55 protein-coding genes (1 of these 55 cut by a window edge) are annotated in these 56,704 nt (G+C 69.5%); 28 read left to right on the forward strand and 27 right to left on the reverse strand.

Going from position 1 to position 56,704, the window contains the following annotated elements:
* On the forward strand, positions 1-1,082 hold a 1,082-nt coding region (locus QM638_RS12965), incomplete at its 5' end, for a hypothetical protein (protein WP_415142399.1).
* Between the two features lie 40 nt (positions 1,083-1,122).
* On the opposite strand, the gene QM638_RS12970 is transcribed toward QM638_RS12965, so the two are convergent.
* The 4 genes from QM638_RS12970 to QM638_RS12985 are packed head-to-tail and all read right to left on the reverse strand — an operon-like array spanning position 1,123 to position 4,380.
* Complete coding sequence (locus QM638_RS12970; protein ID WP_415142400.1) at positions 1,123-1,623, reverse strand: VOC family protein; 501 nt, start codon at positions 1,621-1,623, stop codon at positions 1,123-1,125.
* Entirely contained in the window at positions 1,620-3,119 is a 1,500-nt protein-coding gene (locus QM638_RS12975; RefSeq protein WP_415142401.1) for a carboxylesterase/lipase family protein, read from the reverse strand. The genes QM638_RS12970 and QM638_RS12975 overlap by 4 nt, the downstream gene beginning before the upstream one ends.
* An 8-nt stretch (positions 3,120-3,127) precedes the next feature.
* Complete coding sequence (locus QM638_RS12980; RefSeq protein ID WP_415142402.1) at positions 3,128-3,550, reverse strand: VOC family protein; 423 nt, start codon at positions 3,548-3,550, stop codon at positions 3,128-3,130.
* Entirely contained in the window at positions 3,547-4,380 is an 834-nt protein-coding gene (locus QM638_RS12985) for a fumarylacetoacetate hydrolase family protein (protein WP_415142403.1), read from the reverse strand. Before QM638_RS12985 ends, QM638_RS12980 begins: the two co-directional genes overlap by 4 nt.
* A 139-nt stretch (positions 4,381-4,519) precedes the next feature.
* Between QM638_RS12985 and QM638_RS12990 the strand changes: the two genes are divergently transcribed.
* From QM638_RS12990 to QM638_RS13005, 4 genes are all read left to right on the forward strand, one after another.
* Entirely contained in the window at positions 4,520-5,749 is a 1,230-nt protein-coding gene (locus QM638_RS12990) for an amidohydrolase family protein (RefSeq protein ID WP_415142404.1), read from the forward strand.
* Positions 5,746-5,967: a hypothetical protein gene (locus QM638_RS12995; protein WP_415142405.1), complete on the forward strand. Its 222-nt coding sequence runs from the start codon at positions 5,746-5,748 to the stop codon at positions 5,965-5,967. Before QM638_RS12990 ends, QM638_RS12995 begins: the two co-directional genes overlap by 4 nt.
* A 130-nt stretch (positions 5,968-6,097) precedes the next feature.
* Positions 6,098-6,817, forward strand: a complete 720-nt coding sequence (locus QM638_RS13000; RefSeq protein ID WP_415142406.1) for a GntR family transcriptional regulator — start codon at positions 6,098-6,100, stop codon at positions 6,815-6,817.
* A 182-nt stretch (positions 6,818-6,999) separates the two neighbouring features.
* The gene (locus tag QM638_RS13005) at positions 7,000-8,964 is read left to right on the forward strand and encodes a hypothetical protein (protein ID WP_415142407.1); all 1,965 of its coding nucleotides are present in this window, start codon (positions 7,000-7,002) and stop codon (positions 8,962-8,964) included.
* A gap of 10 nt (positions 8,965-8,974) precedes the next feature.
* On the opposite strand, the gene QM638_RS13010 is transcribed toward QM638_RS13005, so the two are convergent.
* From QM638_RS13010 to QM638_RS13035, 6 genes are all read right to left on the reverse strand, one after another.
* Positions 8,975-9,619, reverse strand: coding sequence for a hypothetical protein (locus QM638_RS13010; RefSeq protein WP_415142408.1), 645 nt, complete (start codon positions 9,617-9,619; stop codon positions 8,975-8,977).
* Positions 9,616-10,401: an alpha/beta fold hydrolase gene (locus QM638_RS13015; RefSeq protein WP_415142409.1), complete on the reverse strand. Its 786-nt coding sequence runs from the start codon at positions 10,399-10,401 to the stop codon at positions 9,616-9,618. The genes QM638_RS13010 and QM638_RS13015 overlap by 4 nt, the downstream gene beginning before the upstream one ends.
* Positions 10,401-11,768, reverse strand: a complete 1,368-nt coding sequence (locus tag QM638_RS13020) for an FAD-binding oxidoreductase (RefSeq protein WP_415142513.1) — start codon at positions 11,766-11,768, stop codon at positions 10,401-10,403. Before QM638_RS13020 ends, QM638_RS13015 begins: the two co-directional genes overlap by 1 nt.
* Before the next feature lie 96 nt (positions 11,769-11,864).
* Positions 11,865-12,716 (reverse strand): ABC transporter ATP-binding protein, encoded by an 852-nt coding sequence (locus QM638_RS13025; protein ID WP_415142410.1) that lies wholly within the window; start codon positions 12,714-12,716, stop codon positions 11,865-11,867.
* Positions 12,717-12,833: 117 nt separating this feature from the next.
* Positions 12,834-13,376: a nuclear transport factor 2 family protein gene (locus QM638_RS13030; protein WP_415142411.1), complete on the reverse strand. Its 543-nt coding sequence runs from the start codon at positions 13,374-13,376 to the stop codon at positions 12,834-12,836.
* 130 nt (positions 13,377-13,506) lie between these two features.
* A complete protein-coding gene (locus tag QM638_RS13035; RefSeq protein WP_415142412.1) occupies positions 13,507-13,953 on the reverse strand; it encodes a nuclear transport factor 2 family protein in 447 nt (148 codons plus the stop codon).
* Between the two features lie 268 nt (positions 13,954-14,221).
* On the opposite strand from QM638_RS13035, the gene QM638_RS13040 reads away from it, so the two are divergent.
* The 5 genes from QM638_RS13040 to QM638_RS13060 are packed head-to-tail and all read left to right on the forward strand — an operon-like array spanning position 14,222 to position 18,487.
* Positions 14,222-15,214, forward strand: coding sequence for an ABC transporter substrate-binding protein (locus QM638_RS13040; RefSeq protein ID WP_415142413.1), 993 nt, complete (start codon positions 14,222-14,224; stop codon positions 15,212-15,214).
* Between the two features lie 33 nt (positions 15,215-15,247).
* Positions 15,248-16,075 (forward strand): ABC transporter permease, encoded by an 828-nt coding sequence (locus QM638_RS13045; protein WP_415142414.1) that lies wholly within the window; start codon positions 15,248-15,250, stop codon positions 16,073-16,075.
* Between the two features lie 19 nt (positions 16,076-16,094).
* Positions 16,095-16,910, forward strand: a complete 816-nt coding sequence (locus QM638_RS13050) for an ABC transporter permease (protein ID WP_415142415.1) — start codon at positions 16,095-16,097, stop codon at positions 16,908-16,910.
* Positions 16,907-17,509, forward strand: coding sequence for a carboxymuconolactone decarboxylase family protein (locus QM638_RS13055; RefSeq protein WP_415142416.1), 603 nt, complete (start codon positions 16,907-16,909; stop codon positions 17,507-17,509). The genes QM638_RS13050 and QM638_RS13055 overlap by 4 nt, the downstream gene beginning before the upstream one ends.
* 48 nt (positions 17,510-17,557) lie before the next feature.
* Positions 17,558-18,487, forward strand: coding sequence for a LysR family transcriptional regulator (locus tag QM638_RS13060; RefSeq protein ID WP_415142417.1), 930 nt, complete (start codon positions 17,558-17,560; stop codon positions 18,485-18,487).
* A 4-nt stretch (positions 18,488-18,491) separates the two neighbouring features.
* Here the strand turns inward: QM638_RS13060 and QM638_RS13065 are convergent, their stop codons facing one another.
* Positions 18,492-19,418, reverse strand: a complete 927-nt coding sequence (locus tag QM638_RS13065) for a LysR family transcriptional regulator (RefSeq protein WP_415142418.1) — start codon at positions 19,416-19,418, stop codon at positions 18,492-18,494.
* Positions 19,419-19,609: 191 nt separating this feature from the next.
* Between QM638_RS13065 and QM638_RS13070 the strand changes: the two genes are divergently transcribed.
* Together QM638_RS13070 and QM638_RS13075 are read left to right on the forward strand one after the other, a co-directional pair.
* On the forward strand, positions 19,610-22,207 hold the full coding sequence (locus QM638_RS13070) for an Ig-like domain repeat protein (RefSeq protein ID WP_415142419.1): 2,598 nt from the start codon (positions 19,610-19,612) through the stop codon (positions 22,205-22,207).
* Between the two features lie 193 nt (positions 22,208-22,400).
* Positions 22,401-23,111: a GntR family transcriptional regulator gene (locus QM638_RS13075; protein WP_415142420.1), complete on the forward strand. Its 711-nt coding sequence runs from the start codon at positions 22,401-22,403 to the stop codon at positions 23,109-23,111.
* A 42-nt stretch (positions 23,112-23,153) separates the two neighbouring features.
* On the opposite strand, the gene QM638_RS13080 is transcribed toward QM638_RS13075, so the two are convergent.
* Positions 23,154-24,095, reverse strand: a complete 942-nt coding sequence (locus QM638_RS13080; RefSeq protein WP_415142421.1) for a DUF6282 family protein — start codon at positions 24,093-24,095, stop codon at positions 23,154-23,156.
* Between the two features lie 49 nt (positions 24,096-24,144).
* On the reverse strand, positions 24,145-25,335 hold the full coding sequence (locus QM638_RS13085) for a Bcr/CflA family efflux MFS transporter (RefSeq protein WP_415142422.1): 1,191 nt from the start codon (positions 25,333-25,335) through the stop codon (positions 24,145-24,147).
* Between the two features lie 294 nt (positions 25,336-25,629).
* Here QM638_RS13085 and QM638_RS13090 point away from each other — a divergent pair, with 294 nt between their 5' ends.
* The 5 genes from QM638_RS13090 to QM638_RS13110 all read left to right on the forward strand — a co-directional run bounded on the left by QM638_RS13090 (position 25,630) and on the right by QM638_RS13110 (position 30,565).
* Positions 25,630-26,460 (forward strand): GntR family transcriptional regulator, encoded by an 831-nt coding sequence (locus QM638_RS13090; RefSeq protein ID WP_415142423.1) that lies wholly within the window; start codon positions 25,630-25,632, stop codon positions 26,458-26,460.
* Between the two features lie 172 nt (positions 26,461-26,632).
* Positions 26,633-27,883 carry an amidohydrolase family protein gene (locus QM638_RS13095; protein ID WP_415142424.1) on the forward strand — a complete coding sequence of 417 codons (1,251 nt, stop codon included), beginning with the start codon at positions 26,633-26,635 and terminating at the stop codon, positions 27,881-27,883.
* Complete coding sequence (locus QM638_RS13100; protein ID WP_415142425.1) at positions 27,880-28,821, forward strand: DUF6282 family protein; 942 nt, start codon at positions 27,880-27,882, stop codon at positions 28,819-28,821. Before QM638_RS13095 ends, QM638_RS13100 begins: the two co-directional genes overlap by 4 nt.
* A gap of 4 nt (positions 28,822-28,825) precedes the next feature.
* On the forward strand, positions 28,826-29,707 hold the full coding sequence (locus QM638_RS13105; protein WP_415142426.1) for an amidohydrolase family protein: 882 nt from the start codon (positions 28,826-28,828) through the stop codon (positions 29,705-29,707).
* A 51-nt stretch (positions 29,708-29,758) separates the two neighbouring features.
* Entirely contained in the window at positions 29,759-30,565 is an 807-nt protein-coding gene (locus QM638_RS13110; RefSeq protein ID WP_415142427.1) for an IclR family transcriptional regulator, read from the forward strand.
* A 107-nt stretch (positions 30,566-30,672) separates the two neighbouring features.
* Here QM638_RS13110 and QM638_RS13115 read toward each other — a convergent pair whose 3' ends face one another.
* Genes QM638_RS13115 through QM638_RS13135 form a run of 5 tightly spaced genes read right to left on the reverse strand, consistent with a single transcriptional unit; the run spans position 30,673 to position 35,026 of the window.
* Positions 30,673-31,482: an amidohydrolase family protein gene (locus QM638_RS13115; protein ID WP_415142428.1), complete on the reverse strand. Its 810-nt coding sequence runs from the start codon at positions 31,480-31,482 to the stop codon at positions 30,673-30,675.
* A gap of 23 nt (positions 31,483-31,505) precedes the next feature.
* The gene (locus QM638_RS13120; protein ID WP_415142429.1) at positions 31,506-32,309 is read right to left on the reverse strand and encodes an ABC transporter ATP-binding protein; all 804 of its coding nucleotides are present in this window, start codon (positions 32,307-32,309) and stop codon (positions 31,506-31,508) included.
* Positions 32,306-33,133, reverse strand: coding sequence for an ABC transporter permease (locus QM638_RS13125; protein ID WP_415142430.1), 828 nt, complete (start codon positions 33,131-33,133; stop codon positions 32,306-32,308). The genes QM638_RS13120 and QM638_RS13125 overlap by 4 nt, the downstream gene beginning before the upstream one ends.
* 16 nt (positions 33,134-33,149) lie before the next feature.
* Positions 33,150-33,995: an ABC transporter permease gene (locus QM638_RS13130; RefSeq protein ID WP_415142431.1), complete on the reverse strand. Its 846-nt coding sequence runs from the start codon at positions 33,993-33,995 to the stop codon at positions 33,150-33,152.
* Positions 33,992-35,026: an ABC transporter substrate-binding protein gene (locus QM638_RS13135; protein WP_415142432.1), complete on the reverse strand. Its 1,035-nt coding sequence runs from the start codon at positions 35,024-35,026 to the stop codon at positions 33,992-33,994. The genes QM638_RS13130 and QM638_RS13135 overlap by 4 nt, the downstream gene beginning before the upstream one ends.
* Positions 35,027-35,294: 268 nt before the next feature.
* Between QM638_RS13135 and QM638_RS13140 the strand changes: the two genes are divergently transcribed.
* The 11 genes from QM638_RS13140 (at position 35,295) to QM638_RS13190 (ending at position 45,129) form a co-directional block, all read left to right on the forward strand.
* Positions 35,295-36,083 carry an SDR family NAD(P)-dependent oxidoreductase gene (locus QM638_RS13140; RefSeq protein ID WP_415142433.1) on the forward strand — a complete coding sequence of 263 codons (789 nt, stop codon included), beginning with the start codon at positions 35,295-35,297 and terminating at the stop codon, positions 36,081-36,083.
* Positions 36,084-36,096: 13 nt separating this feature from the next.
* Positions 36,097-36,879: an SDR family NAD(P)-dependent oxidoreductase gene (locus QM638_RS13145; RefSeq protein WP_415142435.1), complete on the forward strand. Its 783-nt coding sequence runs from the start codon at positions 36,097-36,099 to the stop codon at positions 36,877-36,879.
* 39 nt (positions 36,880-36,918) lie between these two features.
* On the forward strand, positions 36,919-37,788 hold the full coding sequence (locus QM638_RS13150) for a fumarylacetoacetate hydrolase family protein (RefSeq protein ID WP_415142436.1): 870 nt from the start codon (positions 36,919-36,921) through the stop codon (positions 37,786-37,788).
* A 4-nt stretch (positions 37,789-37,792) separates the two neighbouring features.
* Positions 37,793-38,905, forward strand: coding sequence for an alpha-hydroxy acid oxidase (locus QM638_RS13155; protein WP_415142437.1), 1,113 nt, complete (start codon positions 37,793-37,795; stop codon positions 38,903-38,905).
* Positions 38,906-38,933: 28 nt separating this feature from the next.
* A complete protein-coding gene (locus QM638_RS13160; RefSeq protein ID WP_415142438.1) occupies positions 38,934-39,716 on the forward strand; it encodes an SDR family NAD(P)-dependent oxidoreductase in 783 nt (260 codons plus the stop codon).
* 85 nt (positions 39,717-39,801) lie between these two features.
* Positions 39,802-40,569, forward strand: coding sequence for an enoyl-CoA hydratase-related protein (locus QM638_RS13165; protein WP_415142439.1), 768 nt, complete (start codon positions 39,802-39,804; stop codon positions 40,567-40,569).
* A gap of 31 nt (positions 40,570-40,600) precedes the next feature.
* Positions 40,601-41,500, forward strand: coding sequence for an alpha/beta fold hydrolase (locus tag QM638_RS13170; protein WP_415142441.1), 900 nt, complete (start codon positions 40,601-40,603; stop codon positions 41,498-41,500).
* Between the two features lie 149 nt (positions 41,501-41,649).
* Complete coding sequence (locus tag QM638_RS13175; RefSeq protein WP_415142442.1) at positions 41,650-42,648, forward strand: ABC transporter substrate-binding protein; 999 nt, start codon at positions 41,650-41,652, stop codon at positions 42,646-42,648.
* Entirely contained in the window at positions 42,645-43,451 is an 807-nt protein-coding gene (locus QM638_RS13180; protein WP_415142443.1) for an ABC transporter permease, read from the forward strand. Before QM638_RS13175 ends, QM638_RS13180 begins: the two co-directional genes overlap by 4 nt.
* Positions 43,451-44,281, forward strand: a complete 831-nt coding sequence (locus QM638_RS13185) for an ABC transporter permease (protein ID WP_415142444.1) — start codon at positions 43,451-43,453, stop codon at positions 44,279-44,281. Before QM638_RS13180 ends, QM638_RS13185 begins: the two co-directional genes overlap by 1 nt.
* Positions 44,278-45,129, forward strand: coding sequence for an ABC transporter ATP-binding protein (locus QM638_RS13190; RefSeq protein WP_415142445.1), 852 nt, complete (start codon positions 44,278-44,280; stop codon positions 45,127-45,129). The genes QM638_RS13185 and QM638_RS13190 overlap by 4 nt, the downstream gene beginning before the upstream one ends.
* Here the strand turns inward: QM638_RS13190 and QM638_RS13195 are convergent.
* The 9 genes from QM638_RS13195 to QM638_RS13235 all read right to left on the reverse strand — a co-directional run.
* Complete coding sequence (locus QM638_RS13195; protein WP_415142446.1) at positions 45,106-46,122, reverse strand: amidohydrolase family protein; 1,017 nt, start codon at positions 46,120-46,122, stop codon at positions 45,106-45,108. The two genes, QM638_RS13190 and QM638_RS13195, sit on opposite strands and share 24 nt — an antisense overlap.
* 213 nt (positions 46,123-46,335) lie before the next feature.
* Positions 46,336-47,106: a helical backbone metal receptor gene (locus QM638_RS13200; protein WP_415142447.1), complete on the reverse strand. Its 771-nt coding sequence runs from the start codon at positions 47,104-47,106 to the stop codon at positions 46,336-46,338.
* Positions 47,107-47,291: 185 nt separating this feature from the next.
* On the reverse strand, positions 47,292-50,504 hold the full coding sequence (gene icmF, locus QM638_RS13205) for a fused isobutyryl-CoA mutase/GTPase IcmF (protein WP_415142448.1): 3,213 nt from the start codon (positions 50,502-50,504) through the stop codon (positions 47,292-47,294).
* 135 nt (positions 50,505-50,639) lie between these two features.
* The gene (locus tag QM638_RS13210) at positions 50,640-51,131 is read right to left on the reverse strand and encodes a MarR family transcriptional regulator (RefSeq protein WP_415142449.1); all 492 of its coding nucleotides are present in this window, start codon (positions 51,129-51,131) and stop codon (positions 50,640-50,642) included.
* Between the two features lie 118 nt (positions 51,132-51,249).
* Entirely contained in the window at positions 51,250-52,269 is a 1,020-nt protein-coding gene (locus QM638_RS13215; protein WP_415142450.1) for a LacI family DNA-binding transcriptional regulator, read from the reverse strand.
* Positions 52,266-53,756 (reverse strand): GH1 family beta-glucosidase, encoded by a 1,491-nt coding sequence (locus tag QM638_RS13220; RefSeq protein ID WP_415142451.1) that lies wholly within the window; start codon positions 53,754-53,756, stop codon positions 52,266-52,268. Before QM638_RS13220 ends, QM638_RS13215 begins: the two co-directional genes overlap by 4 nt.
* Positions 53,753-54,595 (reverse strand): carbohydrate ABC transporter permease, encoded by an 843-nt coding sequence (locus tag QM638_RS13225; protein WP_415142452.1) that lies wholly within the window; start codon positions 54,593-54,595, stop codon positions 53,753-53,755. Before QM638_RS13225 ends, QM638_RS13220 begins: the two co-directional genes overlap by 4 nt.
* Positions 54,592-55,590, reverse strand: a complete 999-nt coding sequence (locus QM638_RS13230; protein WP_415142453.1) for a carbohydrate ABC transporter permease — start codon at positions 55,588-55,590, stop codon at positions 54,592-54,594. Before QM638_RS13230 ends, QM638_RS13225 begins: the two co-directional genes overlap by 4 nt.
* A gap of 28 nt (positions 55,591-55,618) precedes the next feature.
* Positions 55,619-56,704, reverse strand: partial view of an ABC transporter substrate-binding protein gene (locus QM638_RS13235; protein ID WP_415142454.1) — the 3' portion only. Its footprint extends 237 nt past the window's final position; the window shows 1,086 of its 1,323 coding nt (coding positions 238-1,323); the start codon falls outside the window, past its right edge; its stop codon occupies positions 55,619-55,621.

The following is a 56,704-nucleotide window of genomic DNA, read 5'->3' on the forward strand; positions in this document are numbered from 1 at the left end:
GCCGCCTGGTCGCGGCCGGCGTCGCCGAGGTGGTCGGCGCCGGCGCGGCCGGGCGCACCGACGCGGCGCTGCGCCGCGAGGTCGAGACGGTACGTGCCGAGAACGAGAAGTGTCGGATCTACTGCCCGCTGGTCTTCAGCGAGGCGGACCTGGACCGCGCGGTCGCGGCCGGATACGACGGCGTCCAGGTGTGGGTGCAGGGCTTCGGCGAGACCGGGCAGATCTACCAGCGCATCTACGACCTCGCCTGGGCCGGCCAGGACTGGCGGGCGACGATGCCGATCCGGACCCGGGCCGAGGTGCTCGACGGCGCGGCTCGGCTGGTCGGTGCCGCCCGCGAGCGAGGCCTGGCGGTGGCCACCCCGCTGCTGATGATCTCCTACCTGACCGAGGAGATGCTCGCCGAGACCGCCGCGGTGCTGGCCGGCGCCGGCGCGACCGAGCTGACCCTGTTCGACGGCCCCGGTGCGGTCGGGCCCGAGGCGTACGCCGCCCTGGTGACCCGCACCCGGGAGCTGGCCCCCGACTGTGAGGTGGGACTGCACGCGCACAACACCTTCGGTCTCGCGGTGGCGTGTGCCGTCGCTGCGGCCAAGGCGGGTGCGTCGGTGATCGAGCTGTCGGTCAACGGCTACTGCGGAGGACCCGGCAACGCCGACCTGGCCGCCACCGCCGCCGCGTTCGAGGTGCTGTACGGCGTGGACACCGGCATCGACACCACCCAGCTGGCACCGCTGGCCCGCGCCGGGGAGGAGCTCACCGGCTACCACGTCGCCTGGAACCATCCGGTGACCGGGAAGGAGGCGTTCAACTGGGGCGGCATGGACATCATCACCCAGGAGGTCGCCGTCGACCCGCTGCTGCACAACTGCCTCGAGCCCACCCTGGTCGGCAACGAGAGGCGGGTGCCGTTCACCCCGTTCAGCGGCCCCTACACCCTGGCCGACAAGCTCGCCGCGCTCGGTATCGACGCGGATCGGGACCGGATCGAGGCCACCCTGGCCGCGGCCCGTGCGGAGCTCGCCCGGACCGGCCGGCTGCTCACCGACGCCGACCTGGCCCGGCTCGCCGGAATCGGCTGACCCGACGCCCCGCCGAGCAGAAGCGAATAGAGGCCCGCCACTAGTGCCAGTCGTAGGAGGCGACCGGGTTCCCGAGCCTGCCGCCGAGCCTGACCGATTCCGCGGTGGCGGCCTCGAAGGAGTCGAAGTCGACGATGATCTCCCACCGGTAGCCGTCGGGGTCGTCGAAGTAGAGCGAGACGAACGGCAGCCCGCCGTGGCCGTAGGGGCCGAGGACTTCCACGCCGTGCTCACGCAGGTGCGTGATCCACTCGGCCAGCGTTCCGCCGACGGACCGCACCGCGACATGGACGAAGTGCTGATCGGCGCCGCGTTCGATCGGCCGGCCCTGGGCGAGGTTGACGACCAACTCCCCGACCCGCATCCACACCTGTCTGACCCGGCCGCTGGCGAGGTCCGCCTCGTCCACGTCGGTCCGTCGATCCACCTCGGCGCCGAGCACCGTCGAGTACCAACGCTCGGAGGTCTCGACGTCGGCGACCTCGAGGGCGACGTGGTGGATGGAACCGAGGGTGAGCATCTGGGCCTTCCGCGGGCTCACAGCGGCCGGGGGAGCCCGGCCAGGGTGCGGAGCACGTCGGCGCGGTGCACCGGTTCGGCCGCCGGCGAGGTGTTCAGCACCATCGCCTCGGCGGAATCGGTGCCGTCGAACCGCGGCCAGGCCGGTAGGCCCGGTCCGTTCGGGTCGAGATCCGCGACGAACCGCGCCCAGGCGTCCGCCGTACGACGGGCCAGCTCCCGGTCGGCCTCGGTCCACGGCCACTGCCGGACGTCGAGGTTGTCGCCGACGTAGGGGAGTTCGGCGGTGTGGAAGACGTCATAGCTCGCGCCACCGTCGGGCGGCGGGGCCAGGTCGAGGTCGGCGGGCAGGGGTGGCGCCTGGTCGAATCGGTAGACCCAGGTCGGCGCCACCTCGGCCTGCGCGCGGGCCCAGGTCCAGACCGGTCCGGCGAACTTGGTGTCACCGGTGAACGCCCGCGCCGAGCGTTGCAGGTCGGAGCCGGCGGGATAGTACGGCGCCAGCGCCGCCGCGTGCGGTGACTCGGTGAGCCTGCGGTCCATCGCGGCGACGGCAGCCGGCTGGGTGAAGTTGGCGCCCTCGTCGGTGTTCCAGCCGGCCAGCAGCGGGAGGCGGTGCTGGCGGCCCTCGGCGAAGACGGTGTCGGTGTCCTCGCTCAACGCCCGGCCATCCAGCACCACGCCCAGGTGGGCGGGCAGCAGCAGGTCGGTGGCACACAGCCGGCGCAGCCGCGCCAGCGGCGCCTGGGCGAGGGCCCCCAGCGCTTGCAGCCCCTCTTGCTGGGCCTCGGCCTGGGGCGGCAGCGGGCCTTCGGCGCGGCCGACCCCGGCGGCACTCTGGCCGATCGCCGCCCGGAACAGCCCCGCGGCCGAGGTCGAGGCCATCAGGTGGTTCACGATCGCGGCACCGGCGGAGTTCCCGGCGAAGGTGACCAGGTCCGGATCCCCGCCGAAGGCCGCGATGTGCTCGCGGATCCAGCCGAGCGCCGCCAGGACGTCGAGCACGCCGTAGTTCCCCGAGGCACCGAGGGCGTCCTCGGCGGCGAGCTCGGGGTGGGCCAGGAAGCCGAGCGCCCCCAGACGCATGGTGCAGGTGACGACCACGATGCCTCGGCGGGCGAGCGCGGCACCGTCGTGGATCTCCTGGCCTCCGTGGCCGAAACGATTGCCGCCGCCCTGGAGGAAGAAGAGCACCGGCAGTCCGCCGGCCGTCACGTCGGGGGTCCACACGTTCAGATAGAGACAGTCCTCGCTCATCACCAGCGCGTGGCTGTCATCGAAGTTGGCATGCCACATGATCGCGTTGCGGGGCGGCTGGGGCTGCACCGGCGCCGGGCCCGCGTCGTACGCCGGTCGATCTCCGTCCCACGGCGTGACCGGCGCCGGCGGGCGCCAGCGCAGCGCGCCGACCGGCGGGGCGGCGTACGGGATCCCCTTGAAGGCCACCACCCCGGGTCTCGCGCTCGGGCGGCCGAGCACGGCCCCAGTGGTGAGGCGGACGCGGACGTCGTCGGTCATCCGGGCTCCTAGTCGCGGTTGATGATCTCGATCAGGTTGCCCCATGGGTCGGCCACGAAGGCGACCACCGCGCCGGGCCGCGGCGAGGGCATCGGTTCCTTGCGCGTGCTCGCACCGGCCTCGAGCAGGCGCCGGTACTCCTGTGCCGGGTCGGCGACCCGCAGGCAGATGTGGCCGTAGCCCAGCGTCAGCGCGGCGTCCTCGGCGCTGGACGGCTGCATCCCGGTGACGGCGCCGGCCCGGTGCAACAGCTCGATCCGGAAGCCGGACTCCTCATGGAGCAGCATCACGCCGCGCAGGCCGGCGGAGGCGATGGTGAACGGGGTGGCCGCGGTCAGTCCGAAGACCTCGCAGTACCACGCCTGCGCCGCGTCGAGGTCGGGCACATTGAGGCCGACGTGATCCCAGGCCAGCGGCTGGCGGTCGGTCATGCCGAGGCCTCGCTCACCAGCGGGTTCTCGAGCACGCCGAGCCCGCTGACCTCGACCCGGATCTTCCGGCCGTCCTGCAGGAAGAGCGGCGGCTCCCGGCGCGCGCCGACGCCACCGGGGGTTCCGGTCAGGATCACGTCGCCGGGGAGCAGGGTGGTGAAGGTGGAGATGGTCGAGATCAGCTCGGCGACCCCGAAGATCATCAGGTCTGCGGTGGTGGACTGGACCACCAGATCGTCGTAGGTGACGGTCATCTGCATCTCGGCGAACGGTGGCACCTCATCCGGGGTGACCAGCTCCGGGCCGAGCGGGTTGGAGGAGTCCCAGGTCTTGCCCTGCAGCCACTGATGCGAGCGGTGTTGGAAGTCGCGCATGCTCACGTCGTTGGCGATCGTGTACCCGGCGACATGGTCGAGCGCCCGCTGCTCGGTGACCCGTCGCGCGGGAGTGCCGATCACCACCGCGATCTCGCCCTCCCAGTCGACCTGGTCCGACTCCGGGGGAAGGAGGATCGGGTCGCCGTCGGCGACCAGGCTGGTGGCGAACTTGGTGAACAGCACCGGGTAGGAGGAGTCGTCGCGACCGGTCTCCTCGAGGTGCGCCCGATAGTTGAGCCCGACGCAGATGATCTTCCCCGGGCTCGGGATCACCGGGCGCGGCTGCGCCTCGGCGCGCGGGAACGCGGCGCCGGCGTCCAGGTCCGGGTCGGCGAGTACGGCGCTCGGCGTGGCCGCGCCGAGCTCGGTGACGCCGCGCAGCGGGATGAGCGTGTCGCCGTCGGCGAGTGCGGCCACCGGCTGGCCTCGGTGGCGGCAGGATACGAAGCGCATGGGACTCCTCGGTGGCTGTCGGGTCCTGCCAGTCTGCCACAAAGTGCCGACACTTTTCTCGGATCGCCTCGGAAGGCTGGCCCTAGAATCGCGTCTGCGGCTGGGGTAGTGTCGACATATAGCGAGTGAGGAGCGAGAGATGAGTTCACACCTGATCGTCGGCGCCCGGATCTTCGACGGCAGCGGGTCTCCGACGGTGGCCGGGGAGGTCCTGGTCGACGGCAACCGCATCGTGGCGGTCGGCGATCGTCTTGCGGCGCCGGCGGAGGCGGAGGTGATCGACGGAGCGGGCGCGGTGCTCATGCCGGGACTGGTCGACGGCCACACCCATCTCGGGTTCGGTTCGTCGGTCGAGCACACCTCGACCAGGTTCGAGCCCGACGAGGAGAAGGTGCTGCTGGTCGCGCACTGTGCCCGGGTGATGCTCGACCACGGCTTCACCTCCTGCTACTCGGGCGGGAACCGGATGCCGGCCTCCGAGGTCGCCGCCCGGAAGGCGTTCGCCGAAGGCTGGCTGCCCGGACCGCGACTGCGGGCGGCCTCCTGGGAGGGCAGCGCCGGCATGGTCTCTCCGGGGCACTACGACTTCCCCGGGATCGAGGGCCGGGAGTCCGATCCGGGCTCGGTGCGCGACTTCGTGCACGCGATGGCGGACCTGGGTGTCGACATCGTCAAGGTGAGCCTGACCGGCGAGAGCGCGGTGGTGGGCGGCACCTCGCGGGTCATGCAGTTCACCGAGGAGGAGATCGAGGCGGCAGCGACGGCGGCCGCCGAGCGCGGCGTCTGGCTGACCGCGCATGCCCACTCGGCCGAGGCCGTCCGGCTCGCGGTGCAGTACGGCGTTCGGGCGATCTATCACGCGACGTTCAGCGACGACGAGGCGATCGAGGCGCTGGTCGAGGCGCGCGACCGGGTCTTCGTCGCACCCACCCCGGGGATCATCTGGGCACACCTGCACGACGAGGAGCACCCGCCGACCCCGGAGATGGAGACCTACGAGACCCAGGCCAGCATCGCCCGGGTGGCACCCGAGCTGCACAAGCGCGGCGTGCGGATGGTGATCGGCGGCGACTACGGGTTCCCGATCAACCCGATCGGGCGCAACGCGCGCGACCTCCGGCTGTTCGTGGAGTGGTTCGGTCTCACGCCGGCCGAGGCGCTGCGCTGCGCATGCGAGTACGGCGGTCAGCTGATGGAGCAGCAGGTCGGTCTGGTGCGCGAGGGCTACCTCGCCGACCTGCTGCTGGTCGAGGGCGACCCGACCGAGGATGTGACGCTGCTCGAGGACCCCGCGAACCTGGCGATGATCATGAGCGACGGTCGGCTGCACAAGATCGACCCCGCCCGGCGTACGGCGTCCGGGCGATGAGCGCCGACCCTCTCCGCGCCGCGCTGCAGCGCGCCGAGGCCGACGGCTACCGCTGGGAGCTGCGCCATCAGCCGGCCGCGGAGCACGAGTTCCCCGACTGGGTCGTACTGATCCACACGCCGGCCGGCGACACGCTGTTCCCGACCGCCATCGACGACACCGAGGCCGAGGCCCTGCGCCGGGCCGCCGCGCGCATCGAGGCGCATCGTCGCGGTTGAGCCGCGGTCGCGAGGTGTCGACACGTTCGGGCGGATCGGCGCGGATGGGCCTCGGGACGCCCGACGACGTGATGGAATGAGCCGGCGATCGACAGACCGACAGGTCGGCGTGGAGAACGGGGAGGCGACGATGGCATCGGCGACCGAGGTGCTGGCCGACCCGGAGGACCGCTCCGAGGAGATCGTCCGGCTGCTCCGGCTCGAGGAGCGCCGCGAGCCCGTGGTCGCCCTGGTGGCCACCTGGGTGGGTCTGGGGATCGTCGAGGGGCGGCTCAAGCCGGGCCAGGACCTCAACTCGGTCGAGCTCTCCCAGCGGCTGGGCTCCTCGCGCACGCCCGTTCGTGAGGCGCTGATGCTGCTCGAGTCCGAGGGGTTGGTGGAGATCCGGGCGCGCCGGCGGCCCCGGGTGGCGGCCTTCACCCCCGAGCGGGTCCGGGACATCTACTTCGTGCGCAAGCGCCTGCTGGTGTTGATCGGTCAGCTGGTCGCCGAGCATGTCACCGATGAGCAGGTCGCAGAGCTGCGCGAGATGCTGGCGCTGATGCAGGCCTCGGTCGACGGCGACGACGTCGACGGCTACTTCTGGGGGCACGTCAATCTGCAGCGTCACTACGTCGAGATCGCCGGCAACCAGATCCTCGGCGAGATGCTCGACACCCTCGCGCTGCGCACCCTGGTGCTGCGTCGGGCGGCGCTGGCCAGGGAAGGCCGGCTGTCGGCCAGCATCGCCGATCAGTACCGGATCCTGGAGGCCATCGAGCACCGCGACGGCGAGCTGGCGGCGTTGTTGTTCTCGCGTGCGACCGATGCGGCACTGGCCGCGATCGACCTCTCCGAGCTCTCGTCCTAGCGGCGACCACTCTCGCTAGGTGTCGACAGAACAAATCTTCTCGGCCTGTGATCTCGCGCTCATGGAACTGTTGACGCCGAAGTGTCGACGCTTTATGGTCGGTCGCAATCGGCGCCCACGGTGATCGCTCGGATCGGCCGACGCGACTCGACGCCGACTCGTCGCTGCCAGGAGTCCCTCGCATGCCCAGTCGTCTCGATGCCCTTCTCGCTGCTCCCGTCCACCCGCGCGCCCGGCTGAGGGGAGCGCTCCTCGCCACCGCCGCGCTCGCCGTACCACCGGTCCTCGCCGCGCCGGCACGGGCCGCCGGTACCGGTGACACCCTGACGGTGCGTGCCGGGGAGACGCTCACCCTCGAGGAGAGCCGCGACCTGGGCACGCTGATCCTCGAGGACGGTGCCAGCATCGTGGCGGCCGACGGCTACCGGGTCACCCTGACGGTCAACGGGATCGAGGTGGGTGCCACCCTGCTCGACCTCTACGACGAGGACGGCATTCCGACCTACATCGCGGCGGGCCGCTACCACGGCACGGTCCGGCTGGCCGTGGCGACGGCGAACGACGTCACCTACTCCTCGCGGACCTGGCCGTTCCGGCAGGCCGTCTACGTCGACGCGGACGGCATCGACACCGATCGCTCGGTGCTCGCGGCGGTGCGCGGCGGCCGGCTGCGCGACCGGCACGCCAACGCCGTTCGGCTCACCTCGCGTGCCGAGGCCTTCAACGGCTTCTACGTCGTGGGAGGGGACTACCGCATCGTCTCCAGCACGATCGGGTTCCGTGGCAACGGGCGCAGCGACTTCTGCGGATACGGCGCTGCCGTCTACGCCTCCGGCGAGGACACCAGCCTGCGACTGGTGGACGTCACCGTCACCAACACCGGGGTGGTCCGCCCGGCCGTCATCGCCGACGGCGGCAGCACCGTGGTGGTGCGCGACTCCCGGCTGCGGTGCCACGACGGCGTGCTGCCCGACGACTACGAGAACACCAGCGACACCGCCTTCATGATGTCGTGCCCGTGGACACTGGGCATGTACGGCACGGTGCGCACCACCAACCTGATCGGACAGGGCAGCAAGGCGACCTATCTCAACTCCACCATCGCCGTGGACAACTGGGGCTGCCTGTCGGTGGACTCCGGGAAGGACTGCATCCTGGTCTCGGTGAACAGCCTGCTGACCAGCGCCGGCGACGGGTACGGCAGCTATGGCATCGGGGACGTCACCGAGCACTTCCTGGGCACCAGGATGTCGATCGGCACGTACTTCATGATCAACCGAGGAACCCTGGGCACCCACTACGGCGACAGCTCGCCGGCCGCCGTCGCGGCGCTCAACGACGAGTACGACCTCGGGCTGACCGGCTCCGACATCCGGGGCGTCGTCCCGCGCGCGTGCGTGCTGCGGTCGCGGAAGTTCGGCTGGATGTGGCACGACACCGGCGACGTGCTGATCGACGGCGCCACCAGCATCCGGACGGCATGGACGACGTTCCTGTCCAAGGCCTCCCCGGCCAGCGTCACCCTGGACGGGTCCGACGGTGCGAGCCTGCACGCCGAGAACGGCGTCATCTTCCAGGTGATGGACAACGACAACCCCGGCACCGTCGCGGTCAGCGACAAGCCGTGGTCGAAGGAGTACGACGCCTCGTACGTCGAGCCGACCGATGCCGCGACCAAGTCGGACACCTGGGACACCACCACCGCGGCCGCCGACGATGCCTACGGCACCTTCAGCAGCGTCAAGCTGACCGGCGACTTCTACAACTCGGTGCTGGGAGGCGGCAACGGCTCCATCGAGGGCCAGAACCTGGTGCTCTCCTTCACCGACTGCCGGGTGCGAGGCGTCCTCTCGGCCTCCACCGCGAAGCACAACGCCAGCACCATCGACTTCGACAACTACGAGGAGCTCGGCGTGGTGACGAACACGGTGTCCGAGGTGGTCAACAACGGCGTCATCGTGAGCCTGGCGGGCAGCACCACCTGGACCCTCACCGGCGTCTGCCACCTCAGCTCGCTCACCGTCGGGTCGGACGTCCGGCTTCGCGCCGCCGACGGCGGTGGGGTCACCCTCAGCGTCGACGGCAGCGAGGTGGAGCTCGAGGCCGGGACGACGTACACCGGGTCGCTCACCCTGACCCCGCAGTAGCGCGGCCCGGTCAGAAGCGGCGGTGCACCGCGAACAGGCGCCGCTCCTTGCCGACGAGGTGGCGCATCACGTGGTCGCGATCCTCGGTCGTGACCGCCGCGGCGTACTGCGGCGAGTCGAAGACCTCGGTTCCGGCCAGATCGTGCAACGCGAGCCACCGCGGAGCGGTGCCGTCCAGGAGCCGGTAGCGGCGGGTCCGCAGCCAGCCGGGCACCGCGTGCAGCATCGGGACGTGCTCCTCGGCGTACCACCGGTTCAGCTCGTCCTCGAGCGCGGCCGGTACGTCGAGGGAGACCGCCAGCACGAACGGGGCGCGGTCGTCGGCGGGTCGGCCCGGCGCGAGGGTGTCGCTGAGCCGCAGGTAGGTGCGTCGCTCGAAGCTGGCGAGCCCGGCGATCACGGCCCGCTCGCGGGCGCTGCGATGCTCGCGCAGCGTGGTGTACGACGGGTCCTCGAGGACACTCAGGTCGGTGACGTCGTAGGTGGCCAGCCATCGCGGTCGCTCCCCGTCCGCCGCCCGCCACCGGGTCGCGTGGCGGAATTGCGGGAGCGCGGTGCGGGCGGGGACGTGCTCGCCGTCGTACCAGTCGTGGAACTCGGCCTCCGGGACCGAGCCCGGGTCGGAGAGCACCAGGAGCAGTCCCGCGTCGGTCATCGGGCGCTGACCAGATGCTCGAGGAGCAGGTCGTTGAACGCCGCCGGGTTCTCCCAGGAGGGGGAGTGCCCGGCCGCCGGGACGACGCCGAGCCGGGAGCCGGGGAGGTGCTCGGCGAGCCGGGCCATCCGCGCCGGCGGCATGTAGAGGTCCGCCTCGCCGGCGATGAACCGGGTCGGGACGCGGATGGCGCCGAGACCGGTCCGGGTGACCTCGGCCCCCACCGGCTGGTGCACCCGGGTGGGCACCGCCCGCTGGGTGAGCGCGGCCCATCGGGCGGCGCCCGCGGGGTCGGCGTACCGATAGGCGGCGCTGAGCTCGCGCAGCTGCGGCGGGAGGGCCTCGATCTCGGCGGGCACCAGGGCGTCGGTCTCGGCCCGGAAGTCGGGGTCGGCGATCCCGCAGATGCTCGCCGCCAGGGTCAGGCTCAGCAGGCGATGGGGCAGCAGCAGCGCGATGGCCGCGGCGCCGAACCCGCCGAAGGCCGTGCCGACCAGATGAACGCGGTCCAGGCCCAGGGCATCCAGCAGGGCGGCCAGGTCGTCCACGAATGTGCCGGTCTCCTCCGCCGGACCGGGATCCGAGCCGAGGTGTCCGCGGCGCGACCACGCCAGGGCGTGGAACCCGGCCTCCGCGAGCGGCTCGAGCTGCGGCTGCCAGTGCTCACCGCTGCCCCAGGCGGCGTGGAGCAGTACGACGGTCGGGCCCTCGCCGCGTTCCCAGACCGCCACTGCCCGGCCGTCGACCCACACGGTGCGGGACGCGACTCCCGCGTCCGCCATCACCGCGACCGCAGGTGCCGCCCCAGGGCGGTGGTGGACTCCTCGGGTCGCAGGTAGGAGACGAAGCGGCGGTCGGGGTCGTAGACCTCGCGCAGCTTCTCCAGCCGGGCGGCCTGCTCGGGCTCCAGCCCGTGCGTCGGCCGGTCGGCGGCATTGCAGTCGGAGAACTGGCCGCCGAGGTCGATCTCGGCGAAGGCGTCGAGCGAGCTGTGCGCCCACTGCTCCATCCGTAGGTCGTCGGCGGGGTCGGTCCACACCGAGTTCGGCGAGAAGTAGAGATGCCCCTGCGTCGACCAGCAGGCGTCCTCCCGGGTGGGGTAGCCACCCCACAGCATCCAGAACAGGAAGCTGTCGGCGTTGGGCACGCTTGCCAGCGTGCTGCGACCGGCGTCCAGCACCTCGGCGACCGGTGCGCTGGTCCACACGCCGTCCAGGGCGTAGCGCCAGCCCTTCGGCATCCCCGCCTCGGCGACCGCGTGCAGATCGGCGATGCTGCTCGGGACCCGCTCGCTGAGGCTGAGCGCGTCGTCTCGGAAGGGGCAGGACTCGAAGGCCCGGTAGATCTCGTCGGCCGACTCGTCCGCGACGAATCCCACGCCGATCAGCATCGTGACCGGCCGGTCGATCCCGGGTTGCCACATCGTCTTGCCGGCGATCTCGAGCGAGCGCGAGGTCTCCGGCAGGACCTCGTAGGACCAGGCCAGCACCTGGTCGCGCAGCTCCTCGGGGAAGGTCATCACGCTGCGCAGCACCTGGGAGTAGGCCGGGTGGACGCGCAGGTGATAGCAGACCACCACGCCGAAGAAGCCGGGTCCCGCGCCGCGCACCGCCCACATCAGGTCCGGATGTGACTCGTCGTCGGCGTGCACCAGCGACCCGTCGGCCAGGACGATGTCGGCGGCGATGATGTTGAGGACACCGGGCCCGAGCTTGCGGGAGTTCCACCCGTAGCCGCCACCGATCAGGAATCCGCCGAGCCCGACGGTCGGGTAGTGGCCGACCGGGAACACCAGGCCGTGCTTGTCGAGCACCGCGTTCGCCTCGCCGGCGCGCGCGCCGGGTTGGACCCGGGCCTGCCTGGTCGCGGTGTCGACCTCGATGGAGTTGAGCGCGGAGAGGTCGATGAGCAGCGCGTCCTGGCGTACGCCGGTCGCGACGAAGCTGTGGCCGCCCGATCGGATGCCGATGCGCAGTCCCTCCCGCGCGGCGTACCGGACGGCGGCCTGGACGTCCTCGATGGTGCGCGCCCGCACGATCGCGGCGGGCTCACGCGTGGTGGCACGACCGTTCCAGATGGCGTCGATTCGTGCGTCCTCGTACGCCGCGTCGCCACGTCGCAGCAGCCTTCCGTCGAGCTCCACGATCATGCTCACTCCCGTCGTCTCCCTCGTGTCAGCGGACCGGCGTGCGGCCGATCCGCGCCGGTCGGATGTGGCCGGCGTGCGGCTGTCTCGCACACGTGCTCAGACCGACATCTCCCGTGCCGGGTCGTCGGCGCCCGAGGTCGGGTCGGTCTCGGCGGTGCGTCCCTGACCCCGGATCTCCGCCAGGATCGTGGTGCGCAGCTCGGCGAACCGGGGGAGCGCCCGAGTCGTCATCTGGTCGCGGTCGGGCCCCAGGTCGATCACCCGATCGTCGATGACGTGGGTGGGACGGCCGGCGACGACGATCACCCGGTCGGAGAGGTAGACGGCCTCGTCGATGTCGTGGGTGACGACGATGACCGTCAGCTCGAGCTCGCGCCGGAGCCGGAGCGCGAGGTCCTCGAGCTCGAACCGGGACTGGGCGTCGACGGAGCCGAACGGCTCGTCCATCAGCAGGATGGGGGCGCGATAGGCGATGCCGCGCGCGATGGCGACGCGCTGCTGCATTCCGCCAGAGAGCTGCCAGGGATACTTCTCGCCGACCTCCTCCAGTCCGACCTGGGCCAGCGCGTCGTCGGCGCGCTGGCGCCGCTCGGACCTGCCGACGCCCAGGCTCTCCAGCGGGAAGGCGACGTTGTCCCGGACGCGCATCCACGGCATCAACGACCCGCGGTAGTCCTGGAAGACCACGGCGATCTCGGCGCGCGGCTCGGTGACCGTCTCCGAGCCGAACGAGACGCTGCCCGCGGTCGGGCGCAGCAGGCCCGACAGGATGCGCAACAGCGTGGTCTTGCCTGCTCCGGAGGGACCCACGATGCACACGAACTCACCCGGGTCGACCCGCACGTCCAGGTCGCGGAGCACCTCATGGGCGTCGGCGCCGACGCCGTAGGTCATGCCGACCGAGTCGACGATGAGGGGCTGTGCCTGGGGAGAAGAGGTTGAAGTCATGGTCCGCTCCGGTCGGAAGTGTAGTAAATGCACCATACTGTCGACAGTAGATTGAGACAAGGGCGATCGAAGTTCCAGTCTATCCCACGTTGGTGGGGGCAAGTGTCGACAATATGCTCATAGCGGCTGAGAGCTGTCGCCCGCCTTCGGTCGTCTGCCGGCGAAGTCGTCCATGCCGATGAAGAAGTAGTCGAACCGCCAGCAGTCGTCGGGATCGCGGCGCAGGGTGGCGGTGTAGATGACGCTCGAGCCGAGGACGAGCCCGTCCGCGGCCACGGTCACGGCCCCGAAGGCGAGCGCGCTCGCCGTCCCGGCCTCGAGATCCAGCTCCTCGACGAGCACGTTGGAGATCACGTGCCGGCGCTGGTCGCTCATCTCCGCGAAGATGCCCAGGAGTCTCTCGCGCACGGTCTCGCGGCCCTCGAACCGGGTGAAGGCCTCCGCGGATCCCAGCGCGACCTCATAGACGACGTCGTTGGTGAAGCAGGAGGCCGCGACGTCGGCTCGACACTCGTCGTGGCCGATCCCGAAGCGATAGAAGGCCTCCGCGATCTGGGCGCGAGCGCTCAGGGCCGCGGGGCTCCAGTCGGCGGGCTCGAGGGGTCTCATGGCGATCTTGCCCTGCCGATGGGCCCAGGCCTGGGGCGGGAAGGTGCTCATCGCACTCCTGATGTCTCGACGTGGTGTCGATCCGCTCGCCGGCGTACGGCGATGACGATCGTGTGGACCATTTTGTCGACACTTCTCGATCGGCACAAGGCACACGGCCCGATTCCACGAACGCTTCTGGTCACAGGTCGGCGACGACCGTCCGGCTTCGCAGCCGCCACCCGTCCGGCGTGCGGACGAGCTCGTCGCGGTGGGTGCCCGAGATGGCGATGCGTCGTTCTCCGCTCTCCGGGTCGATCTCGACGAAGAGCACGTACGAGGTGGCCTCGGCCCGGTCGCGGGTCGGTCCCGAGGGCCTCACGATCAGGTTGCCGGTCCAGTGTCTGCCCAGGCCATGCCGCTTCTCGATGGCTGATTGCGCGAACGCCTCGAGCTCGCCGCGGCCCCGGTGGGAGAATCGCGTCTCGAGTCCGGTGGCCTCGGAGGAGACCGCGGAGTAGCGGCCGTCTGCCACGAAGCAGGCGACGAACTCCTCGGGTCTGCCGAAGTCGAGCGCGTGGCACAGGCGGTGGATGAGCTCGGTGATGTCGAGATGGTCCTGGGGCGACAGGGGGGACGGCGTGGCCATCGCTCCATCGTGCCGGGTGTCCACACTTCGAGCAAGCGAGGGCTGTCGAGTGTGTCGGGTGGGGTCGAGCGCCGGCCTCGCCGGCACGAAGACCCGCGTACGACCGCTCAGTGGGAACTCTGTCCACACTTTAAGCCTCCTGTGCGGGGAAGAACCGGGAGATTGTGATGCTTGACACGAGCTACTGTCGACAGTAGCGTGCAGAGTGTGGCTGGTGGCCCCTCGCCGTCGACGCCGTGACTCGCCCGTCTCCGAAAGGTTTGTGCCCATGAACGACCGTCTCTCCCGCCGGGCCTTCATGGCGGCCGGCGCTGCGACGCTGGCCGCCGCCTCGTTGGCCGCATGCGGATCCTCGTCATCCTCCTCGACCACCTCGGACGGCCTGACGAAGGTCACGGTGCTGCGCTCCACCGGCGGCACCTTCGAGGGTCTCTACATCACCCAGCAGCAAGGTTACTTCGAGGATGCCGGCCTGGACGTCACCATCAAGGCCGGTGCCTCGGACACCTCGCAGAACGTGCCCTCGGTGCTCAAGGGCGAGGCCCAGTTCGCGATGACCGACATCGGCGGTCTGGTCAAGGCCGTCGCCCAGGGGCTGGGAGTCAAGGCGGTCAGCCAGATCCAGGCGTCCTCCTCCTCGATCGCCCAGAGCGACGGGCTTCTGGTGGCCAAGGGGAGCTCGATCACCTCGCCCGCCCAGCTCGTCGGCAAGAAGGTGGCCCTGCCGGTGCTCAGCGGCAACCTCCAGATGATGGCGATGACCTCGGTCAAGGAGTCCGGTGGGGATCCGACCAAGGTCAACTGGGTGGCGCTGCCGACCACCTCGCTGCTCGACTCGCTGCAGAAGGGTCAGGTGGCCGCGATCGACACCTTCTCGAGCTACTACGCCGCGGCACTCGCGGCCGGTGCGAAGTCGATCGACAAGGGCAGCCAGGTGCTCCTCGGGGACCCGCAGGCGCTGATCTTCTCCAGCGACGACTACCTGTCCGACAACGCCTCGGTCGCCAAGAAGTTCGTCTCGGCCCTCCAGAAGGGCTTCACCTACGCGAACGCGCACCCCGACGCGGTGCGCGCGGTGGACAGCAAGTACACCGAGATGGACGCCAAGACGATCAAGAACGAAGTGATCCAGGCCTACGACGCGAAGTTCGACGAGTCGGCGGTGACACAGGCGGCGGACAACTTCTACGAGTTCGATCTCATCGATACGAAGGTGTCGGTCAGCGACCTACTCTGGTCCGGTGCCCCCACCACGAGCTGAGTTGCCGTGTCGATCCGAGAAGCAGATCTCCCGATGAAGGAGCCGGCGATCGTTGCCCCCAGGTCGCCCGCCGCCCCCCGACGACGTGGTGGCGGCCGCGGCCAGCGGTTCGCGTTGCAGGCCGGCTTCTTCGTGGCGGTGATCGCGTTCTGGTCCCTGGTCCGGGTCGCCGACGTGATGAGCACCGATGCCCTGCCGGCGCCGTGGACGGTCCTGCACCGGTTGGTCTCGGACCTCGGGACCTCGGAGTACTGGACGACCGTCCTCGACACCCTTCGCTCCGCCGTCCTCGGCCTGCTGGTCGCCATCGTGGTCGGCATCCCGATCGGGTTGGTCACCGGCACCTACCGCGCGGCCGAGCAGTCGACCCGGCTCGTGGTCGAGTTCGGCAGGGCGTTCCCGGTGATCGCGATCCTGCCGGTGATGCTGCTGATCATGGGCAGCACCTACGAGATGAAGGCCGTGGTGGTCTTCCTCGCCTGCGTCTTCCCGCTGATCATCCAGGCGCAGTACGGCGCCCAGAGCGTCTCGGACGCGGTCAACGAGACCGTGCGCAGCTACCGGATCACCCGCCTGCTCCGCTTCCGCAAGGTGGTGCTCCCGGCCGCCTCGCCGTCGGTGTGGACCGGGATCCGGATCGCCTCGACGATGGCGGTGCTGGTCTCGATCGGTGTCGAGATCCTGACCACCGTCCCCGGCATCGGTCACGTCGTGATGCAGAGCCAGCAGGACAAGAACTCGGCGAACGCGTTCGCCTTCATCTTCACCGCAGGTGTGCTCGGCTTCGTGATCAACCGACTAGCCCAGTGGGCCGAGTCCAAGGCGTTGTCCTGGCGGCCACCGATCGATGCGGAAGCCTGAGAGCCCGAGAGGACCGACGATGCGACTGCTCCGAGCCGCAGCCCTGCAACTGTGGCTGCCCGCGCTCATCCTGATCGCGCTGTTCGTGCTGACCGCCGGCAGCACCCAGTTCTACTTCCCACCGTTCGCCGACGTGCTGTCGGCCCTGTATCACGAGCTGTTGCACGGGCGGCTGGCCTCGGATCTGCTGTTCAGCCTCCGCAACGTGCTTCTCGGTCTGGCGCTCGCCATCGTGTGCGGCGTGGGCGTCGGCACCCTCATCGGCGAGGTGAACTGGCTCCGGATCGCCGCCCAGCCGTTCTTGGACTTCATCCGTGCGACGCCGATGGTCGCCTTCGTCCCGGTCATCATCCTGACCCTGGGCGTCGGCTCGGCCCCGAAGATCTTCCTGATCGCGCTCGGCGCCTTCTGGCCGATCCTGCTCAACACCACGGCCGGGGTGCACGGGATCTCGCCCGCCGTCCGCGAGACGGTCCGGGCCTACCGGATCGGACCGATCAAGCGGCTTCGCCGGGTGCTGTTGCCGGGGGCGGCTCCACAGATCTTCGCCGGCATCCGGATCTCGCTGGCGATCGCCGTGGTGATGATGATCGTCTCGGAGATCTACGGCTCGCCCAAGGGGCTGGGCTACTTCATCCTGAGCTCGGGCACCGCGTTCCAGGTGGAGGACACCTGGGCCGGGACACTGCTGATCGGCGTCCTGGGCTACGCCCTGACGCTGGTGCTGCTCGGGGTGGAGTACCTGATGCTCGGCTGGTATGTGCAACGGGCGCCGCGGGTCCGTCGTTCGCGCCCCAGCATCGTGCGGCCCCGCGTCGTCGAAGTCGGGCGATGAGTCAGGGACACGACACCGGGTCCCCCCGCCTCGCCGGGCTCCGACCCGGTGAGCTGACCGCGGAGCAGGCCGCCGTCTACGAGCACATCGCCGGAGGCGAGCGTGCCAGCGGGCCGCAGTACTTCGAGCTCGTCGACGCCGAGGGCCGGCTGAACGGCCCCTTCAACGCGATGCTGCTCTCGCCCGGGCTCGGCGACGCGTTGCAGGGTCTCGGTGCCGCGATCCGGTACCAGAGCTCGTTGTCCGGCAGGGTTCGCGAGATGGCGATCCTCGCGGTCGCGGCCCACTGGGAGAGCGAGTTCGAACGGTACGCGCACGAGCCGATCGGCCGTGCCGCCGGTCTGACCGAGGACGAGATCGCCGCGCTCGGCAAGCATCAGTCGTTGACCCTGCTGGATCCGGCCGAGTACGTCGCCCTCCGCGTCGTGCGCGCGCTGCTGGCCTCGGACGGCCTGGACGACGCCGGCTACGCCGCGGCACGCGAGCATCTCTCGGAGGCCGAGCTGTTCGAGCTCACCACGTTGGTGGGCTACTACGCGACGCTGGCTCTGATGATGCGCGTCTTCGATGTGGGCGCCCCCGGACAGTCTCAGCCGTGATGCTGGTCGGGTCATGATTCACAGCAAGTCGTGCTAGGTCAGTGACGTGTGACGCCGGCCGACTTCGATCTCAAGCTGCTCGTCGCTCTGCGGGCGCTCCTGGAGGAGGCCAACGTGAGCCGCGCCGGGGAGCGGCTCCAGACCCAGCAGTCCACCATGAGCGCGGCGCTGGCCAAGCTGCGCACCCAGTTCGACGACGAGCTGCTGGTGCGGGTCGGGCGCGACTACACCTTGACGCCGCTCGCCCGGGAGCTGTTGCCCCAGGTGCAGCGAACGCTGGCGCAGATCGAGCGAGCGTTCACCAGCGAGTCGGCGTTCGATCCGGCGACGGCGTCCCGGGCCTTCACCTTCCTGTGCTCGGATCACGTCGCCGTCGAGGTTCGAGGGCTCCTCGCCGACACGCTGGTCGAGGCGCCCGGCATCGGCTTCGAGTTCCGCTCGACGCGTGCGCGCAGCCCCGGCAGCGAGGGCGACCTGATGGGCAACGACTTAGTCATCGCCGCTGCGGGGAACGAGATCGAGGGCCGCAGCATCGAGTTGTACGTCGACCACTACGTCTGTCTCCTCGACCGGAACCATCGGGCCCTGGTCGGCGGACGGCTCTCCTGGGAGGCGTTCACCTCGTTGCCACAGGCGGTGAGCGCGTTCGACCGGACCCGGCTGGGTCCGGTGGTCCGCAGGCTCGCCGCGCTGGACTTCCGCCGCGAGCCGGAGGTGAGGGTGGCCGGCTTCGTGCCGCTCGCCGCCGTGGTCGCCGGCACCGACCTGGTGGCGGTCGTGCCGAGTCGGCTCGCCGAGCGACTCGGTCCGGCGACGGGCACCGTCGGCGTGCCGGCGCCGTTCGGCGAGATCGAGATCGTCGAGACCGTGTACTGGCACCCGAGCCGGGAGCAGGACCGTGCGCATGCCTGGCTGCGGGACAGGCTCGCCGACCGGCGAGCCGCGGTGCCCTCGACGGGGTGCGGGCCCCGGGCATGACGGGTCACACGGCGCCGTACTCGACGACCTCCGATGCCTGCAGGAGCATGTCGACGAGCCAGGTCACCGCCGGATCGCGGTGACGGGACGGGTGCCAGTAGGCCGTCTCGACGAGTGTCATCGGCGGTATCGGTGTCTTGACGATCCGCAGCCCCATGGTCGAGGCGTACTTCAAGGCGACGCGTTCCGGGACGAAGCCGACCATGGTGGAGCCGGCGAGCATCAACGGCACCTGCAGGAAGCCGTCGACGGTGATCGCGACGCGGGGCTCGATGCCCGCTGAGGCGAGCATGTGGTCGGCGTGCGTGGAGACGCCGGTGCCGAAGGCGGTGTGCACGTGACGCAGCTCGGCCAGGTCGTCCAGGGAGAGCGCCTCGCGATCGCGCAGGCGCGGGTGGTCGGCGGCGACGAGGCAGACGAAGCTGTCGAGAAAGAGCGATCGATGCTTGCCGGGCAGACCGGGGCAGGCACCGGCGACGTACACATCCCGGCGCAGCAGATCGGTCGGGATCAGGCCGTGTGCGCTCGGCAGCGGCTCGAAGTCGATGCGAGCGTGCGGCGCGTGCGCACGTAGGAGCGTCTCCAGCGGCCCGGTCAACTCGGCGAGCGTGTAGTCCGAGCCGGCGATGTAGAAGGTCCGCGTGGTGGTGGCGGGGTCGAACGAGAGTGTCAGTGCGAGCGTGCGCCGGATCTCGGTCATCGCCCGCTCCACCTCCGGTTGGAGGCGCTTCGCGGTCGGGGTGAGGGCGAAGACGTGACCGGTGCGCACGAGCAACTCGTCGTCGAGCTGGTCACGCAGCCGACTCAGGGCACCGCTGACCGCGGGCTGCGTCATGCCGAGCCGGGTGCCGGCCCGGGTGAGGTTGCGCTCGGCAAGCACCGCGTCGAGCACGACGATGAGGTTCAGGTCGATTCCGTGTAGATCGGTCATCGGCTTCTCGGTGGTGGTTGGGTTCCGTCGCAGGTGTGGCCCGCCATCACGGGGGTCTATATCAACTATCGACCTACGTGACTACCGTCACATCGGCGCCCCTGATCTACTCCTCCGCAGCCAAGTGTCGCCACTTTGTGGGATCACTTGAGGAGTTCGTTCGTCGGTCCCACCCGAAGGAGAGAGTTCGCATGTCCACCACCATCCGCCGGACCAGACGGCTCGCGGTCGCTGCGCTCGCCGGCACGCTGGTCTACTCCGGCGCAATGTTACTTCCTGACGCCGCCTTTGCCGACACCTCCGGGATCAGCTGCACGACCGGTTCGGTCTCGGACGGGGAGTTGGTCGTCGCCGACGGCGACACCTGCACCGTCGGCTCTGTGTCGACACTAGACGAGTTGGTGGTCGAGGACGGCGGGACCGTCACCGCCCCGGACGGCTACCTGGTCAACCTGTCCGTCGACGGCGTGGACACCGGGTCGGCGTACGACACCTGGCCGAAGACCACCCAGAGCATCCAGCCGGGCACCTACACCGGCGAGGTGGTCCTCACCCCGAGCGTCTCCCACACGATGGTCAACACCGAGACCTTCCCGATCCGGCAGGCTCTCTATGTCGACGCCGACGGTGTCGACGACGACTACTCGGTGCCGGCGGACCTGGAGAAGGTCTCCACGCTCGACGACACCGGTGCCGACGACCTGGACGTCACCTCCACCGGTGACGGCCTGAACGGCGTCTGGGTCGAGGGCGGCAGCTATACCCTCAACGACCCGACGATCACGATGACCGGCCGTGGCCGCAGCGACTTCGTCGGCGCCGCCGCCGGCGTCGTGGCCGACAGCTCCACGGTGACCGTGGACGGAGCCGACATCGACAACACCGGCACGGTGCGCACCGCGCTGGTCTCCCAGGGCACCGACTCGAACCTGATCGTGAAGAACTCCACCATCAACGCCGCCCCCTCGGACGACCTGCCCGAGGGCTACATCTCCAACAGCTCGACGCCCTACATGGAGGACACGCCCTGGAAGGTCGGCGTCACCGGGAGCAACCGGGCCACCATCCTGCTCGGCACCGACAGCAAGGCGTCCTACATCAACTCCTCGATCACCGCCGCCGACTGGGGAGCCCTGTCCACCGACTCCGGTGACGGCAACACCCTCACCTCGATCAACAGCACGGTCGACGCCGGGGTGAGCTCGGGCACCAACTCCGGCTATGGCACCTGGGCGATCGGCGACGCGACCGAGAACCTGCTCGGTACGACGATCGACGCCGGCAGCTACGGCTCGGTGATCACCCACAACGGCGATGCCGACGTGCACTGGGGCGACAGCGGCGCCGACAGCGTCGCGGAGCTGAACTCCAGCCTCGACCTCGGCCTGACCGACGACGAGCTCGCCGCCCTGTCCGATCAGCCCACCACCGTCACCGCCGGCAAGAACGCCGCGGTCTTCAACAGCGAGGGCAACCTGGTCGTCGACGGCGACACCACCGCCAACGCCGGCGACGCGGTGTTCATGGACCGCGGCACCTCGACCGCGGCCAGTGTCACCGTGGACGGCTCCGAGGGCGCCAGCTTCAACTCCGACGACGGCATCTTCATGCAGGTCATCGACAACGACAACGCCGGCACGGTGAACAAGACCATCACCGTCGACGGCACCACCTACACGGTGGCCTCCTCCGATGTGACCTACACCGACACCGGGGAGGTCACCTACGACAGCTCCTGGGACCTGACCGACGCGGACGCGAGCTCGCACACCGACGTCAACCTCAACGACACGACGATCGACGACGACCTCTACAACGGCGCCCGTACGCCGAAGAACATGGTCGTCCACCTCGACGACACCACCGTCAAGGGTCTGATCACCTCCACCGACTACCTGCACGACGCCACCACGATCACCGCCGACAACTGGGACGAGATCAGCCGGGTCACCAACACCGTCGCCGCCCCGGTCAACAACGGCGTGATCCTCGACCTCGAGAACGGCTCCCGGTGGGTCGTGCCCGGCACCTCCTACCTGACCAGCCTGACCGGTGCCTCCGCGTCCTCCATCGTCGGTGCCGACGGCCAGGACGTGACCGTCACCATCGACGGCGTCGACTACGCTCCCTCCGATCTCGACCCCGACACCACCTACACCGGCAGCTACGGTGACCCGATCATCGTCGGCCTGGCCGGCAGCAGCGCCACCTCGACCACCGCGGTCAAGCTCTCCCCGGCGAAGGTGGCCTTCGGCAAGAGCCGCACGGCGGTCGTCACGGTCTCCGGCTCGGGGAGCTCCACCCCCAGCGGCACGGTGAAGGTCCTGGTCGACGGCACCAAGGTGGCCACCGGCACGCTCAACTCGGCCGGGAGGGCGAGGGTCGCGTTGCCGAAGACGACCAAGGTCGGCACCCACACCGTCACCGCCAGGTACACCGGCGACGACGACAACACCGCCTCGGCGAGTACGGCCCAGCTCAAGGTCACCAAGGCGTCCTCGACCTCGAGACTGACGTTGAACAGCCACCGGGTCACCACCAAGAAGCGGGTCAAGGCCACCTTCCGGGTCACGGTCTCCGGCGTGGCCCCCACCGGGGTCATCCGGGTCCTCGAGGGCGGGAAGCTGCTCACCTCCTACCGGCTCAAGGCGGGAGCGGCGGGCAAGCTCACCAAGGCGCTGCCCAAGATCACCGAGGCGGGCACCTACCGCCTGCGGATCGTCTACGGCGGCAACGCCAATGTCGCGAGATCGGTCAGCACGCCGGTGCGGCTCAGGGTCACCCGCTGACGCGTCGCCCTACTCGGTCCGCCGGTCTGGCAGTCGCCGGGCCGGCGGACCTCGTCGAGGCACCTCGGATCGGCCCGGCACCAACGCGCGCTGCGGGCTCTCGGCCCGGGCCTGCCGTGGTGGAATCGTCCAGCCAGGCTTAGCGTGGGCTTCAGCGCGGCGATGGTCATGGTGCGACAGCGAGGAGATGCGGGTGACTGACACGATGGTCGAGGCTCAGGACCGGACCGACGAGATCGTCCGCCTGCTGCGCCTCGAGGAACGGCGGGAGCCGGCCGTCGCCCAGGTCGCGACCTGGGTCGGCCTCGGCATCGTCGAGGGCCGGCTGCAACCGGGGCAGGACCTCAACTCGGTCGAGCTCTCCAACCGGTTCAGCTCCTCCCGGACCCCGGTTCGCGAGGCGTTGATGCTGCTCGAGTCGGAGGGTCTGGTCGAGATCCGGGCGCGTAGGCGCCCGCGCGTCGCCTCGTTCACCCCCGAGCGGATCCGTGAGATCTACTTCGTTCGCAAGCATCTGCTCGCCGTGGTCGGCGAGCTGGTCGCGGCCGAGGTGACCGAGGAGTGGGTCGACGAGCTTCGCGGACGGCTGGAGTCGATGCAGGAGCTGGTCGACCGCAACGATGCCGACGAGTACTTCTGGCGCCACGTCAATCTCCAGAGACGCTATGTCGAGATCGCCGGCAACCACATCCTCCAGGAGATGCTCGACACGCTCGCCCTGCGCACCCTCGTCCTTCAGCGCGCCGCCCTGTCGCAAGAGGGCCGACTGGCCGCGAGCATCGCCGACCAATACCGGATCCTGGACGCCATCGAGGGCCGTGACGGGGAGCTGGCGGCGATGCTGCTGGCCCGCGCCACCGATGCCGCGTTGGCGTCGATCGACCTCTCGGAGCTGTCCTCGTAGCCGTCTCGGTGACTCGTCTCGTTCCCAGCCCGCGAACGACCCTCACGAGCCCGTCGAAGGACCGGGTGTGGCTCCTGCGGTGGTCTCCTCCAGGCCGAGGAGGAACGCGGTGTTGTGGCAGATCATCTGGCGCACGTCCGCCTCGGAGATCCCGTGGTCGAGGAGTTGTGGGACCACCGTGAGGTAGGCGTCGACCGGCAGCGGATTGCCCTGCTGGCCGAGGTCGGAGCTGATCACCGTCCGCTCCGGACCGACCTTGACGATCCAGTCCACCAGCCGTTCGATCGACCAGCCCGGGACCGCCGAGTCGGGATGGAACATCGCCAGCTCGTGCTCGACGAACGCGCCGTAGCCCACCAGCTCCTCGATGTCGGCGTCGGTGGCGCCGACGATGAAGTCGGGATGATGCAGCAGCAGCCTGGTCACGCCGTTGTCCCGCGCGGTCCGGAAGAGCGCCCGGATCGACTCGGCGTCGAGGTGACCTCCGGTCAGCAGGATGCCGGAGTCGGCGATCAGCTCCGTGACCAGACAGGTCTCGGCCGAGACGTCTCCGTGGGAGTCGAAGACCGAGACCTCCTGCTCATAGAGGCGGCCGACCGCGGCCGGGAAGCCGTCGCCGTCGCGGTGGGCACAGAGGTGCTGCGCGGCAGACACCGTCGGGCCCCAGATGCACCGCCCACCCATCTGGATGGCGAGCGCCACCGCCGACGGATTGATCCCGCCGACCTCGGAGTTGAGCGCGACGCCGCCGTACACCGACGTCGGTGCACCGGCCAGTGCGGCGCGCATCGCGAGCAGGTCCATCACGGTGTTGTGGTGGTGCGACTTGCACAGGATCGCCCGCATGCCGATCCGTGCGCCGTCGTGGGCGGCCTCGACGTGGTCGATGCGGCGTGGGAACGGACTCGGCCCCGAATGGCAGTGCAGGTCGACCGCGCCGCGCAGCACGTTCAGCAGCGCGGGTGTGGGTGCGTCGACGGTCATCGTCGTCCTCCGGTGTGGGTGGTGGGCGGTCGGATCGGATGGGAGCGCGTCAGGCCGGGTCCAGCTGCGCCGTACGACGTTCGGCCATCGCATGGCCCGTGATCGCCACGACGGCGGCGATCGAGATCACGACGGCGACCGGGACGATGGCGCGGCCGTCGCCCAGGCCGACGAGCAGCGAGGCGACCGCGCCGGCCGCGAACTGGGTCGAGCCCATCGCGGCGAGTGCCAGGCCCGCCGCATCCGGAGCCGCCTGTGCGGCGTAGCTGAACGAGGTGCCGCTCTGGGAGCCGCGCGATCCGCACGCCAACAGGAAGCCGACCAGAACCGCGGGCACTCCGGCGAGGCCCAGCGCGGCCACGCACAGACACGCGGCGCCGAGCAGCGAGGTCCACAGCCCCGACCACATGATGGCTCCTCGGCCGACGCGGACGACCAGCCAGGCCGACACCGCCGCGGCGAGGAGCATGGCCGTCCCGTTCACCGCGAAGTCGAGGGTGTACTGGGCAGTGCTCAGTCCGAGGTCGTCGGCGACGAAGGGAGAACCGGAGATGTAGGCGAAGAGGCCGACGAACCCGGCCGCGGCGACGAGGAGTCGCCACCGGAACACGGCGCTCCCCGCCAGCGCCAGCAGCCGAGGGGCCAGCGTCCGCACGGCACCCTGCGTACGACGTTCCACCGGCAGCGTCTCGGCCACCGAGAACGCGATGCCGAGCAACGCCAGCTGAGTCAGTCCGATGGTCCAGAAGATCGCCCGCCAACCGGCGAGAGCGCCGATCCAGGCGCCCAGGCTGGGCGCGAGGATGGGGCCGAGCGCGGCGACCGTGCCCATCGCGATGTACGCGCGAGCGGCGCGGCGCCCGTCGAGCAGGTCCGCCACCATCGCCCGCCCACTCACCGAGGCCGCCGCGCCGCCGAATCCCTGGAGCAGCCGGCCGAGGATCAACAGTCCGGCGGTGGGCGCGAGCGCGCAGACCACGCTGCCGAGCACCAACGAGATCGATCCGCCGATGACGAACCGGCGCCTGCCATGTGCGTCCGAGAAGGCGCCGAAGACGAGCTGGCACAGCGCGAACGGGAGGAGATAGGCGGTCAGCGTCGCCTGGACCGTCGATGAACCGACCCCGAGCGCTTCGGTGATGCGCGGGAACTCGGGGAGGTACATGTCGGTGGCCAACGGGGAGACCGTCGCCAGACCGCCCAGCAAGACGCAGCGCCTCAGTCCCAACGGGCCCTTCATCGCGAGCTCATCCTCCCAGTCGATGCGTCCGGACCGCGTGACGCTTGCCGGGGCAGGTCGCCGCTGTCGCAGGAGACGAGAAACATCCCTGGAGATCCCGCGCAGCGGCGTCGGCGTCGTGAGCGCCTGCCTGTGGAACCCGTGAGCTCGACGACGGACCGTTACCTACGTCACAAGTCTGGCATAAGATGGCGACACTATGCACCAGATCCCCCAGAATCTGCGCAGACGTTCCGCTCTTTTGTCCATATTCTGTCGACATATCGGGAGCCTGTGGTGGCGGAGGGGCGATCGATGAGAACGACCGACCCCTCGCGCGGGCAGAGGCATCAGGCCGGGCTGGCGAGGCCGAACCGCGCGATCGTCGTACCTCCCGCAGTGCATCGTCCGGCGAGTCCCTATGCCGAGGGCGGTTCCGCTGCGGAGACGGCGCGAGATCTTTCCGCGGAGCTGACCCGTCTTCTCCGGCTCAAGGAGCGCAGGCAGCCGGCCGTTGCGCAGATCGCGGTCTGGATCGGCCTGGGCATCGTGGAGGGGAGGCTCGAGCCGGGCCAGGATCTCAACTCGGTGGAGCTCTCCCACCGGTTCGGGACCAGTCGCACACCGGCGCGCGAGGCGCTGATGCTGCTCGAGTCCGAGGGTCTGGTCGAGATCCGCGCGCGCAAGCGCCCTCGGGTCGCCTCGTTCACCCCGACTCGGGTGCGAGAGATCTACTTCGTCGTCAGGAGCCTGCTGGCGGTCGTGGGCGTCCTGGCTGCTGCGAAGGTGGCCGCCGCCGAGGTTCCCGTGCTGCACGAGCAGATGGCTCAGATGCGGCGGGCCGCCGGCCGGGGCGATCTCGACGGCTATGTCCAAGGGCATGTGAGCCTGCAGCGCCGCTATGTGGAGATCGCGGGCAACCGGATCCTCGGCGAGATGCTGGACACGCTCGCCCTGCGCACGCTGGTGCTGCGCCGTTCGTCGCTGGCGGCCGAGGGCCGGCTCGCCGCGAGTCTGTCGGACCAGGAGCGAATCCTGGAGGCGATCATCGCTCACGACGGAGAGCTGGCCTCGCTGCTGTTGTCCAGGGCGACCGATGCCGCGCTCGCCGCCATCGATCCGACGGCGCTTCGTGGGGCGTCCTGAGCTCGCGCCACCGATGCCGCCGGCGATCGGTGGCGCCGAGACTCGCGTGGGCGGGCGCTTTCAGGCCGCGGACCCGCGGCCCGAGTGATGGACGTCACCGTCACGGGCTGTTACTCTTGACAAACGATAGAAAGTTTTGGTGAATGAAAGCTGGACGGAAGGCTGAGGACGGATGACCGACACGGTTCTGATCACGGGGGCGCGAGTCTTCGACGGCACGGGGAGCGCGCCGGAGCGCCGCGAGGTCCTGGTGCAGCGCAACCGCATCACCCGGGTGCGCGACGAGATCTCGCCGACCGACCGCGACGGTGCCCTCGTCATCGACGCCGACGGCGCGACCCTGCTTCCCGGTCTGGTCGACGGCCACACCCACCTCGGCTTCGGCAGCACGATCGAGCACACCTCGTCTCGCAAGGACCCAGAGGCGGAGAAGATCCTGTTGATGGCGCATGGCGCCCGGGTGATGCTCGATTTCGGCATCACCAGTGCCTACTCCGGCGGCAACCGGATGCCGCGCGCCGAGGTCGCCGCTCGCAAGGCCTTCGCCGAGGGCTGGCTTCCCGGCCCGCGATTCCGGGCCGCCTCCTGGGAGGGCAGCGTGAGCAAGCAGATCCCCGGCGTGTTCAAGTTCCCGGGTATCGAGAACCGTGAGTCCCAGCCGCAGGCGGTCTCCGCCTTCGTCGAGGAGATGGCGGGTGTCGGTGTCGACATCGTCAAGCTCAACCTGTCCGGGGAGAGCGCGCTGGACCCGATGACGTCCCGGATCATCCAGTTCACCGATGAGGAGGTGGCCGCCGCGGCAGCCACGGCGCGTGCACACGACATCTGGCTCAGTGCCCACGCCCACTCCGCCGACGCGATCAAGCTGGGAGTACGCAACGGCGTCCGGGCCATCTACCACTGCACCTTCGCCGACGAGGAGGCGCTGGACCTGATCGAGGAGGCCAAGGACCGCGTCTTCGTGGCACCGACCGCCGGCATCATCTATGCCCACCTGCACGACACCGACCAGCCGATGGATGACGGCATGGAGGTCGTGCCCACGCACGACAGCGTCCGCAAGGTGGTGCCGCAGCTGCAGGCGCGCGGCGTGCGCCTGGTGATCGGCGGCGACTACGGGTTCCCGTTCAACCCGGTCGGCAAGAACCTGCGCGACCTGGAGCTCTTCGTCGAGTGGTTCGGGCTCACTCCTGCCGAGGCGCTGAGTGCGGCCACCCGGAACGGCGCCCAGCTGATGGGGTACGGCGATGAGCTCGGGCTGGTCCGCGAGGGATATCTGGCGGACCTGGTACTGGTCGACGGCGACCCGCTGGAGGACATCTCGATCATGCAGGACCGGGACCGGATCGCCATGGTGATGAAGGACGGCTGGCTGTACAAGACCCCGGTCGAGCGGGTACGACGCCCGGTGGCCGTCCGATGAGTGAGCATCCGACTCCCACCCAGCGGGCGCGCACGCTGGTCGAGGGTGCCTACGACACCCACATCCACGTCGCGCCGGACGTGATGCGTCGCCGCATCGACGACCTCAGCCTTGCTCGCCGGTTCGCCGAGGTCGGCCTCGCCGGGTTCGTGCTGAAGTCCCACTACATCCCGACCGCGGAGCGGGCCGCGGTGGTCCGGGCGGCGGTCCCCGGCGTCGATGTGCTGGGCTCGCTCACTCTCAACGGATCGGTCGGCGGGATGAATCCCACCGCCGTGGAGATCGCCGCACGCAGCGGTGCCCGGGTGGTGTGGTTCCCGACCGTCGACAGCGCCAACCAGCGTGCCTCCCGGGCCCAGGCGCCGGCCGACTCCACCCCGCCGATGTGGGCCGCCCTCCAGGACGACCTGCGGGCGCTCGGCATCTACCCGCCGGCGATCGACGTGGTCGGCGGGGCCGGGGACGTGCTGCCCGACGTCGAGGCCGTCCTCACCCTCATCGCCCGGCACGACCTGGTGCTGGCCACCGGTCACCTGGCCGCGGCCGAGATCCTCGCCGTCACCCGCCGAGCGGTCGAGCTGGGTGTCCAGCGCATCGTGATCACGCACCCGGAGTTCACCTCGCAACGGCTCAGCGTGGCCGACCAGCGTGAGCTGGTCGAGTACGGCGCCCTGCTCGAACGCTGCTTCACCACGCCGTACACCGGGAAGGTGGCCTGGCGCGACATGGTGGAGAACATCAAGAAGGTCGGGACGGAGCACTCGGTGCTCTCCAGCGACCTCGGCCAGCCGTTCAACCCGCCGGTCGAGGACGGCATCGCGCTGATGGCCGACTGGCTGCTGGCGGACGGGTTCAGTGAGGACGAGGTGCACACCATGACGGTCGTCAACTCGTCACGTCTTGCCGCGGCCCCGGTCGCCACGGCCGCCGGGGAGTAGGGCGATGAGGATCTTCGACACCCATACCCACCTGGTCACCGACGACTTCGCGAACTACCCGCTGATCGAGCCGGGCGCGCCCGGCGGACACACCGGGGTGCCCGCCAACCCGGCCGGGGTCAACCTGCGTGAACGCATCACCGCGGCGCCGCTCACCGCCGAGGCGGTGCTGGCGCTCTGGTCGGAGGCTGGCGTCGCCGGAGGCGTGGCGGTCCAATACCGCACCGCCTACGGCGTCGACAACTCCTACCTGCTCGACAGCGCGGCTCGCCACCCGGACCAGATCAGGCCGGTCATCGTCGTCGACGCCGCCGGTGCCGAGACGCCGGGGCGGCTGCGGTCGCTCGCGGGACGACATCGCCTGGCCGGCATCCGGATCACCGGCGGCATGACGCCGGCCGGGGAGTTTCCCTGGCTCGACTCCGAGGACGCGCTCGCGACCTTGGCCGAGGCCGACCGCCTGGGGCTCCCGATCGTGATCATGTCGGTGCCGCCCGGGACGAACGAGGCGGCGCTACGTCGGATCGGTGGTGTCGCCGACCGGCTCCCTGGCGCGCAGATCGTGATCGACCACGTCGGCTGGCCTGTCGACGGCTACCACCTCAGGTCCGCGCACGCGGAGTTGGCCGACCGACCCAACATCAACGTCAAGGTCACCACCGAGAACTTCGACCAGGTGGCCGAGGCGAACGCGAGACCGTCGGGTTTCCTGCGCCGCGCGGTCGACCTCTTCGGCGCGGATCGGGTGATGTGGGGCTCCGACTACGGCAACGCGCCCGGGTCGTACGCCGACCTGCTCGGCCGTGCCCTCGACGCCGTCACCGAGCTCACCGACGCCGAACAGGACGCGGTGCTGGGCGGCACCGGACGACGGCTCTTCGGCTAGAGTCACGCGGACGACAGCGAGAGTCGCTGTCGCCTGCCGAGAGCATGGGGGATGTCGTTGGTGGAGCGCGAGGCGACAACCGAGAAGAAGCAGCCGTCGTATCACATCGAGGCGCTGGCCAAGGGTCTGCAGGTGCTCTCGCTCTTCTCCGAGCGCCGGCCGACGCTGCGACTCGCGGAGGTGGCGGCGGAGACCGGCATGCTCATGCCGCGCGTCTATCGGATCGCGATGACGCTGGCCGCCGAGGGGTATCTCGAGCAGCTGCCGGACGGCCGGTATCGGCCCGGCGTCAAGGTGCTCACCCTGGGCTTCGCGGCCCTGCAGGGCCTGGAGCTCCCCGAGCTCGCGCGGCCGGCCGTCGAGCGCCTCGCGGACGAGACCGCCGAGACCGCGAACCTGGGCGTGCTCTCCGGCGACCAGCTCGTCTATCTCGTCCGGGTGCGCAACCGGGATCTGGCCACGTCCAGTACCCAGCTGGGCTCGCTGCTGCCCGCGGTCTACACCTCCACCGGGAAGGCACTGTTGGCCTACCTGGACGAAGCCGACCTGCGCTCGCGCATCACGAGTCGCTCGTTCAGCGAGAGCCCGGGGCCGCACGCGAAGCGCGATCTGGAGGAGTTGCTGCCCGAGCTGGAGCAGATCCGTCGGCAGGGCTACGCGCTCCAGGACGAGGAGATCGTCTACGGCATCCGATCGGTCGCCGCCCCGGTCCTGGACGCGTCCGGCGAGGTGGTCGCGGCGGTCAACGTCCCGGTCAATGCCCGGGAATGGTCGCCGGAGTCGTTGGACGAGAAGCTCCGACCGCGGGTGGTGGAGACCGCCAGGGAGATCTCCGCGCTGTTGGGACACCGCACCTAGCGATCCCGGCAGTGGCGGCGCTCCCTACCGCGCAATCTCGTAGCGACCGCGGGTCGCCGGTCCGTCGTCGGACGGGCGCCGAGGTTCGGGCTCGCGGGTCGACGCGATCAGGCGCCGCCCAGCAGTTCGACGAGGTTGTCGCCCGCCACCGCGCGCCGGGCGGGCTCCGGCAGGCCGGCAAGCCCGTCGATGACGACCGAGGCGATCCGTCGTGGCGAGTACGACGAGGTCAGGTTGCTGCCGAACAGCACCCGCTCCGGCCCGGCGCGGTCCAGGATCCGGCGTACGAACTCGAAGTCGGGGCAGCCGGCGGTGTCGAACCAGATGTTGTCGCTCAACTGGGCGGCCAGGCACGCCTCGTGGCATTGATCCGGACCGGTCAGCCCGTCGAGCAGCACGATGCGAGCATCGGGTACCGCACGAGCGACGGCCAACACGCGCCACACCGACTCCTCCGAGGAGTACCCGGCGTGCAGGAAACAGATCAGTCCGAGCGCGGTCGCGCGGCGCACCAGGTCGATCACCGCGGGGTCGTTGGTCGGACAACCCTGGAATCGCGTATGGAAGCTGATCCCGGCCAGTCCGAGCGGCCCGGCGATCCGCTCGATCTCCGCATGGCCGGCGGCGGCGTGCTGAGGCTCGACCACGCCCGCCGCGGCGAGCACCAGGTCGGGATGGCTGTCGCGGTAGGCGGCCACGGTGTCGTTGACCGCTGAGGTGTCGGCCTGCCCGCGTGGTCGCTGGTAGGAGTGGAACGGCAACATCAGCGCCTGCTCGATCCCGGCCTGGATCATGCTCTCGCGCCGAGCGGTGAGCTCGCGGGCGGCGTCGACGTCGTCGAACGAGGGCGCCGGAGCGAGCCCGACGGGGCAGTCCGCGGGTGTCAGGTGTTGGTGGGCGTCGAGGAAGAGCGGCACGACCTGGTCCGGTCCGATCGAGTTCAGTCGCGGCTGTTGCGAATCTCGGAGAGGATCCGGCCGCGGAGCTCGGCGAACCGTGGCTCCGCCTTGGTGCCGATCTGGTCCCGCTCGGCACCGAGCCCGACCTCGATGGTGTCCATGACGGTGGCGGGACGACCGCCGAGGACCACCACCCGGTCACCGAGATAGACCGCCTCGTCGATGTCGTGGGTGACCAGGACGATCGTCATGCCCAGTTCGCGCCGCAGACGCAGCACCAGGTCCTCGAGGTCGAACCGGGTTTGTGCGTCCAACGAGCCGAACGGCTCGTCCATGAGAAGCACCGGCGCGTTGTAGGCCAGGGCCCGTGCGATCGCGACGCGCTGCTGCATGCCGCCGGAGAGCTGCCAGGGGTGCTTGCGCGCGACGTCGGTGAGACCGACGGTGGCAAGCGCCTCCTCGGCCCGGCGACGGCGCTCGGTGCGCCCGACCCCGAGTCCCTGGAGCGGGAAGGCGACGTTCTCTCGCACCTTCATCCAGGTCAGCAGCGAGGCACGGTAGTCCTGGAAGACGACAGCGATCTCGGCCAGCGGCTGGTCGACCGGGGTGTCGCCGAGCCTGACCGATCCGGCGGTGATGGGAGCCAGTCCGGTCAGACAGCGCAACAGCGTCGTCTTGCCGACACCGGACGGCCCCACGATGGTGACGACCTCGCCGGGCTCGACCCGCAGGTCGAGGTGGGCCAGGATCGCGGTGTCGCCGTACGACTTGCCGACCCCCGTGACGATCAGGGGCTTGCCGCTCACCGGCTGGGCGCCCTTGGTGGAGACGGATGCGGTGGTCATGCGCGTGCCTTTCGAGATGCGAAGCGTGACGACTTGGTGACGGTGCGGGTCTCCTCCGTCGAACGGAAGTGCCAGCTGAGGGTGACTCGCTCGCCCAGGAGAAGGAGCAGCGAGAGCAGATATCCGACCGCGCCGATCAGCAGGGTGCCGGCCCAGGTGTCCTGGATGCGGTAGGTCGAGCCGCTCTGGAGGATGTAGAAGCCGAGGCCCTGGTCGGAGCCGTACATCTCGCTGACCAGCAGGGTCACCAGGCCCACCTGGAGCGCGACCCGGAGTCCGGCGGCCGCGCGCGGCAGGCAGGCGGGCACCGCCACTCGCGCGATGAAGAGCGGCGTCGGGATGCGGAACGACCGGGTCATGTCCCAGACCGCCGGCGGGATGGATCTCGCCCCGTCGATGGAGTTCAGCAGGATCGGCCAGATGCAGGCCAGGGCGATCACCACGATCTTCGGCCAGGCGCCGATGCCGAGGATCACGATCAGGATCGGCACGAAGGCGAGGTGTGGCACCGCGCGGGCGTAGTCGAGCACCGGTCGGGTGGCTCGCTCGACCGGCTCGCTGAGCCCGAGGGCGATCCCGAGGACCACGCCGAGGACGAGAGCCAGGGCGAGGCCGGCGACCAGGTTGCGCACGCTATAGATCGTCTGGCCCAGGAGGTCCTGGGTGCGGAACGCATCACCGAGTGCGGTCAGGATGTCGCGCAGCGGCGGGAAGTAGAGCGACTCGCTGTTGGCCGAGGCCAGCCACCAGACGACGAAGAGCAGTATCGGCAACCAGACGGCGACGGCGGCTCGGCTCAGCAGGCGGGTGGTCATCGAGTTCATGGGCGTCTCCCTGCTCTCACTCGCCGCTGTCGGTGGGCCGCCAGGCGAGCAGCCTGTCCTCGAGGATCTTGACCAACCAGTTGATCAGATAGCCCATGATGCCGCCGGCGAAGATGCAGACGTAGGCCATCGGCGTCTGTCGGTCGAACTGGAGGGTGCCGATCAGTCGTCCCAGTCCCGCGCTCGAGGTGATGATCTCCACGGCCACCGCGACGAGCACCGACGTGGTGGCGGCGATCCGGACCCCGGTCACGATGAAGGGGGTGGCGCTGGGCAGGACGACCTGGACGAAGGTGAGCATCCGCGGGATGCGGTAGGCGCGGACCGTGTCCACCACGGCGGCGTCGAGGCTCTTGGCCCCATAGATGGACTGGATCAGCACCGGCCACACGCACGCCAGGATGACCACGATGACCTTCATCTTGAGGGTGACGCCGTAGAGCAGGAGCAGCACCGGCATCACCGCCACCGGCGGGAAGGCTCGGAAGAAGTCGAGCACCAGCTGTGTCGACCGCTCCGCGAACTGGGCTCGCCCGAGGAACAGGCCCAGCGGGATGCCGATCGCCAGCGACAGGGCGAAGCCGATGGCGGCACCGCCGATGGTGGAGCCGGTGGCATCCCAGAAGCGCGACTCGGTGAGCAGCTCGGGCGCCGCCTTCGCGACACTGCGCAGTGAGGGAAGCAGGTCGGGGGAGACCACATGGAGCGCGCACACCAGCTCCCAGGCTGCCGCGACCAGGACCCACACGAATGCCTGGGAGGCGAGTCTGCGCACCATCGTGCCGGAGCGGCCCGACCGCCGTCCTCGCACGGTGGGTGCGAGGACGGCGGGGTCGCGTTCGGCGGTGGGCACTGCGCTCACAGCGTCGGGACGGTCGAGTCGATCAGATCGTCGAGCGATGGCTTCTTGTCGATGAAGCCGTCGAGCGCCAACTCGTCGATGATGGACTCGGTTGCGGTGCGGGAGAGGGAGGTGCTCATGTCGGGAACGCCGTCCTGGACGACATCCTTCTTCTTCTGGTCGGAGTTCGCGAGGACGACCTTCACGTAGGCCGCCGGGTGGCTGTCGAGGTAGGTGTAGGCCTTCTCCATGGCCGCCTGGAACTTGGTGATGACGTCGGGATGTGCGTCGGCGTACTTGTCGGTGGAGGTCCACACGATCTGTGCGGCGTTGGGGGTCTCTCCGACCGTGCCGCCGTTGAGGACGGTGAACCCCTCGGCGACGGCCTGGAAGTAGAACGAGCCGAAGGTGCAGATCGCGTCGACGGTGCCGTTCTTGCCGGCGTCGATCATCGAGGCGACGTCCAGCGCGACGTACTTGACCTTGCTCGGGTCCAGGTTCGCGTTGCGCATGGCGAGGTTGTTGCTGATCTGCAGCGGGTGACCCAACACCGGGACGCCGACCGAGGCGCCCTCGAGATCGGCCAGATCGGTGATCGAGCTGCCCGGAGGCGCCAGGCAGCCGTCGTCCTGCTTGGTCTTCGAGGTGGCATTCTGCGCCCCGGAGATGATCCGGACCGGCAGCCCCTGGCTGCGCGCGGCCGCGGTCGGCTGGACACTCGACATGATGATGTCGCGCTGGCCGCTGACCAGGATGGGGATGTTCTTGCTGGTGTCGGAGGAGGACACCGACAGGGTGACGTCGAGACCGTTCTCCTTGAAGTAGCCGTGCTCGTCGGCCCAGATCACGGGCGCCCAGCCGGCGTTGAGTCCGCGCTGGATGTTGACCTTCTCCAGGGTGCCGGTCGAGGACGACGATCCAGCGTTGGCCGCGTCGGCCGACGAGTCGCTCCCGTTGCTCCCGCACGCGCTCAGGACGGTGGCGCACAAGAGCGCCGCTACGACGCTGCCGGGGCCGAGCACCCGGCGGAGGTGATGGTGGCGGGTACGCATGATGACTCCTTCTCGGGACGAGAGTCTAGGTAGTGGTGTGATGTGCGTCACCGGGATAGTGGCGACACTTGAGAGGAGTGTCAAGGGTTGTGGCGGAAATACCAGGTAGTTGTACAAACATCTGTCGACAGATGGGCCTGGTCGTGGACAATGCCGCCGACTCTTCGGTCCCGCGGCCGGCGCCGCTCCGCCCTGGCATTGACTGATAAAGTGTCGACAGTTATTGTCTAACATGTTGTCTCGATCACCCTGAGAGAGGAGATCATCGATGATCTCGGCTGATAGTGCCGACACTAGGGCGAGCAATCCGACGCAGGCAGCGTCGTGGCTCGGCCTCGACGATGCTGCGGTACTCATCGCTGGGGCAGGTGGGATCGGCGCTGCGTGCGCGGCCGGGTACGTCGATGCAGGTGCGCGGGTCGTCGTCGTCGACCGCGACCGGGCGGCCCTCGATGCCCTCGCCGATCGGGTGGACGGGGTGGTCGCGCTCGACCTGACCGAGGCCGGCGCCGGCGCTCGTGCGGTGGCCGCGGCGATCGAGATCCTGGGTGGGCTCGACGTGGTGCTGCACTGCGTCGGGGTCAACGATCGGCGACCGGTGCTCGACTTCACCGAGGATGAGTGGTCCCGCGTCCTCGACATCAACCTCGGGACCGTCTTCGGCATCGCCCAGGCCGCCGGCCGGCACATGGTCGCCCAGGGCAGCGGGCGGATCCTGGTGCTCTCGTCGGTCTCCGGGTTGCTGGCGCACGACAAGCACGGTCCCTACGCCACGTCCAAGGGCGGCATCAACCAGATGGTGCGGGTGATGGCGCGCGAGTGGGCGGCTTCCGGCGTCACCGTCAACGCGCTTGCCCCCGGCTACATCGAGACGAACCTGACCGCGGAGCACCTCGCCAAGCCCGGGATCCGGGAGTCGCTGACCTCGCTGGTGCCGGCCGGTCGGCTCGGCGTCCCCGATGAGGTCGTCGGCCCGGTCCTCTTCCTGTCCTCGCCGCACGCGTCGTTCGTCACGGGCCACGTCCTGTACGTCGACGGTGGCCGGACCCTCGTCTGATCAAGGAGTCTTCATGAGCAACGACATCTTCCCTCGCTTCGCCGGCAAGAACGTCTTGGTGACCGGTGCCGGCACCGGCTTCGGCGCCGCGATCGCCTATCGCGCGGCCCAGGAGGGCGCCGACGTCGGAGTCCACTACAACAGCTCGCGAGAAGGCGCCGAGAAGACGGCTCACCGCATCGAGGAGCTCGGCCGCTCGACCTGGCTGGGCCAGGCCGACATCTCCGACTGGGACCAGGTACGCCGGCTGGCCGACGAGGCATTCGCGCACTTCGGCCGGATCGACGTCCTGGTCAACAACGTCGGCGACTTCGCCAGCGAGACCCAGGGCTGGCGTGACCTCACCCAGGAGTCGCTGGACCGGGTGATCGATGTCGACGTCAAGGGCACCCTGACGATGACCCACGAGTTCGGCGCCCGGATGCTCGACCAGGGCCACGGATCCATCGTGAACATCGGCTCGACGGTGGTCGTGCGCGGCAGTGCCCGTGCTCCGCAGTACGCGGCCTCGAAGTACGCGATCCTCGGGATCACCAAGTCCTACGCCCAGGCCTTCGCACCGACCGTCCGGGTGAACACCTTCGCCCCGGGGTTCATGGAGACCGAGGCGCTGGTGGCGCGCGAGGACTGGAAGGCCGGTCGTCGGGAGAAGCTGATCGCGGCGACCCCGATGGGTCAGATCCCGCCGCCGGAGGTCGTCGCGGGCACGGCCCTGTTCCTGGCCACGCCCGATGCCGATCACATCACCGGCAGCTATCTGATCGCCGACGGTGGCTACAACATGGTCGGCGCCTGAACGTCGGCTGCGACCCGGACGAGGAGAAGAGGACGAGAGATGAAACTGGTGACCTTCGACGAGGGGCGTGTCGGACGACTCGACGGCGAGGACGTCATCGAGCTGGACGTGCCCTCCACCCGCGCGTTCTTCGAGCTCGACGGCAAGGTCGGTGAGACCGGCGAGCGGGTCAAGCTGGCCGACGTACGGCTACGGGCACCGATCCAGCCGAAGAAGTTCTTCCACACCGCCGGCAACTTCGCCGACCACCACAACGAGCTCCAGGCCGTCGACTGGTCGCACCCGGTGCACAAGGGCATCGTGTTCTTCCAGAACGTCGATGCGGTCATCGGTCCCGACGACCCGATCGTCTACCCCGAGCACCTGACCAAGGAGCTCGACTACGAGCTCGAGCTGGCGGTGGTGATCGGCAAGCCGGGCAAGTTCTTCACTCCGGAGGAGGCGGTCGAGCACATCGCCGGATTCACCGTCTTCAACGACATCACCGCCCGCGACATCCAGCGCCGGGAGATGGAATCCGGCGTCTTCTCCTTCTCCAAGGCGATCGACACCTTCTGCCCGATCGGGCCGTGGATCGTCACCGCCGACGAGGTGCCGGACATGATGGACCTCGCCATGGAGTTGAGGGTCAACGGCGAGGTGCGACAGACCGGGCACACCAAGCAGATGCGGGTCTCGATCCCGCACCTGGTCGCCTATCACTCGCCGCAGATCTTCAGCGCCGGCGACCTGATCACCACCGGAACGGTCTCCGGGGTGGCCGCGGTGCAGCCCAACCCGTTCGACTTCTACCTCAAGCCCGGCGACGTGGTCGAGGCCGAGATCGAGCACGTCGGCACGCTGCGCAACACTGTCGTCTCCTGGCAGGAGGCCCACGGCGAGCCTGCCCCAGAGCGAGTCGACTGGTGAGGTCATGAGGAGAAGCCGAGCACTCGAGTTCGAGTCCTATCCGGAGCTGCTGGCGAACGCCAAGAAGGTGCTGCCGCCGGTCCTCTTCAAGGACATGGTGTACGGCTACGGCAAGGGCGTCACCGCGCGCCGCAACGAGGCGGTCTTCGACCAGGTCGAGCTGGTGCCACGTGCTGCGGTCGGCTGGGACTCGCGCGATCTGACCACCACCGTGCTGGGTGCCGAGGTCTCCATGCCGGTGCTGGTCCCGCCGGTCGGCGGCCTGCGCCTGGTGCACCCCGAGGGGGCGCCCGGCGTCGCCGCGGCGGCCGGCCGGGCCAAGACGATCGCGGGACTGAGCATGATGGCCGGCCACACCCTCGACGATGTCGCGGACCGGGCCACCGGCCCGATGTGGCAGCAGGTCTTCCTCTCCTGGGGGCGGGAGCTGGTCAGCAACCTGGTCAGCGACGCCAGGCGCCGCGGCTTCCACGCTCTGGTGGCCACCGTGGACTGTCCGATCTGGCCGAAGAAGCCGGTGGGTCTGAAGGTCTCGCTCTCCTCGGCCCTCGAGTACGGCCCGGACCTGGTGCGCCGGCCACGCTGGGCGACCCGGTTCTTCCGCGACGGCACCGCCATGGCCGCGGTCAACGCGGTGATGGGGCCCCGCCAGAAGCAGGCGACGGTGTGGTCGGACATGGCCTGGCTCAAGGAGATCTGGGGCGGACCCCTGGTGATCAAGGGCATCCTCGGCCCCGCCGACGCACGGCGCGCGGTCGAGGCCGGTGCCGACGCGATCATCGTGTCGAATCACGGCGGGCTGGCACTGGACGGGACGCCGGCGACCCTGACGGTGCTGTCGAGCATCGTCAAGGAGGTGGGCGGCGAGGTCGAGGTGCTCTTCGACGGTGGTGTCCGGCAGGGCATCGACGTGGTGCGCGCGCTCGCGCTCGGGGCCCGGGCGGTGCTGGTCGGTCGCCCGTCCATGCTCGGTCTGGCGGTCGGCGGAGCCGACGGTGTCGAGGTCGTCCTGGAGAAGCTGCGCCACGAGGTCGACGTCGCCCTGGCGATGATCGGCGCGCCGTCGGCCGCCGCGGTCGACAGCTCGTTCGTGCGACCCCCGTCGTCGTGGTCGTGACCGCTACCCCCTATCGATCGGAGGAGACGTGAGCAACAGCGAAGGCAGGATGGCCGGCCGGATCGCCCTGGTGACCGGGGTCGGGTCCGGGATCGGCAAGGGCATCGCGCTGCGCTATGCGGCCGAGGGCGCCCAGGTGGTGGCGGTGGATATCGCCGAGCAGGCGGCACAGGCGACCGCTGCCGCCTCCGCCGAGGCGGGCGCTCCGTTCGCCGCCGTACTCACCTGCGATCTGACCGACACCGCACAGGTACGGCGCCTGGTCGAGCAGGTCGCGGCGGACTTCGGCCGCGTCGACACGTTGGTCAACGCCGGCGCCATCCAGCCGCACATGGCGAGCACGGCCGAGATGGACTACGAGACCCAGTTCCGGCCGACCATCGTCGGCGAGATCGACCTGGTCTTCATCCTCTGCCACGAGATCTGGCCGCTGCTGCGGGCCTCCGGGCACGCGTCGGTGATCAACTTCGCCTCGGTCAACTCCTTCCGCGGCAGCCGTGCGATGGGCATGGTCGCCCATACCGCCGGCAAGGGCGCGATCCTGTCGATGTCGCGTCAGCTCGCCATCGACGGTGGCCTGGACCAGATCAGGGTCAACACCATCGCTCCCGGCCTGATCCAGACCGATGCCACCCGAGCCGCCGGCGCGGCCGGCGGCGACCTGGGCAACGCGATCGTCGCGCGCACCCTGCTGGGGCGACTGGGCGAGCCGGACGACATCGCGATGTGCGCGCTCTGGCTCGGGTCGGACGAGTCCAGCTGGGTGACCGGGGCGAACGTCTCGATCGATGGCGGGGTCACCGCTGCCTGACTCCCGACGGCGGCAGTGCCGTGACCGCATGTGGGTCCTGACACCTCCGCCGTTCGCGGGCGGATGACCCTGCGAGGATTGCCCGGTGAGCGACGACCTCCTGATCACCCGCACCCCGGGCGTGGTCCGGGTGACCTTCTCCCGGCCCGAGCGGCACAACGCCTTCACCACCACCATGTACGCCGCCCTGCACGAGCTCTGCGACCAGTTGGCCGGCGACACCGAGGCGCGGGTGCTGGTGCTGTCCGGGGCCGGCGGCAAGGCGTTCGCGGCCGGCAACGAGATCTCCGACTTCCTGGCCACCGACGCGGTTGCCCATGAGGACTGGATCCGCGAGCTGCTCGGCAAGCTCGCGGCGTTGCCGCAGGTGACGATCGCCGCCGTCGACGGGGTCTGCGTGGGCGGCGGGCTCGCGGTGGCCACGCATTGCGACCTGCGGGTGGCCACCGCCCATTCGCGGTTCGGCTATCCGATCGCGAAGACGCTCGGCAACGCGCTCGCCGCACCGATCGTCTACCGCTGCGCCAGCGTGTTCGGCGAGCCGGTCACCCGCGAGATGTTGCTGGCGGCGCGGCTGATCGGTGCCGAGCGCGCGCATGGCGTCGGGGCGCTGGCCGCGGTCTGCGCCGATCGTGCCGGTCTCGAGGTCGAGGTCGAGGACCTGGTCTCCTCGGTCATGTCGCTGTCGCGCACGACCATCGGCGCCACCAAGGGTCAGCTGGCCGCCTACCGTGCCCGCACGGAGTCCGCGCCCGACGGCGATGACGACCTGCTGCGGGAGGTCTACACCGGCTCCGACTTCGCCGAGGGCGTCCGGGCCTTCCTGGCCAAGGAGCCGCCTGCCTTCGGCTGACGGGGATCAATGCCCGGCCTACTATCGACGTATGAAAGCCACTTTCACAAATTCGATATGGCTCGATCTTCTCGGAGCGCAGGTACGCATCGGCGGTGGCCGGTACCGTGGCCGGTACCTGGAGGCGGGCGAGGGTGAGCCGCTGATCCTGCTGCATGGCCACGGCGGTCATCTGGAGGCGTTCTGCCGCAACGTGGCGGCGTATGCAACGCGGTTCCATGTCTTCGCGCTCGACGCCTGCTGGCACGGGTTGGGGCCGCAGCCGGAGTTCGACCCGGAACTGCTGCCGGTCTTCGTGGACCACGTCCTTGACTTCATGGACTTCCAGGGGTTGGCCAGTGCCCACGTCGAAGGCCAGTCGATGGGTGGCTGGACGGCCCTGCGGCTCGCCCACGATCACCCCGGTCGCGTTGGTCGGCTGGTCCTGACCACGCCGCAGGGCTTCGCGGTGGACGTAGCGCCGGGCCTGCTGGTGGGTCTGCCCGAGCCGTCCGGTCGCCCGCCGGTGCACGGTCACTACCCCTACCTGGATGAGCCGACCTTCGAGAACACGAAGGAGCGGATGGTGGGTCTGTGCGCCGACCCGAGCGCTCTGAGTGATGAGCTGATCGAGATCCGGCGGCGCTTCTTCGCCGCGCCGGCTACCAACGCGTCGCTGCGCCAGGTGGCGTTGAACTATCTCGGGCCGCCGACCAATCCGAGCCGCCACCATCTGCTCGACGAGGACGATCTGCGCCGCATCCAGGTGCCGACCCTGGTGTACTGGGGCGAGCGCAATGTGGTGCCGCCGCCGTACGGCGAGCGGGTGGCCGAGTTGTTGCCCGAGGCCTGGTTCCACTGCGAGCCCGGGGTGGGTCATTGGGCTCAGTACGAGTCCGCCGAAGTCCACAATCGTGAGGTTCTGCGCTTCCTGACGGCCGACGATCGCTGATCCCGACACGTGCTGTCGCGCCGGCTCCCGGGTCGCCCGCCCTAGTGATGGACATCACGTCGATGAGCGCGTACTGTTGATCTTCAACACTCGGTTTCGTATAACAAAACTCTGCTCGATTCGGGCGCGACGTGCTTGGAGGAATGCCGATGTCGATCACGAGAGCTATGAGCCGGCGGTCGCTGATCGGAGGTGCTGCGGGCCTGGCGGCGTACGCCTCGTTGTCCGCTTGCGGAGGTGGGTCGAGCACCTTCGTGGCGAACTCGCGTGGGAAGGTGGCGGTGACGGTGATGCGGCCGGCGAACACCGGCTTCGAGCCGGTGGTCATCGCCAAGGAGCAGGGTTTCTTCTCCGACCACGGCCTCGATGTCACCTTCGCCGAGGCGAGCGCCGACACCTCGGCGAACATTCCGCGGCTCACCAACGGCGAGGTCCAGTTCGTCAACGGCGGGGCGCCACAGGCGATCAAGGCGGTTGCCGGCGGACTCGACGTCCAGCTCGTGACCGGCATCCAGAGCTCGGAGGCGAACGCGAGTCCTACCGATGGTCTGCTGGTACCCGGTGACAGCGCGGTCAGGTCGTTCGCAGACCTGGAGGGCAAGAAGATCGGCGTCTCCGGGATCGGAGGCACGACGAACCTGGTCAACAACATCCTGGCACGCAAGGCTGGGGCCGATCCCGTGACGTTCACCTACGTGAATCTCGAGCCTCCGGCCCTGCAGGAAGCGGCGACGAAGGGCCAGGTCGACGCGGTGCTGATCTTCGGCCTCTACTACAGCAAGGCCACGAAGTCCGGCTTCCGCATCATCAGCGACGGGACCACGAGCCTGCCTGGGACGCTTCAGATCGGCTACATCGCGACCACCGACTTCCTCGATGAGCACGCCGACCTGGCCGAGAAGTTCAACGCGGCCATCGCGACCGGAATCAAGTATGCCAACAAGCACCCCGACGCGGTCCGCGCCACCCAGCGCGAATACACCGAACTGCCCGACAGCTACATCACCTCGATGAAACCGCTGCACTACTCGGCCACGATGGACACCGCGACGACCGCGAAGCTCAGCGCCGAACTGATCAAGCTGGGCGACATCGACTCGGCGCCCTCCGATGACCAACTGTTCTGGTCCGAGGCGCCGACCCGATGACCATCCTGGCCACATCGCCGCCACTGCGGGCACTGTCCGTCGGTAGGGCGAGCCTGTGGGCTCAGCAGGCGGCCTGTGCGGCCGCCGTCGTGGTCGTCTGGTTCGTGGTGGCACGGCTGGGCGTCGTCAGCGGTTCCGTACTGCCTCGGCCGGAGGAAGTGGCTGGCGCACTGCGAGACCTCGTCGTCACCAGTGACTTCTGGGCGGCCACCTGGCAGACGCTCCGGGCATCCGTGATCGGGCTGACTGTCGCGCTCGCGGTCGCCGTGCCGGCGGGTCTGATCACTGGTGCCTATCCTCTGGGTGAGCGCCTGACCCGGATGTCCGTCGACATCGGTCGCTCCTTCCCGGTGGTGGCGCTGCTGCCGGTGTTTCTGTTGATCTTCGGCGCGACCCAGACGATGGAGTGCACGGTTGTCTTCGCAGCCTGCGTCTTCCCGTTGTTCCTCCAGGCCCAGTACGGCGCCCGGGAGGTGACGCCGGCGATCCGGGAGACGGCCCGAGGGTACCGGATCCCGAGCCTGCTGAGATTCCGCAAGGTGGTCCTGCCCAGCGCCATGCCATCGATCATGACCGGGTTGCGACTGGCCGCGTCCACCTCGGTGCTGGTCTCGGTCGGGGTCGAGATCCTCTCCGCCACCCCGGGGTTGGGACGCAGGCTCGCCAGCGCTCAACTGGACGGTGATGCTCCTCAGGCGTTCGCCTTCGTCTTCACCGCCGCGGTGCTCGGATTCCTGGTCAACCTGGTGTGTCAGGCGGCGGAGCGGCGGCTGCTGCGGTGGCGCGTCGGGCAGGAGCGATGATGGGTGCCCGAACGCTGCGACTGGTCCAGATCGTGGCCGTGCCGATCGCTGTCTTCGCGATCGTGTGGATCGCGACCGCGAACAGCCGGTCGGTGTACTTCCCGCCGTTGTCGACGGTCCTCCAAGCACTCCTCGACGGCGTACGCGACGGAGATCTCCTCGGCGATCTCGGCTATACGCTGCGCAACCTCGCCTTCGGCTTCCTCATCGCCGTCGGCGCGGGCGCGACCCTAGGCCTGCTCATCGGCGTACACACCCACGCGCGCGACGTACTGATGCCGACGCTCACCTTCTTCCGGTCGATGCCTCAGGTGGCCTTCATCCCGGCGATCATCCTGACCTTGGGGATCGGTGCGATGCCGAAGGTGCTCCTCATCGCCTTCGCCACCTTCTGGCCGATCCTGCTGAACACGATCAACGGAGTGAGAAGCATCAACCCGGCCATCCTGGAGGTCTCCGCTTGCTATCGGATCCGGTGGACCCTGCGGTTGCGCAAGGTGATGCTCCCCGGGGCTCTGCCGCAGTTCCTCGCCGGCCTGCGGGTCGCAGTTGCGGTTGGCCTGGTGATGGTGGTGATCTCCGAGATCTACGGATCGGCACAGGGGATCGGCTACTTCATCTTGAAGAGCAGCCAGAACTTCGCGGTGGCCGACACCTGGGCCGGAACCATCCTGATCGGCATCGTCGGCTATCTGATCAGTCTGGGCCTGTTGGGCCTGGAGTACCTGCTGCTCGGCTGGTACGAGCAGCGGCCCCCACGCGAGGCGAGGCGCACGCACGGGGCGAACGGCGCCGTTCGATACCAACCCGAAGGTGGGAACGCCAGGTGAGCACTCGATCCACAGACTCGGCTCGGCCTCGCCGACAGGCGCTCAGCGCGGAGGGCATCTCGAAGACCTTCGGGAACAGCGCCTCGGCGCATCGGGTCCTCCGCGATGTCGACCTGAGGATCGAGCCCGGTGAGTTCGTGTGCATCGTGGGCCCGTCGGGAGCCGGCAAGACGACACTGCTCCGGGCGCTCTCGGGGCTGGCCGTGCCCAGCACCGGAACGGTTCGTCTGGGCGACCGAGTCGTCACCGAGCCGCAGGCGGAGATCGGCGTGGTGTTCCAGGACTATCGGGGTTCGTTGATGCCCTGGATGCGGGTGTGCGACAACGTCGCCTTCCCGCTCGAGGGTCGTGGCGTTCCGCGGCGCGAACGAAGGAGCCGGGCAGAGGAGGCGTTGACCTCGGTCGGCCTGGCCGATGTCGGGCGGAAGTATCCGTGGCAGCTCTCCGGCGGCATGCAACAGCGGGTGGCCATTGCTCGCGGTCTCGCCTACGAGTCGTCCATCCTGGTCATGGACGAACCGTTCGGATCCGTGGACGCGCAGACTCGGTTCGAGCTCGAGGACCTGACCCTCGCCCTGCGTGCCCGATTCGGGATCACGATCATCGTCGTGACTCATGACATCGACGAGGCGGTCTACCTCAGCGATCGGGTCGTCGTACTCTCCGGGAAGCCGGCCACGGTCGTGGAGACGGTCGACGTCGGGCTCGGCGGGGAGCGGGACCAGCTCCTGACCCGCGCCGAGCCGGAGTTCACCCGACTGCGAACCCATATCCTGGGTCGGATTCGCGGAGACGGGGCGCCCGAGCGGGCGACGAAGGTCGAGTCAGCGGCCCTGGGCAGCGAGTAGCTCGTCCAGGCGCGGGTAGACGCGGCGTACGTTGCCGGCGAGGATCGCCTGGCGCGACTCGTCGTCCAGGTCGGCCGCCTCGATGTAGCGAGCGGTGTCGTCGAAGTAGTGACCGGTCGTCGGGTCGATGCCGCGCACCGCGCCGACCATCTCCGAGCCGAACAGGATGTTCTTGGTCTCGATCACCTCGACCAGCAGGTCGATCCCCGGCTGGTGGTAGACGCAGGTGTCGAAGAAGACGTTGCCCATCAGGTGGTCATCCAGGCTGGGCTTGCCCAGCATGTCCGCCAGTCCTCGGTACCTGCCCCAATGGAAGGGGACCGCGCCGCCGCCGTGCGGAATGACCAGGCGCAGCTGCGGGAAGCGCGCGAAGAGGTCGCCGGAGAGCAGCTGCATGAAGACGCTGGTGTCGGCGTTCAGATAGTGGGCTCCGGTGCTGTGGAAGGCGTCGTTGCAGCTCGCCGAGACGTGGATCATGGCGGGCAGGTCGCGCTCGCAGAGTGCCTCGAACAGGCCGAACCAGTACGGATCGGTCAGCGGGGGTGAGGTCCAGTGACCGCCGCTCGGGTCCGGGTTCAGGTTCACCCCGACGAAGCCCATGTCGGCGCACCGGTGGAGCTCGGCCACGGCGGCGGCCAGCGGCGCACCGGCGGTCTGGGGCAGTTGTGCCACGGCCGCGAAGTGAGACCCGAACAGGTCGACGACCCGGGCGATGAGGTCGTTGTTGACCTCTGCCCAGGCGACGCTCGTCTCGAGGTCGCCGAGGTGATGCCCCATCGCCGAGGCGCGCGGGGAGAAGACGGTCAGGTCCGCGCCGCGCTCGCGCAGCAGGCGGAGCTGGTTGAGCTCGATGCTCTCGCGGATGGCGTCGTCCGAGATCGTCGGATAGGCCGGTGCGGCGCGACCCGCCTGGTAGGCCTCCAGCTGGTCGGCCCGCCAGCGGGTGTGCTCGGCCGGGGCCGTGGTGTAGTGGCCGTGGCAGTCGATGATCACGTGGTCTCCTCGAGGTGGCGGGCGTCGTTCGGACGGCTACGACGCTCGCCAGCATCACGAATGCTAACGAAATAGTCAACAATAGTTGCCCGGTGCCGGACATGGTTCGCGGCCAGGTCGGGATCGAACAAGGAGACTCCCAGGCGGGCTTTCGATAGATAATAATAGATAACGACTAGTGTAATCCATGGCTGGATCGGCCGAGGGCCGCGCTCAGCGCCGAGGGGAGTGGGCGAGCGCCGCCGCCTCCACCAGGCTGGGCCCGTACCAGGTGATCAGCCGCCCACTGATCAGCTCGGTGGGCGTGCGGCGGAAGGCGTCCGGGCCGTCGGTGGCGGTGAAGACGTACGGCTCGTCCGGCAGCAGGGCGACATCCGCGCCCGCCATGTCGAGGTCGGCCACCTCGACGTGCGGATAGCGCTCGCCGGCGGCGTTGAGTGAGTCCGGTCCGAGGCCGTCGTACAGGTTGCGCCAGCCGAGCCGGCGGAGCAGGTCCGAGGTGAAGGTGCGCGCGCCGACCACCATCCACGGGTCCCGCCAGATGGGTACGACGACCGTGCGGGCCACCGGTGGCAGCGGGCCGCACCACCGTCGCCGCGCCTCGTCCAGCCAGGTCGGCCGCCGCCAACCGAGCGCGTGGAGGAGTCGCTCCATCGAGGCGACCGCGTCCGGCACCGTCTCGATCCGGGTCGCCCACACCGTCACACCGGACTCGCGCAGCCGACGGACGTCGAGCTCGCGGTTCTCCTCCTGGTTGGCGACCACCACGTCCGGAGCGAGCGCCCTGATCGCGGCGAGGTCGGGGTTCTTGGTGCCGCGCACCCGGGTGACGGCGAGGTCTGCCGGGTGGGTGCACCAGTCGGTCGCGCCGACCACCCGCTCGGGGGCGACCGAGGCGAGCGCCTCGGTCAGCGAGGGCACCAGGCTGACCACCCGGGTGGACTCGACCGGACCGTCGTACGGCGTCCCCAGATCATCGCGCACAGTCTCATCCTTGCCGAGTCGGCGTCAACCGCCCGCTCAACAACGCCGAGTCGGCGCTTCTTGGTCCAACAAGCGCCGACTCGGCGTCAATTGGCGTACGACAAACGCCGACTCGGCGACCATGCGTGCGCTTCGCGCCGTGTCCGTGGTGGCGGTTGCTTGCCGTTGCCTGTCGGGCGGGTCGTCTACACGTTGCGGCGGTAGGCGCCGCCGACCTCGAAGAAGGCCTCGGTGATCTGGCCGAGCGAGCAGACTCGCGCGGCGTCCATCAGGACGCCGAAGATGTTCTCCTGGCCGGTGGCGGCCTGCTTCAGTCGGGCGATCGCGGCCGCGGCGTCGTCGCGATGCGCCGCCTGGAACTCTCGGACCCGGGCGAGTTGGGAGGACTTCTCCTCCTCGGTGGCTCGCGCCAGCAGCAGCGGACCGTCCGGCTCCTCGCTTCCGTCGCGCCGGAAGGTGTTCACGCCGACGATCGGCAGCTCCCCGGAGTGCTTGCGGTGCTCGTACAGCATCGACTCATCCTGGATCTTGCCGCGCTGGTAGCCGGTCTCCATCGCGCCGAGCACGCCACCGCGCTCGGAGATCCGGTCGAACTCGGCGAGCACCGCCTGCTCCACCAGATCGGTGAGCTCGTCGATGATGAAGGAGCCCTGGATCGGGTTCTCGTTGAACGCCAGGCCCCACTCCTTGTTGATGATCAGCTGGATCGCCAGCGCGCGGCGTACCGACTCCGGCGAGGGTGTGGTGACCGCCTCGTCGAAGGCGTTGGTGTGCAGCGACTGGGCGTTGTCGTAGATCGCGGTCAGCGCCTGCAGCGTCGTGCGGATGTCGTTGAAGTCCATCTCCTGCGCGTGCAGCGACCGCCCGGAGGTCTGGATGTGGTACTTCAGCTTCTGGGAGCGCTCGGAGGCGCCGTACCTGTCCCGCATCGCGACCGCCCAGATCCGCCGGGCGACGCGACCGATGACGCTGTACTCCGGATCCATCCCGTTGGAGAAGAAGAACGACAGGTTCGGCGCGAAGTCGTCGATCCGCATCCCCCGGGCCAGATAGGACTCCACGTAGGTGAACCCGTTGGCCAGGGTGAAGGCGAGCTGGCTGATCGGGTTCGCCCCGGCCTCGGCGATGTGATAGCCCGAGATCGAGACCGAGTAGAAGTTCCGGACGCCGTGGGCGATGAACCACTCCTGGATGTCGGCCATGCAGCGCAGGCTGAACTCGGTGGAGAACAGGCAGGTGTTCTGGCCCTGGTCCTCCTTGAGGATGTCCGCCTGGACGGTGCCACGCACGGTCGCCAGCGCCTTGGCGGGGTCGATGCCCCGCTCGCGAGCCTGGTCGATGACGGTGTTGAGGAAGAACGCCAGCACGGTCGGAGCCGGACCGTTGATCGTCATCGACACGCTGGTGGACGGCGCCAGCAGATCGAACCCGTCGAACAGGGTTCTCATGTCCTCGAACGTGGCCACCGAGACCCCGGAGGTGCCGACCTTGCCGTAGATGTCGGGTCGCTCGTCAGGGTCGCGGCCGTAGAGCGTGACCGAGTCGAACGCGGTGGAGAGTCGGGTGGCCGGCTGGCCCTCGGAGAGCAGCTTGAACCGCTGGTTGGTGCGGAACGGGTCGCCCTCGCCGGCGAACATCCGGGCCGGGTCCTCGCCGACCCGCTTGTACGGGAAGACGCCGGCGGTGAACGGGAACCGGCCGGGCAGGTTCTCCCGGCGGAAGAAGCTCACCAACTCGCCCTGGTCGGTGAACCGCGGCAGGGCCACCCGGGGGATGGTGTTGCCGGACAGCGAGGTCCGGCCGCCGTCGTCCGCGGCGTACGTCGCCTTCGTCTCAGGCCAGGAGGCGAGCTGCTCGCGGAGCTCGGCCGGAAGCGAGGTCTCGATACGCTCGCTGGCGCTCGCCACCCGACCGGCGAGCTCGGCGTCGTCGGTGCCGTCGGTGGTCGAGTGGTCCTCGTGAGGGACGAGCGAGGGCGTATCGAGACCTCGCCGCAGGTCGTCGGCGACGAGCCGCCACGCCTGCGCCCGGCGCGCGGTCGCCACGAGTCGCTCGGTGGTGGCGTGGTAGTCGCGCACGGTGTCGGCGATCTCGGCGAGGTAGCGGATCCGATCGCCCGGGAGGACCGGGTGGATCTTGGTGGAGTGCCGGACCGTGACGGGGGCCAGGGTGCCCTCGGTCACCGGCAGGCCGTGCTCGGCGAGCAGGCCGCGCAGGTGTTGGTAGAGAGCCGTCACGCCGTCGTCGTCGAAGGTGGCCGCGGAGGTGCCGTAGACCGGCATCTCCGCGGGTCCCGAGCCGAAGGCCTCCTGGTTGCGCATCAGCTGTCGGCCGACGTCGCGCATCGCGTCCATCGCGCCACGGCGCTCGAACTTGTTGATCGCCACCACGTCGGCGAAGTCGAGCATGTCGATCTTCTCCAGCTGGCTGGCCGCCCCGAACTCCGGCGTCATCACGTACAGCGAGCAGTCCGCGAACGGGACGATCGCGGCGTCGCCCTGACCGATGCCCGGGGTCTCGACGATGACCAGGTCGAAGCCGCCGCCGGCGAGCACACGCAGTACGTCGCCGAGGTGCTCGGGCAGCTCGTGCGCGCCACGGGTGGCCAGCGAGCGGTAGTAGACCTGGTCGGTGTCGATCGCGTTCATCCGGATCCGGTCGCCGAGCAGCGCCCCACCGCCCTTGCGCCGGGTCGGGTCGATGGCGACCACCGCGACGCGCAGCTTGTCCTGTTGGTCGGCTCGCAGGCGTCGTACCAGCTCGTCGGTGAGTGAGGACTTCCCGGATCCGCCGGTCCCGGTGATGCCGAGGACCGGGACACCCCCGTCGGTCGAGACCGCCTTCTCCAGCGCGGTGCGTACCTCGGCTGGCAGCCGGCCCTGCTCGGCGGCGGTGATCGCCCGGGCGACGGCGCCGCGGTCTCCGGCGAGGATCTCCGCGGCCTCGGGGAGCCGCTGGGCGACGAGGTCGGCGTCGACGTCGCGGACCACGGAGTTGATCATCCCGACCAGGCCGAGTCGCTGGCCGTCCTCGGGGGAGAAGATGTGGACCCCGGACTTCCGCAGCCGCTCGATCTCGGCCGGCACGATCACCCCGCCACCACCACCGACGACCTTGACGTGTCCGGCACCCCGGGCACGCAGCGACTCCACCAGGTACTCGAAGTACTCCACGTGGCCGCCCTGATACGACGAGACCGCCACCGCATGGGCATCCTCCTCGATCGCGGCATCGACCACCTCGGCCACCGACCGGTTGTGGCCGAGATGGACCACCTCGCAGCCCTGGGACTGGAAGATCCGACGCATGATGTTGATCGAGGCGTCGTGACCGTCGAAGAGGCTGCTCGCCGTCACGATGCGGACGTGGTGCTGCGGAACGTAGAGGTCGGCCGGCATGGCAACTCCAGAGGAACGAGGATGTCCAAGTAGTCAAATACTAGGACATCCAATCAAATCCGGGCGAGTCCTGCCGCGCGAGGAGAGCGGCCGCTGTCGCGGGGCTTGTGGAGTGGGCGCGGTCGCGCCGTCGGGTCAGCCGACGGTGTCCCCGGCGGCCGCGCGCAACAGGTTGAGCAGCGCGGTGAGCTCGGCCACCTGGTCGCGCTCGGCGAAGCCCGGCTTCGCGAAGACCGAGGCGTTGAGGCCGTCGGTCGCGGACTCGACGATCGTGCGGCCGGCCGGGGTGATGGTGGCCAGCACGACTCGGCGATCACGCTCGCCGCGACTGCGGTCCACGTACCCCTGGCGCTCGAGTCGGTCGACCGCGCTGGTCACCGAGGTCGGGTGCACCTGGAGCCGGGAGCCGAGCTGGGCCATGGGCAGTGCGCCGGTGCGGGCGAAGGAGAGCAGCCGCAGGATCTCGTAGCGGGCGAAGGTCAGGTCGAGCGGACGCAGCACCGCATCGATCCGCTCCATGAAGAGCTGGTGCACTCGGACGACCGACGTCACCATCGCCATCCCGTCCGCGGCGTCCTCCCACCCGTGGCTCACCCACTGTCGATGTGCTTCCCGGATCGGATCCATGGCCGACCATGATACGGATCGTCTCCGGCTCGCCCGGCGGCCGACCGCTACCCGAGAGCCGGTCCCGGCGCGAGGATGGAACGCGAGCCCGACGTGTCTCATCCGCCTCGGCTGGGTGTCATGCGCTGGCGCGCCGTACCAGCGTCGGGGTGAAGATGACGCGGCGCGGGGAGCGGGCGCCGTCGAGCTGGTCGAGCAGCAGCCGCGCCGCCTGATCGGCCATCTCGGAGAGCGGGTTGCGGATCGTGGTCAGCGGTGGGTCGGTGTGCTCGGCCATGCCCAGATCGTCGTACCCGGTGATGGCGAGATCCTCGGGAGCACGCAGTCCGCGCGCGGCCAGGGTGCGCAGGGCGCCGGAGGCCATCAGATCGGAGGCGACCGCGAGGCCGTCGAGGTCGGGGTGCGCCTCCAGCAGAGCGGCACAGGCCGTCGCGCCACCCTCTTCGGTGAAGTCGCAGTGGATCACCGCGTCGGTGGCCAGGCCCGCCGTGTTCATCGCCTGGCGCCATCCCTCGAGCCGATCGTGGCCGGCGGTCATGTCGGCCGGTCCGGCAATGGTGCCGATCCGGCGACAGCCGCGCTCGATGAGCACGCCGGTGGCCTCCCGCCCACCGGCCAGGTTGTCGGTGTCGACGAAGGAGACCTGGTCGGCGTTGTTCCACGGCCGGCCGATGAAGGTCGCCGGCAGCCCGAAGCTGACCAGGTCCTCGGCCAGGCTGTCGCGTCGGTGGTGCGAGACGACGATCGCGCCGTCCACGTGCCGGCCGCTCAGGTAGCGCAGCATCCGCTGCTTCTCGTCGCCGGGCTGGGAGATCAGCAGCACCACCTGGAGATCGCGCTCGGAGAGCACTCGGGTGACCACGTGCAGCGTGCGGGCGAAGAACGGGTCGTTGAACACCCGCTCATCGGGTTCGGGCACCACCAGTGCGACCGAGTCGGTGCGCCGGGTGACCAGCGAGCGGGCGGCCCGGTTGGGGGAGTACCCGAGGCGGCGTACGGCGTTGTCGACCGCCGCCTGCGCCTGCGGGCTGACCCGGCTGCCGCCGTTGATCGCCCGAGAGGCGGTAGCGCGGCTGACCCCCGCCAGCCGAGCCACCTCCTCCAGGGTGGGGGACCCGGGCCCATGCTGGTCGGTCACGGCGCTCCTTCGTCGTCGGCGTCCTCGCCGGTCCGTTCGAGCTTGCCGGTCGCGGCCACCCGAGCGTAGAACCACGCGCTGTCCTTCGGGGTGCGCTTCTGGGTGTCGAAGTCGACGTGCACCAGCCCGAACCGGTGCCGGTAGCCGTAGGCCCACTCGAAGTTGTCGAGCAGAGACCAGGCGAAGTAGCCGCGGACGTCGGCGCCCTGGGTCATGGCGTCGTGCACCGCCCGCAGGTGGGCGGCGTAGTAGGCGGTGCGCTCCGGATCGTGGATCGCCGCGTCGGGAGTGACCTCGTCGTCGTAGGCCGCGCCGTTCTCGGTGATGTAGAGCGGCGGAGCGGCGTAGTCGTCGGCCAGTCGGAGCAGCAGCCGGGTCAACCCGTCCGGCGCGACGTCCCAGTCCATCCCGGTGACCGGAGCCCCCGGCCGGCGCGGCTGGGTGACGAACTCCGATCCCGGATAGGGCGAGGAGGTCGGCCGGCTGGGGTGGTCGATGCGGCTGCCGGACAGGTCGGCGTGCGGGTGTGCGGAGACGGCCTCGCGTCGGTAGTAGTTGACGCCGAGGACGTCGAGCGGCTGCGCGATCAGGTCCAGATCGCCGGGCCGGATCACGCCGGTCCACTCCCGGCCGGCGTAGGTCAGATGCGCGGTGTCGTCGAGCAGGTCGGCCGCATAGCCGCCCCGGAACAGCGGGTCGAGGAAGACCCGGTTGAAGGTGGCGTCCACCCGCCGGGCGGCGTCGATGTCGCCGGGGTCGTGCGGGTCGAACGGCTCCACGTCGGAGAAGTTCAACGTGATGCCGAGCTTGGCCGTGGTCCGCCGGCGACGCAGCTCGTCGATCACCAGGCCGTGGCCGAGCAGCAGGTGATGGGCCGCGACGAGCCCGGCGGCACCCTCCCGTCGCCCGGGTGCGTGCTGCCCCCCGGTGTAGCCCAGGAAGGCCGAACACCAGGGCTCGTTCAGGGTGGTCCAGAACGGCACCCGGTCGCCCAGCCCGTCGTACACGCTCATCGCGTACTCGACGAACCGCAGCGCGGTGTCCCGGTTGGTCCAGCCACCGGCGTCCTCGAGGTGCTGCGGCAGATCCCAGTGGTAGAGGGTGAGCCACGGGGTGATCCCGGCGCCGAGCAGCTCATCGACCAGGCGGGCGTAGAAGTCGAGGCCACGAGCGTTCACCGGGCCGCCGTCGGGCCGGATCCGCGGCCACGCCACGGAGAACCGGTAGGCGCCCATGCCGAGCTCCTTCATCAGCGCCACGTCGGCCGGCATCCGGTGGTAGTGGTCGCAGGCGAGGTCGCCGGCGTCACCGCCGAGCACCGCACCCGGGGTGTGGCTGAAGGTGTCCCAGATGGAGGGAGAGCGGCCGTCCTCGGCGACGGCGCCCTCGATCTGGTACGCCGCGGTCGCGGTGCCCCACAGGAAGTCGGCCGGGAACTCGGCCGTCGAGGTGGCGGCCCGGGCGGCGGTCGTGATGGGCGAGGTCATCCCTTGACGGCTCCTTGCATGATGCCGGACACCAGCTGGCGGCCGGTCGCGATGAACAGAAGCAGCAGCGGCACGGTGGCGAGGATCGTGCCGGCCTGCAGCAGGGCCATGTCACTGAGCCCCTGGCCGGGAGCGATCTTCAGCTGATCGAGCGCCGTCTGCAGCGTCTGCACACTCGAGCCCTGCAACACCAGCAGCGGCCACATGAAGTCGGTCCAGGCCTGCATGAAGGTGAACAGTCCGAGGATCGCCATCGCGGGCCGGGCTGCGGGGACCGCGACCGTCCAGAACGTGCGGATCATCGAACAGCCGTCCACCCGCGCCGCGTCGATCAGCTCGTCGGGGATCGCGTCGGTCAGGTACTGCCGCATGAAGAAGACGCCGAACGCGGTCACCAGCCACGGCAGGATGACCGCCGCCCGGGTGCCGGTCAGGCCGAGGTTGCTGAACTCCTTGAGCAGCGGGATCAGTGCCAGCTGCGGTGGAACGGCCATGGTCAGGATGACGAACACCGTCATCGCCGCGCTTCCCCGGAAGCGGAACTTGGCCAGCGCGTAGCCGGCCAGGGTGGAGAAGAAGACCACCGAGATCGCCGAGATGCCGGAGACGATGACCGAGTTGGCCAGCGCGGACCAGAAGTCGATCCGGTCGAAGACCCGGGCGGCGTTGGCGAGGAAGTGACCGCCGGGGACCAGCGGCGGCGGGTTCTCCCCGGCGCGCTGCCTGGTGACCGAGCCGATCACGAACGACCAGTACAGCGGGAACGCCGAGCCGACGAAGAAGGCAGCGAGCAGTCCGTAGACGAGGAAGCCGGGACGGCTCCTGGAGGTGCTGCTCATGAGGCGCTCCGATGCTGGACGGCACGGGTGATGAGGAAGTTGGCGATCGCGAAGGCGACGATGATCCCGAAGAGGATCCAGGCCGCCGCGGCCGCCCGAGGATAGGGATCGGTCGAGCTGTTGGCGGTGTTGAAGACGTACATCGTCAGCGTCTGGTACTCGTAGTTCGCGCCGCCCTGGTGCTGCAGGTTGGTGTCGAACAGGCGGGGCTCGGTGAAGATCTGCAGACCGCCGATGGTCGAGGTGATGATGACGAACATCATCGTCGGCCTGATGGAGGGCAGGGTGACGTGGCGGAACTGGCGCACCGCGCCGGCGCCGTCCATCGACGCCGCCTCATAGAGGTCGCGCGGGATGGCCTGCATGGCGGCGAGCAGGATCAGCGCGTTGTAGCCGGTCCAGCGCCAGTTGACCATGGTGGCGATGGCCGTCCAACTGCCCAGCCGGTTGGCGTGCCACTGCACCCCGGAGATGCCGAACCAGCCCAGTGCGTCGTTGACCAGGCCGGACTTGTCGGCGAACAGGGACCCGAAGATCAGCGCGGTCGCCGCCGGCGCGACCACGAACGGCAGCAGGACGCTCATCCGCCACCAGGACCGACCGCGCAGGTTGGTGTCGAGCAGCGCTGCCACCACGGTGGCGATGATGATCTGGGGGATGGAGGAGAGGGCGAAGATGCCGATGGTGTTCCAGAACGCCTGGTGGAAGACCGGGTCCTCGAGCACGTGCAGGTAGTTCGCCCAACCGACCGCGTCGCCGTGGGCAGCGCCGAAGCGCGGCCAGGAGAAGAACGACAGGTAGAGCGAGTACAGCATCGGGTAGAGCCCGATGACCGCGAACACCGCGAAGAAGGGCAGGACGTAGAGGTACGGCGAGACCGACACGTCGAGGCGGGAGAGCCGCTGCCGGATCGTCGGACGAGGTGGCTTCGGATGGGCGTCCTCCGGGGACGCCGCGACCGCGGTGTCCCCGGAGGGAGAGGTGAGGCTGCTCATCGAGTGCCTTCCGGATCGGTCGCGGGCGTCAGCTCAGGCCGTCGACCGCTTGGGTGAACGTGCTCCAGGACGAGTCCGCGGACTTGCCCTCGTCGACCCGCTGGATCGCGGTCTGGAACAGGCCGAGGATGTCGGAGTACTTGTCACCCTTGTAGGGCAGGTTCGGCTTCACGGCCTTGGCCCGGTTGGCGAGGATCTTCGCGGTCGGCGCGTTGTTGAAGTAGGAGTCGGTCTCGTTCTCCGAGCTCAGCTGCTGCTCTGCCTTCAGGTTCGAGGGGTAGGCGCCGGCGGCCTCGAAGGCACCGACCTCCTGGTCGGCATCGGTGAGCCAAGCGGCGAACTGCTTGGCCTCGCTCTGGTGCTCGGACTGCGTCGGTACGGCGAGGAAGGAGCCGCCCCAGTTCCCGCCACCGCCGGGGAAGGCGTCGGCGATGTCCCAGCCCTTGACCTTGGGGGCCGAGCTCTTGATGTAGGCGAACATCCAGCCCGGGCACGGCATGGTGGCGAAGCCGTTGTCGGTGAAGTTGGCGATCCAGTCGTCGCTCCACTGCACGACCTGGGTGGAGAGGGTGTCGGAGTACTTCGCCACCGTGTCGTAGACGTTGCGCAGGCCGGTGGAGTCGGCGTCGTCGACGTTGATGTCGTTGTCCTTGTCCTGGAACGGGTACTGGACCTGGTTCAGCATCGCCTGGGCGATCGATCCCGAGGAGTCGTACCACTTGGTGCCGGGCACGGCCTTGACGAACTTCTGGCCGTAGGCGAAGTAGTCGTCCCAGCTGTCGAACATCGCGGCGACCTGGTCGCGGTCGGTGGCGAACCCGGCCTTCTTGAACAGGTCGGCCCGGTAGCAGACCGCCTCCGGCCCGGCATCGGTCGGATAGCCGATCTGCTTGCCGTCGGCGGTCTGTCCGGCCTTGTACTTGTAGTCCACCCAGCGGTCGTCGAGCGAGGAGTCCGAGAGGTCGACGAACTGGTCCGAGGCGCCCTCGGCGAGGAACTGCGGCATCGCGTCGCCCTCGACCGCGACGATGTCGGTCAGGCCGGTGCCGGCCTGCAGGTCGGAGGTGAGGGTCTGCTTCCAGGTGTCCCACTCGGCGATCTTGGTCTGCTTGAC

This window comes from Nocardioides sp. (assembly GCF_047606145.1).
In the GTDB taxonomy this organism is placed as follows: Bacteria; Actinomycetota; Actinomycetes; order Propionibacteriales; family Nocardioidaceae; genus Nocardioides.

Excerpts from the sequence above, each read along its gene's own strand:
- QM638_RS13225 (WP_415142452.1), bottom strand. The coding sequence starts at position 54,595 with ATGAGCAGCACCTCCAGGAGCCGTCCCGGCTTCCTCGTCTACGGACTG.
- QM638_RS13140 (WP_415142433.1), top strand. The coding sequence starts at position 35,295 with ATGATCTCGGCTGATAGTGCCGACACTAGGGCGAGCAATCCGACGCAG.
- QM638_RS13105 (WP_415142426.1), top strand. The coding sequence starts at position 28,826 with ATGAGGATCTTCGACACCCATACCCACCTGGTCACCGACGACTTCGCG.
- QM638_RS13010 (WP_415142408.1), bottom strand. The coding sequence starts at position 9,619 with ATGACCGACGCGGGACTGCTCCTGGTGCTCTCCGACCCGGGCTCGGTC.
- QM638_RS13100 (WP_415142425.1), top strand. The coding sequence starts at position 27,880 with ATGAGTGAGCATCCGACTCCCACCCAGCGGGCGCGCACGCTGGTCGAG.
- QM638_RS13150 (WP_415142436.1), top strand. The coding sequence starts at position 36,919 with ATGAAACTGGTGACCTTCGACGAGGGGCGTGTCGGACGACTCGACGGC.
- QM638_RS13025 (WP_415142410.1), bottom strand. The coding sequence starts at position 12,716 with ATGACTTCAACCTCTTCTCCCCAGGCACAGCCCCTCATCGTCGACTCG.
- QM638_RS13015 (WP_415142409.1), bottom strand. The coding sequence starts at position 10,401 with ATGGCGGACGCGGGAGTCGCGTCCCGCACCGTGTGGGTCGACGGCCGG.
- QM638_RS13050 (WP_415142415.1), top strand. The coding sequence starts at position 16,095 with ATGCGACTGCTCCGAGCCGCAGCCCTGCAACTGTGGCTGCCCGCGCTC.
- icmF (WP_415142448.1), bottom strand. The coding sequence starts at position 50,504 with ATGCCGGCCGACCTCTACGTTCCGCAGCACCACGTCCGCATCGTGACG.
- QM638_RS13020 (WP_415142513.1), bottom strand. The coding sequence starts at position 11,768 with ATGATCGTGGAGCTCGACGGAAGGCTGCTGCGACGTGGCGACGCGGCG.
- QM638_RS13185 (WP_415142444.1), top strand. The coding sequence starts at position 43,451 with ATGGGTGCCCGAACGCTGCGACTGGTCCAGATCGTGGCCGTGCCGATC.
- QM638_RS13230 (WP_415142453.1), bottom strand. The coding sequence starts at position 55,590 with ATGAGCAGCCTCACCTCTCCCTCCGGGGACACCGCGGTCGCGGCGTCC.
- QM638_RS13180 (WP_415142443.1), top strand. The coding sequence starts at position 42,645 with ATGACCATCCTGGCCACATCGCCGCCACTGCGGGCACTGTCCGTCGGT.
- QM638_RS13085 (WP_415142422.1), bottom strand. The coding sequence starts at position 25,335 with ATGAAGGGCCCGTTGGGACTGAGGCGCTGCGTCTTGCTGGGCGGTCTG.
- QM638_RS13065 (WP_415142418.1), bottom strand. The coding sequence starts at position 19,418 with ATGACCGATCTACACGGAATCGACCTGAACCTCATCGTCGTGCTCGAC.
- QM638_RS13125 (WP_415142430.1), bottom strand. The coding sequence starts at position 33,133 with ATGAACTCGATGACCACCCGCCTGCTGAGCCGAGCCGCCGTCGCCGTC.
- QM638_RS13005 (WP_415142407.1), top strand. The coding sequence starts at position 7,000 with ATGCCCAGTCGTCTCGATGCCCTTCTCGCTGCTCCCGTCCACCCGCGC.
- QM638_RS12985 (WP_415142403.1), bottom strand. The coding sequence starts at position 4,380 with ATGCGCTTCGTATCCTGCCGCCACCGAGGCCAGCCGGTGGCCGCACTC.
- QM638_RS13120 (WP_415142429.1), bottom strand. The coding sequence starts at position 32,309 with ATGACCACCGCATCCGTCTCCACCAAGGGCGCCCAGCCGGTGAGCGGC.
- QM638_RS13145 (WP_415142435.1), top strand. The coding sequence starts at position 36,097 with ATGAGCAACGACATCTTCCCTCGCTTCGCCGGCAAGAACGTCTTGGTG.
- QM638_RS13070 (WP_415142419.1), top strand. The coding sequence starts at position 19,610 with ATGTCCACCACCATCCGCCGGACCAGACGGCTCGCGGTCGCTGCGCTC.
- QM638_RS13110 (WP_415142427.1), top strand. The coding sequence starts at position 29,759 with ATGTCGTTGGTGGAGCGCGAGGCGACAACCGAGAAGAAGCAGCCGTCG.
- QM638_RS13095 (WP_415142424.1), top strand. The coding sequence starts at position 26,633 with ATGACCGACACGGTTCTGATCACGGGGGCGCGAGTCTTCGACGGCACG.
- QM638_RS12975 (WP_415142401.1), bottom strand. The coding sequence starts at position 3,119 with ATGACCGACGACGTCCGCGTCCGCCTCACCACTGGGGCCGTGCTCGGC.
- QM638_RS13170 (WP_415142441.1), top strand. The coding sequence starts at position 40,601 with ATGAAAGCCACTTTCACAAATTCGATATGGCTCGATCTTCTCGGAGCG.
- QM638_RS13000 (WP_415142406.1), top strand. The coding sequence starts at position 6,098 with ATGGCATCGGCGACCGAGGTGCTGGCCGACCCGGAGGACCGCTCCGAG.
- QM638_RS13220 (WP_415142451.1), bottom strand. The coding sequence starts at position 53,756 with ATGACCTCGCCCATCACGACCGCCGCCCGGGCCGCCACCTCGACGGCC.
- QM638_RS13090 (WP_415142423.1), top strand. The coding sequence starts at position 25,630 with ATGAGAACGACCGACCCCTCGCGCGGGCAGAGGCATCAGGCCGGGCTG.
- QM638_RS12995 (WP_415142405.1), top strand. The coding sequence starts at position 5,746 with ATGAGCGCCGACCCTCTCCGCGCCGCGCTGCAGCGCGCCGAGGCCGAC.
- QM638_RS13135 (WP_415142432.1), bottom strand. The coding sequence starts at position 35,026 with ATGCGTACCCGCCACCATCACCTCCGCCGGGTGCTCGGCCCCGGCAGC.
- QM638_RS13210 (WP_415142449.1), bottom strand. The coding sequence starts at position 51,131 with ATGGATCCGATCCGGGAAGCACATCGACAGTGGGTGAGCCACGGGTGG.
- QM638_RS13175 (WP_415142442.1), top strand. The coding sequence starts at position 41,650 with ATGTCGATCACGAGAGCTATGAGCCGGCGGTCGCTGATCGGAGGTGCT.
- QM638_RS13155 (WP_415142437.1), top strand. The coding sequence starts at position 37,793 with ATGAGGAGAAGCCGAGCACTCGAGTTCGAGTCCTATCCGGAGCTGCTG.
- QM638_RS12990 (WP_415142404.1), top strand. The coding sequence starts at position 4,520 with ATGAGTTCACACCTGATCGTCGGCGCCCGGATCTTCGACGGCAGCGGG.
- QM638_RS13030 (WP_415142411.1), bottom strand. The coding sequence starts at position 13,376 with ATGAGCACCTTCCCGCCCCAGGCCTGGGCCCATCGGCAGGGCAAGATC.
- QM638_RS13040 (WP_415142413.1), top strand. The coding sequence starts at position 14,222 with ATGAACGACCGTCTCTCCCGCCGGGCCTTCATGGCGGCCGGCGCTGCG.
- QM638_RS13080 (WP_415142421.1), bottom strand. The coding sequence starts at position 24,095 with ATGACCGTCGACGCACCCACACCCGCGCTGCTGAACGTGCTGCGCGGC.
- QM638_RS13055 (WP_415142416.1), top strand. The coding sequence starts at position 16,907 with ATGAGTCAGGGACACGACACCGGGTCCCCCCGCCTCGCCGGGCTCCGA.
- QM638_RS13035 (WP_415142412.1), bottom strand. The coding sequence starts at position 13,953 with ATGGCCACGCCGTCCCCCCTGTCGCCCCAGGACCATCTCGACATCACC.
- QM638_RS12980 (WP_415142402.1), bottom strand. The coding sequence starts at position 3,550 with ATGACCGACCGCCAGCCGCTGGCCTGGGATCACGTCGGCCTCAATGTG.
- QM638_RS13045 (WP_415142414.1), top strand. The coding sequence starts at position 15,248 with ATGAAGGAGCCGGCGATCGTTGCCCCCAGGTCGCCCGCCGCCCCCCGA.